The following is a 56,570-nucleotide window of genomic DNA, read 5'->3' on the forward strand; positions in this document are numbered from 1 at the left end:
ACCGTCTCTATGCGGTCGACAAGGGAAAGATCGAGGACCTTCGGAACGAAGCCGGCGCCGATCCCCTGTATCTTGTGGGGCCCGGGCTTCAATTCCTGGCCCGCTTTCGCCTGGGTAAGGATGGGGGAGTGGATGGGCTCTACGGCAACGGAGACTATCTTCTTCCCTTTCGTGAGTTTGAAATACCTGGATATCCCCGTGATCGTGCCGCCCGTCCCGACACCGGAAACAAGGATGTCCATTTTCCCGTCTGTGTCGTTCCAGAGCTCAACGGCTGTCGTCGCCTCATGGATCGCGGGATTGGCCGGGTTCTCGAACTGCTGGGGAAGGAAATACCGCGATGTATCGCTGCCGGCGACCTCTTCGGCCCTGGCCACGGCCCCCTTCATCCCTTTGGCCCCTTCCGTGAGGATGATGTTGGCCCCGAGGGCCTTGAGCACCTTTCGCCTCTCTGTGGACATCGTCTCCGGCATGGTAAGGGTCAGTTTGTATCCCCTGGCGGCGGCGACAAAAGCGAGGGCGATACCGGTGTTGCCCGACGTGGGCTCGATGATCTCCATACCTGGTTTCAGTCTGCCCGTCTTTTCCGCATCCCACACCATTGCGGCTCCAATCCGGCACTTCACCGAGTAGGCGGGGTTACGGCCTTCGACCTTCGCCAGCACCGTCGCCTTCGCGCCCGCCGTCACCTTATTGAGACGGACCAGCGGCGTTCTTCCTATCGAAAAAGAGTTATCCTCAAATACCGTTGCCATCGGTGGCCTCCTTTTTGGTCCCCCCGGGTCTGCGTTCCAACTCCCCGCCGAAGAGACAGGATTCGTATAAAACAACCCTTTCGCGCTGTCAACAGGATACATTCACTGGCTTCATCAGAGCAACGGCGTTCAGCGATCAGATGGGATTGGCTGCGCTTGCCCGGGATCGAGGCATCAGCAATGTATGCGCGATTTCGCAACTATACGATTCATGGGGCGCGTCACATAGTACTCAAGGAGTCGCTCGTTGAAATCCCTCTCGATGTTCTTGCTGAGACATTCCCCCCGTATGAAGGGGACAAAAGGGCAACTCCATCCGGTAAGGTCCGCGTGCTCTTCCTTCGTCCTTTCCATCACACCGTCATAGAGATCGGCGATCCACCGTGCATAGCTATCGCATTGACCTTCACCGAGCCTTTCCCAAAAATCGTCCCCATAGGAGCCGAAGGTTATCTCCGTTCCGGCAAAACGCTGGCAGGGATGAATGGCGCCATCAGCGCAAAAGACCATTTGTCTCATTCCGGCGGGACAGGTGAAGTGGGCTCCCGTTATCATCTGCACAACGGCGAACTTCCATTCCCCGTCAAACTCGATACCGTATTTCTCCGTTGCCAGATCCATTCTCCTGATGGCTTCGAACCTCTCCTCTTCCGACAACTCTATCTTTCTCTCCTGTGCCGACTGACCGCAAAATATGTTGGCTGTGATGTTCCGTATCCCGATGGCAGCCATCTCATCTACAAATTGGTCGATATTCGAGAAATTGGCCTTGCTGAGAACCGTCAAAACGTCGCACTCCACGCCGGTGGCGATTATGCGTTTCAAGTTGTGGACAACCCTGTCAAAGGTGCCTTTTCCGGTATGGTCGACTCTTCGTTTGTCGTTGTCGTCCCTGACCCCATCGAGGCTTACCTTGAATCCCAGCCGGGATCGATTCTTTACTATCCAATCATACTCATCTTCCTTCAGATTGAAGGCATTCGTGAATACTTTGAACGTGGTATCAATCCCGTATTCTTCGGACATGACAACCGCCCGGTCGTAGATCCGGCTCATGGTTGCAAAATTCAAAAGAGGCTCGTAGCCAAGAAAGGATATGAGCAGTGACGGAACCCCCCTTTTTTTCAAATAGGGGAACAGACCCCGGAGGACCTCATCGGCAAACTCACTCGTCATGTGGCTGCTTTTAAAATCGTAAAAGGTGTGATAGCAACCCTTGCAGGCAAGGTTGCATTTGGCGGAAACGAGAAAGGTCACCTTCGATACCCTGGCGATCTCGTTCCTGCGTCTTGCCATTGCGACATACTCCGTGAACATATCCCGGACGTTCCTGCTTTCCTCTACCAGGAAATGTTTTTCATAGAGTTCCCTTATCAGCACCGAGGGTTCGCACCGGCACATCCCCGATATTCCCGTCACCGCGGCCCGCGCCGACGCAGGGATATCGAAGAATCCGAGGACATCGATCATCTCAGTCCCGTATGACGTCAAATTGCCATGCAATTTGCTGTAGACCCTCACCTCATTCTCATCCAGTTGCTTCACCGCCAGAAAGGGCGACTTCTTCAACACAACATCGGGCGGCATCTCTGTCGGATTCACGTGTATTTCTCCCATCTTCAGTGTGGTTCGTCAAAAACCCGGGTTGCGCCTTTCCTGCCAGCTTGTTTTCCTGTCATTACAATGGGTTTTATATAAAATGACTGTCCACCTCTGTCAAGATACACCAGATGACGTAAAATACTCAAGTACCGCCGGTGGATGATGTTCTTGTGCGCCCGGTGCCGTTCCGGATAAAAGCGATCCCCAATGTGACGTATTGTTGTTTTATTAAGGAACTCAATCTGCTAGAATCCATACAATGAGATCCGGGCAAGCGGGGTGATGATATGGAAGCATTCAAAGATTGGCTGAAACCCGAATTGATATGGTTTCTCATCGGCCTTGTGCTGATGCTTCTGGAATTCGTTCTGCCAGGCTTCATCGTTTTCTTCTTCGGCGTCGGGGCCTGGATCGTGGCGCTCATTTGCCTCTTTACCGACATATCCATCAATGTTCAGCTCATCCTGTTCCTCGTGGCCTCGGTCCTGCTTCTTGCATCATTGAGAAAATGGGTGAGGGGCGTCTTCGTCGGCTACAAGAAATATGGCCGGCCGTCCGATGACGATCTGTCGGAATTTACGGGACAAAAGGCCGTGGTGACAAGGAAGATCGACCCCGTCATGGGCGGCAAGGTGGAGCTTCACGGCACAAGTTGGAGCGCCGAAACGAACGGAGGTGAACCCATAGAGGAAGGAGCCCTCGTGGAAGTCACCGGCAAGCATGGCCTGACACTGAAGGTCAAGAAATATCCTGCAAAGGGAGGGGATACATTATGAACTTTTTTACTGTTATCATTCTTGGCCTCATTATTATCGTCGTCGTAGCCTTTTCGAAGACCATTCGCATCGTTCCGCAGAAAGTCGCTTTCATCATCGAGCGTCTCGGCAAATACAACGCGACGCTGGACGCGGGCCTGCACGTTCTCATACCCTTCATAGACAGGGTCGCTTACAAGCATACGTTGAAGGAGCAGGCCATCGACGTCGCTTCCCAGACATGCATCACCCGGGATAACATCTCCGTAGAGGTGGACGGCATCCTGTACCTCCAGGTGGTCGACGCCCAGAAGGCATCTTACGGGATCAACAACTACCAGTTCGCCGCCATGCAGCTCGCCCAGACAACCATGAGGAGCGTTATCGGAAAGCTTGAACTGGACAGGACCTTCGAGGAACGGGAGACGATCAATACCACCATCGTGGAGGCCGTCGACAAGGCATCAGATCCCTGGGGTGTGAAGGTGACGCGGTACGAGATAAAGAACATCGTGCCCCCGCAGAGCATCAAGGACGCCATGGAAAAACAGATGCGGGCCGAGAGGGAAAAAAGGGCCGTCATCGCAGAGTCGGAAGGCGACAAGCAGGCGAAGATCAATCGCGCCGAAGGCGTCAAGCAGGAAATGATCGCCACCTCCGAAGGTGAGAAACAAAAACGGATCAACGAGGCAGAAGGCCGCGCGTCTGAGATCGTACGCGTTGCCACGGCGACCGCCAACGGCCTTCGCGAGATCGCCCTTGCCATAAACGAACAGGGCGGCATTAACGCCGTGAACCTGCGCATCGCCGAGCAGTACATAAACGAGTTTGGAAAGCTGGCAAGGACGAACAACACCCTGATCCTCCCCGCCAACCTCGGCGACCTCGCAGGTCTGGTCTCGACTGTGACGACGATACTCAAAGACGAGACGAAAACGCCGGGAAAACAAGCGTGATCTATCAACAGGTCCTATAGGACTTGCACAACCTGTAGGACCTGTCTTTTTTCTTCTTTCGTCTTTTTATTTGACCCAACCGCCTCATTAGTGATACTTTTTTTTACCGAAACATTTATCAGAAAACGACCTGGGAGGACACATGAAAGTGAGCATTCTTGCAGCACTCGCCATGGTTTTGGCGTTTGTATGGTGTGGCGGCGCCGGCGCCGCGGAGCCTAACATGAAGGACGGTCTCTGGCAGATCACGACAAAGGTCGAAATGAAGGGCATGCCCGTCAGTATTCCGCCCTCCGTTACGAAACAGTGCCTCACAAAGAAGGACAGCGTACCGCAGTCCAGGGATAAGAACTCGAACTGCAAGATCATCGAGCAGAAGGTAAGCGGCAACACCGTAACATGGTCATCGGTCTGTAAGGAAAAGGACAGCACCGTGGAAAGCAAGGGGAGCATTACATACAAGGGCGATACCTTCGACGGGACAACAACGACAAATATCAAGGACAAAACCCAAAAGGCACAGCAGGTCTCCACCAAGATGAGCGGGAAACGGCTCGGGCCCTGCGACAAGAAATAGCAAAAAGAACGCGAGGAACGGCTTTGAAGATCAAGATAAGGAAGAGCAGGAAAACAACGATAAACGAAGTTGATTTTGACAATCTGGAATTCGGCGTCCACTTCTCAGACCACATGTACTACGTCGATTACGGGGACGGACAGTGGGGTGACCCGCGCATCGAACCTTACGGCCCCATGAAGATGTACCCGGCGCTGAGCACTCTCCATTACGGACAGGCCGTTTTTGAAGGCCTCAAGGCCTTTCGCGGCGTCGATGGGAAGATCCGACTTTTCCGCCCGGACAAGAACCATGAGAGATACAACCAGTCCTGTGAGCGCTTGTGCATCCCGACGATCTCCTACGAACTCTTTTTCGAAGGGATGAAAAGGCTCGTTCACCTCGATAACGCATGGATACCGGATAAACGGGGCTGCTCCCTTTATATCAGGCCCTTCGTTTTTGCAACGGATAATTTTCTCGGCGTCAGGGTTTCCCATGCGTACCGGTTCATGATCATAACCTCACCTGTCGGAGCCTACTACAAAGAGGGTCTCAACCCGGTCAAGCTCATCACGTCCGGAGAGTTTGTGCGCGCTGTCAGGGGCGGCCTGGGTGCGGTAAAGACCCCGGCAAACTACGCCGCTTCCCTGTATCCCGGCGAGATGGCCAAGAAAAAAGGCTTCACCCAGGTACTGTGGCTCGATGGCATCGAGAACCGGTGTATCGAAGAGGTGGGAACGATGAACATTATGTTCGTCATAGACGGCACAGTGGTAACACCGCCTCTTGAAGGATCGATCCTGCCCGGCGTGACCCGCAATTCCGTCATTTCACTGGCAAAGCATTGGGGTATTCCCGTGGAAGAGAGAAGGATCACCATAGACGAAGTCATGGCGGAGGCGAAAAGCGGGCGCCTTCAGGAGGTTTTTGGCACGGGGACGGCCGCAGTTATCTCACCCGTGGGCTGGATCCGGCACAACGATGACATGGTCACCATCCACAGCGGTGAAATAGGCCCTGTTTCGCAGAGACTGTACGACGAGATCACCGGCATGCAGTACGGCGAAAAAACCGACCCATTCGGCTGGTGCGTCACGGTCTGAGTATACTTGCTATCCTGAAGGGCAACCGCTTCGTGAGGGTCTTTCTTCCTCACGCCGGTCGCGGGCCTCATAGCAAAGCTGGGCTACGATCTGTTCACCAGAAGATGGGTCACGTGTATTTCTTTTTCATCTTTGCCAGTTCGTGGAAGTGTCTGCGTTCTTCTTCTATGATCCTGTCGATCGCGCCGTAGTGCTTTTCGTCGATAAACTGTTTTGCCTCGTGATAGTACAGGATCGAATCCGCCTCGCGTCCCATGGCGAAGTGGATTGCCGAGGGCGCATCCAGAGAATCCGACATCGCCTGGGTGCTGGTATCTTTCGTGAATACCGCCTTGCCGTCAACATAGTCCCGCAAATAGGCTGCATATTCACCACGGAAGCTTTCCGCCAGGGGGTTTGTCTCGACACCCGAGAGCATCTCCTCAAAGATCCTCTTGTGCCGAACCTCTTCATCGGCAAGATGGTTGAACAGGTCCCTCACTTCTTTGTCCACGGCGTTGATGGCCGCCTTGTGGTAGAACATCTCACCGTCTTCTTCGATCCGGATCGCAAATTGAAGGATGTCGCCTGTGCTGAAGATATTCATGGTGCCCTCCTTTTTCGGTTATGCAACACCCCCGTTCGTCCCAGACAGGGATCGTGAAGGACAGAACCGGGGCTATCATTATATATATTGTTCATCAGGCGGATTGGCAACCCCCTTTTTTTTCAGCCGGGGACACCCTTCCTGTTTTCGACGGGGCCGAGAGTCCTGAGAGAGAATCCCGAAGAGGTCTCATAGGAGACAAAGCTTGCGTATGACACGAGGTCGCCCGTGTTGAGGTACCGCTTCTTTGCCGGGCCGTCGCCTATCTCGACGATGTCGGGTATATGGGAATGAGCAAGGATCACCACGTCGTACCCTTCGGAGAATTTCGTCCTCGCATGGGACCTGAACACATCCCGCACCATCTCGTTGTATCCCTTGCTCTTGCGGGACAGAAGGGGGCGCATAAGCGTCGCTATGCTCCAGGTCAGATCCGGGCCAAGAAAATCCATGATGCCGTAGAAAAAGGGCCGCTTGAGAAGACGGCCAAGGGAAAGCCTGGCAAAACCGTCGCCATGGGCCAGAAAGACCCTTTTCCCATCTATGTCGAGGCTGAGTTCCGTCGCACAGGTGACCCCGGTATAGTCCTCAAAATACTTCCCCAGGGAGAATTCATGGTTCCCCTCCAGGAAGAACACGCTCTTGCCGCGGCCGACAAGGTTCCTGAAGCTGTCAGCCATGGTACGATACCAGGGGTATATGTACCCGTTATAGCCATGATAGAAATCGAAAAGGTCGCCAAGAACGACGACCATGTCGGCATCCTCGCAGTAATCGGCGATGAACCGCAAGGTGAGGACAGCCCTGTCAACGCTTGTGCGGGTCATGTGCACATCGGAAAAGAAAACTATCTTCATGACAGGTCTCTAACCCCCGGTTGCCAGGTATTCCCTGAGGGCATCCATCCAGTTGCGCATCCCTATCCCCGTGGCCCGCTCGAGCTTCGTGAGGTCGAAGACGGAACATGCAGGCCTCGCGGCCTTTCTGCCCAGTTCTCGCGATGATATGGGAATTGTCTCGACATTCATGTTCCCGATGGAGAAGATGGCCCTCGCAAATTCGAACCACGTGCATGAACCACTGTTCGATACGTGATAAATACCCGTGAGTCCTTTCGCGATGATAGAGATGATGGGCGCGGCAAGGTCCAGGGCGTACGTGGGAGACCCTCTCTGATCGTCCACAACCCGCACGCTTCCCTGTTCGCGCGCCAGCTTTCTTATCTTGTCGACAAAGCTGGTCCCGCCTTTCCCGTAAAGCCACTGGGTCCGCACGATGGCAGCGTCGGCAAGCCGTTCAAGGACCATCCTCTCGCCGGCGAGCTTTGTTCGGCCATAGACCGAAGCGGGGCCGGGTTCGTCGTCCTCCCGGTAAGGTGATCCCTTCGTGCCGTCGAAGACATAATCGGTGCTGACATGGACAAGCCGCGCTCCGGCGTCCGCACAGAGTCCCGCCACTGTTCCCGCCCCGTCCGCGTTTACCTTTCGCGCGACGTCAGCCCTGTCCTCACACCCGTCCACATCGGTCATGGCGGCCAGGTTGAGCACCACGTCGGGTCGGTGCAGGTTCATCAATTCCTTGCCTGCGGAGGCGGAGGTAATGTCCCATTCATCGATGTCATAGACTGCGAGTTCAAAACGCTCGCCGAGAAGCGGAAGGATGTTTCTCGCCAGTAATCCCCTGCCGCCGGATATGAGGACCTTCATCGATTCCCGTACATCTTTTCATAGTAATCGAGATATTCCCCCGTCTTGATCCTTTCCCACCAGCCCTTGTTCTTCACGTACCAGTTGACGGTGTCGCGCATGCCCTCCGAAAAATCCACGGAGGGACTGTAACCCAGTTCCTCCGTTATCTTTCGGGAATCGATGGCGTAGCGGCGATCATGGCCGGGCCTGTCCTTCACGTACCGGATGAGGGACCGGGGCTTGCCCAGCGCCTCAAGGACGAGTTCGACGATCTCGATGTTCGTCCGCTCGTTCGAGGCCCCGATATTGTATACATTGCCGTCCTCACCCTTGTGGACAACAAGGTCAATGGCGGAGCAATGGTCCTTGACATGGATCCAGTCGCGCACGTTGAGTCCGTCGCCATAGACGGGCAATTCCCTGTCCGCGAGGGCATTGGTTATCATGAGAGGAATGAGTTTTTCCGGAAACTGGTAGGGCCCGTAATTATTGGAACACCTCGTGACGATGACGGGCATCCCGTATGTCTTGAAATAGGCCATGGCCAGTATGTCCGCCGCCGTCTTTGAGGCCGAATAGGGGCTGTTCGGGGAAAGCGGCGTATCTTCGCGGAAGGCCCCGCTGTCACCGAGGGAACCGTAGACCTCGTCCGTGGATATCTGGACAAAGCGTCTGACCCCCTTCTTTCTCGCCATCTCGAGAAGGTTGAAGGTGCCGTTTATATTGGTCCTGATGAACGTGTCGGGATCCATGATACTTCTGTCCACGTGGGATTCGGCCGCAAAGTTCACGACGACATCGATGGACCTCTCGAAAACAGGCTCGATATCGCCCATGGAAGCGATATCGCCGCGCACGAAAATGTACCTGCCCTTCCCCTCGATGTCCTCGAGGTTCTCGAGATTGCCCGCGTATGTCAGTTTATCCAGGTTGATAACGGTGTAATCGTACCTGTCCAGCATGTGGCGCACGAAATTGGTCCCGATGAAGCCACAGCCGCCGGTGATGAGTATCGTTTCAGCCATCTTTCCTCTCCCAGCTGTACGGTATGTCATTCACGTGGGGATCGATCCTGAATTCGTCGGGCTCCCGGTAATTGTAGGCCATGGTGGGGGCATTTATGATGATGGCCTCCTCGAGGCTCACGCATTTCCACCCGTGATAGACCATCCGCGGAACCTTAACGAGTCTGGGATCGTACTCGCCCGCATAGAGTTCGTTGACCTCTCCCCGCGTGGGAGATCCCTCGCGGTCGTCGTAGAGGACGAGCTTTATCATTCCCCTGATGCAGGCGATGAAGTCGTCCTGCATCTTGTGGTAATGCCACGCCTTCACCACCTGGGGATATGTGGTCGTCATGTAGACCTGGCCAAATCCGGCGAAGATGTCGTCGTCGCTGCGCAGGATCTCCATCAGCCTGCCCCGTTCATCGGGTATGACCTTCAATGTCTTTATTCCGACTCCGTCTATCATATATCCTCTCCCGGGGCTACCTGTTGTTGGCCCCTGTCTGTGAAACGAGCATGCTGGCCCGAAGGAGCGATTCGAAGGTGCCCGCGTCCGTCCACCACCCATCGAGCATCTCCCAGGTCATGGTGCCGGCCTTGACATAGGCGTTGTTCACGTCGGTGATCTCAAGCTCGCCCCGCTCAGACGGTTTGAGGGTCTTCACAATGTCGAAGACGTTCGCGTCGTAGAGATAAATACCTACAACGGCAAGGTTGCTCCCGGGATTCTTCGGTTTCTCTACGATGTTGACGAGCTTGCCGCCCGTCAACTCGGCAACCCCGAACCTCTCCGGATCGGGGACCTCCTTGAGCATGATCTTCGCTCCCGCCTTCTGCTCCTTGAAATCCTGGACGGCCTTGATGATGTTCCTTTCGATAATGTTATCGCCAAGGACGACGCAGATAGACTCTCCGTCGGCAAAATACTCCGCGAGGGACAGGGCATCGGCAATGCCGCCTTCACCTTCCTGATAGGTGTAGTTGAGGTGCTTCAGCCCAAAGTCCTTCCCGTTGCCCATGAGGCGCAGGAAATCCCCTGCGTGATTGCCTCCCGTCACGATCATGATGTCCGTGATGCCCGCGTTTATGAGGGTCTCGATGGGATAGTAGATCATGGGCTTCTCGTATACGGGGAGGAGATGCTTGTTCGTTATTCGTGTAAGAGGAGCAAGACGCGATCCCAAACCGCCTGCCAGTATGATGCCCTTCATATGATCGCTCCTCCCTTTATTGAGATGTGATGCCGGTAAGATCGAAGGAGATCTTGAAGCTCGTGTCCCTCGGCCTCTTGGTCTGCGACAGCGACAGCGTCGTGGACCAGCAGCCAGGTTTGTATCTCAGGCGATACTCCGTGTCGATCCATTCCTTTTCCATGAAGGTGTACCGTATGACATAGCCCGCCTCGAAGACGGAATATCCCCCGAACATCTCCACGAAGATATCATTGTTGAGCCCGGAATTGTAGTTGTGCGAAACGGCAGTGTTAAAAACCCCGGGTATCACGTATGACACACCGTTCCTCAATGTCTTCGCCCCTTCGCCGGTGACGCTGAACACGCTTTCGTGGGCGAAGCTAAGGTGGTCTATCGGCGACAGGGTGAATCTCACATCGATATCGGAAAAGCGCGATCCCGAGCCCTTGTAGAGTTCCGACTCCCCGAGATTGCCCGAAATGCCATAGGTCTGGGACACCTCCAGAAAGGACATCTCGCGCCTGAACCCGGACTCTCCCGATGAATCATAGAGATAGTGGTTGAAGGAATAGGTGACCGTATTCGTCTGGTTTATCCTGTCGTAGGCATCTATTTTCGGCGAGTCCTTGAAACCCGTGGCGGGGATGAACGTGTATCTTACAGTGGGCTTCAGCACGCTCTGCATGGATTCGAGCCAGGACCACCCGGTATTGTAGCCCCGCATAAACTGCATGTTCACGTCGCCGTCGAGACGAAAGGTCTGACGGTGTTTCGTGTTGCCGCCCATGGTGTCGCTGCGGTTCACCACGTAGGCGGTCTCGTAAGCGGTGGCGCTCAGGAGTGTATTCAAACCTTTGACCGAATAAGGCAGTCTCAGGGACGGGTCGATGGCGAGGCGCGTAAAGGTGTCGCCGGTGTCGCGATAGAAATTGGTCAGTGAACTGTTGAGATCGAGAAACATTTTTCCGCCAAGTACGGGAATATACTCGGTGAAATAGGTTATCTCGGGGTAATACTGGAACATCGAGCCGTTGTCCCTGACGAGAAGGTTCCTGAACTCGCTGAAACCCCCGGTAATGAGAGACTTCGGCAGGGGTTTCTCAACGAAGATCGTCGATTTGAGCTGACTTTCACTTCGTTCCTGGATGGATTTACCGAAATCCTTGAGATAATCGTTGTCGAAGACATGCCATATATTGGCTTTGAACTGAAGGTCCTTGAAGAAGACCTGCTGGTGTTTTGCCTTCACCTGGTATCGTGTATGTTTGAAATCCTCGTCATCGATAATGTTCCCTTCCAACTCCCCTTTCAGGTCTTCCCTCAAGGCATACCGGAATTGGCCGCCAAAGTTCACGCCTCTCTTCTCGATATATTCCCCGGACATCGTGGCGTCCTTGTCCTTTGAAATGGCCCAGAAATAGGAGAGCTTGAACTTCGCGCCATCCGTGGAAGAAAGGGCCATTTCGGGTATGAGGAACCCGGACTGCCTTTCCGCCTTGACGGGGAACATCCCCCAGGGGATATAGAAGACGGGAACACCAAGTATATGGAACGTGGTGGACCTTGTCTTTGCGTATCCCTCCACCGTTATGTCCACTTCGTCGGAGGTGAACGTCCATTCCGGTTTGTCCCACCCGCAGGTGGTGAATTTTCCCTTCTTGATCTTGTACTGGGATTCACCCGTTTTTTCGATCTCCGTGCCGTTGATGTAGACATTGCCGGTCTTTATGAACACCCGCGCCTTCTCCAGGGTCCCTTTTTTGGTATCGAGATTAAGCTGCATCTGTTCGCACTCGATACGGTCTCCCAGGTCTTCGTAGACGACATTGCCTTCAGCTGTGACGTCACGCGTGTTGTCATCGAGGAAAACGTAGTCTGCAAGGACGGTGCGTGTCGTCTCCCTCACTTCGACGTTTCCCCGGGCGGTATAGGTGTTCGCCGCGCGGTCATGTTCCACCTGGTCGGCGATGATCTCTATCGGCCCCTTGGCGGCCCCGCTGCGGACACCGACCTCTTGCCCGTAAGCTGCAAGGGGCGATAAAAGGGCAAACATCATTATGATGACAAGGACCCTAGAATATCTCATTGACGGCCCGTTTAGCCTCTCCGATCGTATAGAATGAACCGGTGACAAGGATGAGGTCCTCATTCCCGGCAAACTGCCGCGCTTTCCTGAGGGCGCTTTTCGTATCCTTCGTGACGATGGAATTGCGCGCCAGACCCCGCATGGTTTCCGCCTTCAGGGCCCGCTCCGTCTTCGGCTGTGTAAGTATGGCAAGATCGACACAGCCGTTCATCACCTCGAGCATCCTCCCATACTGTTTGTCGCGCATAACGCCGAAGACAAGGACCTTCCTGCGGTCGCGATACCGGGAGCTAAGGAATCGCTTCAACGCACGCACACCGGAAAGATTATGGGCCCCGTCGAGGATGACGAGCGGCTGCTCCCGCACCATTTCGAGACGTCCCTGCCATTTCACCGACCCGAGCGCGCCCCTCACATGATCCTCGCCTACAGAAAATCCGGCGCCCAAAAGCGATTCGACGACACATAGCGCAAGCGCCGCATTCGACAGTTGATGGTCCCCATCGAGGTTCAGAACAACATCATCATACTTCTGCGCGATCCCGCGGTAAGAAAAACGCCTATCGCCCCTTTTCCTGAAAATGAAATCCTTTCCCAGTACACGAAGGGGGCTGGCAAGTTCCTGGGCCCTTTTCGTGAGCACCGCCAGGGCCCTTCCTCGTGTGCCCGTTATTACAGGAACGCCCTGCTTCATGATCCCCGCTTTCTCACCGGCGATCTTTCCGATGGTGCCTCCCAGTTCGTTCATGTGGTCAAAGGCAACATTGGTGATGACCGTTGCCAGCGGCTCTACCACATTCGTCGAATCCAGTCTTCCGCCGAGGCCCGTCTCCACGACGGCAATGTCAACTCCCTTCCTCCTGAAATACTCGAAGGCAAGGGCCGTCGTGAAATCGAAGAATGTATAGAAGTGATCGGACCCGCTCCGATCTGCCCCCTCACGGATGTATTCCGTGAGCGAAACCACCTCTTCTTCGGTGATCTCTTCCTCGTCAACGGTGATGCGCTCCGTGAAGGAAACCAGATGGGGCGACGTGTACTTGCCAACCCGGTATCCTGCCGCCTTTAGGATGCAGGAAACCATCGTGGCCACGGAACCTTTGCCGTTCGTCCCCGCAATATGGACCGTCCTGAGAGACCTGTGAGGGTCGCCTATCGCAGCAAGAAGCCGGGATATATTCCCCAACCCGAAGACGGAGCCGAATTTCTCCAGGCCAAAAAGGTACTTCAGTGAGCTTTCATAGCCGGCATCATTCATGTGATCAGAGACAACAGCGTGTAAAGTGTCTGTTTCAGCTCTTTGCGGGAGGAGATCATGTCGACCATACCATGTTCCAGAAGGTATTCGGCCCGCTGAAACCCCGGAGGCAATTTGGCCTTGATCGTCTCTTTTATCACCCTCTCTCCGGCGAAACCGATCATTGCCTTCGGTTCGGCGATGATGACGTCACCGAGCATGCCCATGCTCGCCGATACACCGCCGAGGGTAGGGTCGGTAAGGACTGTTATGTAGGGAACCTTATTGCTTTTAAGGTGATAGATCGCCCCGGAGACCTTGGACATCTGCATGAGCGACATGATGCCTTCCTGCATCCTGGCACCGCCGGAGGAGCAAAAAAGGATGACCGGAGTTTTTTGCCTCGCCCCTTCCTCGAGTGTCCGGGTGATCTTTTCACCTACGACACTGCCCAGGCTGCCGCCCATGAAATGAAAATCGAAAATGGCTGCCAGAACGGGAATGCCGCCTATCTTTGCGTTGCCGCACACAAGGGCATCGAGGCGCTTCGCCTTCTCCTGGGTCTCGGAAAGCCTTGTCTTGTAAGGTTTGGTGTCTTTGAATTTCAGGAAGTCGACGGGCTCCACCCCTTCATGAAACTCGCTGAAGCTGCCTTTGTCAAAAGTGAGGGCTATCCTGTTCTCCACGGAAATGGGGAAGTGATAGAAACACTTGGGACAGACATGGCGGTTGCGCTCGACCTCTTTCCTGTAGAGAAGTTCCTGACATGAATTGCATTTTCTCCAGAGCGACTCTTCCTTTTCCGCCTTGGAAATCTCTTTCTCGATATCTATTTCACGGTAGGGTTTTTTCTCTTTATCCCTTTTTTTGAATAATCCCATCGCTTTTCCTGTTGAATTTTTGTTGAAAAACTACCAAAATAAGTATGTCTATGTCAATAGAAAGGGTCAACATCGAATCCGACCAGAGTCTCGAGGGGATGCTCCGCCGGCAGAGCAAGAAGGCGGGTGTTGTCATATGCCACCCCCACCCTCTTTACGGCGGCAACATGTACAATAACGTCGTCAGCGCCATTGAGGACGGCTACGCCGCGCAGGGCTTCACGACCCTGATCTTCAATTTCCGCGGCGTTGGGGACAGCAAGGGCGAGTACGACGAGGGAGAGGGGGAGGTCCACGACGCCACGGCCGCGTACCAGGTCTTGAAGAAACACCTCGATGACGACGCCAGCATCACCCTCGCGGGCTACTCCTTCGGCGCCTGGATCATCAGCAGGTCGGCGCTCGAAATGGACAGGTTCGACAGCCTTTTTCTTGTGTCCTTTCCGTGTCTTATATACAAATACGAGCATCTGAAGAACTTCAATAAGGAAATCTTCATCGTCGGAGGCACCTATGACGACATTGCCCCCATGGACGACCTCTACGAGTTATACCGGAACCTCACCACGCTCGACAAACACCTCAAGGTGATCAACACGACCCACTTCTATGCCGGAAAAGAGACGGAACTAATCGACTTCATAAAAGAAACGATACCGGCGAGAAGAAAATGACCTTTTCTCCCTTCTTCTTGAATAGATACCCGCTTTGTGTTAATTTGATTAACAGAATCCAGCGGGTTACGGCAGCCTGAAACGTAGGAAAATCTCCCGATCACAAGAGAACGTCGCACGCTGACCGCTCCCAGCCGGATTACTTCCCATTTCTGCAAGGATTGTTCTGCCATGGATTATAAAGATACGTTGAACCTGCCCAAGACCCCTTTTCCCATGAGAGGGAACCTGCCCGTGAAGGAAAAGGACATGCTTGCCCGCTGGCAAGCGATCGACCTGTACCGGAAGCTGACCGAGGCCCGAAAGGACAGCCCCGTCTTCATCCTCCATGACGGGCCCCCCTATGCCAACGGCAATATCCACCTCGGAACCGCCCTCAATAAGATCCTTAAGGACATCATCATCAAGGCAAAGTTCATGACGGGCCACAGGGCGGACTATGTCCCCGGATGGGATTGCCACGGCCTGCCCATAGAACACCAGGTCGAGAAGAACGTCAAGCAGAAGAAGCTGGAGCTTTCCAAGTTGGAGACACGCAGGGAATGCAGGGCCTATGCGCGGCAGTTCATAGATATCCAGCGGGAGGAGTTCAAGCGCCTCGGCGGCATCGGCGATTGGGACCATCCCTATATCACCATGGACTTCGAGTACCAGGCGACAATCATCGAAGAGGCGGCGAAGTTCTTCCTTCGCGGCGAGGTCTATCGAAAGAAAAAACCCGTTTACTGGTGCCTTAACTGCGAGACGGCGCTCGCTGAGGCTGAGATCGAATATGAGACCAAGCGGTCCAGTTCCATCTACGTCAAGTTCCCCTATACCGGGGCGAAAGAGCCTGTATTCGCCGGCTTTCCCGACAAACCCGTCTACATGCTGATCTGGACGACGACGCCCTGGACGCTTCCCGCGAACCTGGCCATCGCCATCCATCCCGATTTCACCTACGTTTCCGTTGAGACAGACAAAGAAGTCTACATCGTCCTCAAAGACCTCCTCGAGGACGTCATGCAGCGAGCCGGGATAACCGGATACCGTATTATCGGTGAGATAGACCCTCAGACACTCCGGGGACTTACATTCAAGCATCCTTTCATTGACCGGCAGTCGGTCATTGTATTTGCCGACTATGTCGCCGCCGATACGGGAACGGGCGCAGTGCATACCGCGCCTGGCCACGGTGAGGAGGACTACGAGACGGGACTCCAGTACGGTCTCGAAATCTATTCCCCTGTCAACGAAAAGGGCGTCTTCATGGACGAAGTGGAGTTCTTCAAGGACATGAACGTCTGGGACGCCAACCCGAAGGTCATAGAGAAGCTTAAGGAGTTGGGACTTCTTCTCCACACGGAAGAGATCGAACACTCCTATCCCCATTGCTGGCGCTGCAAAAAACCCGTCATATTCCGGGCAACGGAGCAATGGTTCGTCTCCATGGACAGCCAGGGTTTGAGACAGAAAGGCCTGGACGAGATCGACAGAACACGGTGGATCCCCTCGTGGGGGCGTGACCGGATCTATAACATGCTTTCCGTCCGTCCCGACTGGTGCATCTCCCGTCAGCGGACCTGGGGCATCCCGATCACCATCTTCTACTGTGAGAAATGCCGGGAACCCTTCTGGAGCGAGGGGTCCTTCTCCCGTGTTGTCGAGGCCGTGAGGCAGTCCGGTGCGGACGTCTGGTTCGAAAAGGACGCCGCCCATTTCCTGCCCGAGGGGACAAAGTGCAGCCACTGCGGCAATACAGCTTTTTCCAAGGAACAGGACATCCTCGATGTATGGTTCGATTCCGGCGTGAGCTGGGCAGCCGTCTGCAAGAAAAGGCCGGAGCTGAATTACCCCGCCGACCTCTATCTGGAGGGGAGCGACCAGCACAGAGGCTGGTTCCACAGTTCGCTCCTGACCTCCGTGGGCAACGAAGGCCATGCGCCCTACAAGGCGGTCTTGACCCATGGTTTCGTGGTTGACGGCTCGGGCAGAAAGATGTCCAAGTCCCTCGGCAATGTCATAGCCCCCAACGAGGTCATTGATAAGTTCGGTGCCGAGATATTGCGGCTGTGGGTCATCTACGAGGATTACCGCGACGATATCAAGATATCGAAGGACATCATCAATCGCCTCGTGGAGACATACCGCCGGGTCCGCAACACCCTGCGCTTCCTTCATGCGAACATAAACGAGGACTTTGAACCGGGCCGCGATGCCGTCCCCTACGAAAACCTCTCCCTCCTCGATAAATGGCTCTTGTCCCGGCTCATGAGGCTCATAGACCGCGTAGGGGATTCCTACAACAATTACACACTGCACTCGATCTACCACGCGATCCACAACTTCTGCGCCGTCGACCTCAGCGCCCTGTATCTCGACATCGTCAAGGACAGGATCTACGTTGAGCACAGGGACGCCCAAAAACGCAGGGCCTCCCAGACCGTCATCCTGGAGACCCTCATCGCCCTCGTCAGGCTCATAGCACCCGTCCTTTCCTCAACGGCGGATGAAATGTGGTCCTACCTGAAGGGATATGTTGCGGAGGAAAGCGTTTTCCTGGCGCAGTTCCCCACGGCGGACAAGGCCCTTATCAACGGGGCCATCGAGGAACAATGGGAAAGGATCTGGAAGGTTCGTGAACTCGCGAACAAAAAGATCGAGGAGAAACGCAGCGCCAAGGAGATCGGCCATTCCCTCGATACGAAGGTCATCATCGACGCCCCCGATGAGGACTACGACGCTCTCACGGGGCTTGGCGATGAGCTGAAGGACGTTTTCATCGTCTCTCAGATCGAGGTACGCAAGGCCGCCGCCCTTGATGTGACCGTCCTCAAGGCCGAAGGCGACAAGTGCGAGCGCTGCTGGCAGTACGATACAGCCATCCTCAGGGACGGGAAATTCCCGAACGTGTGCAAACGATGCTCCGATACGCTTTCTTTGCTCTAGTACCGGTCATCTTCGCCCTCGACAGGGTAACGAAAGCACTCGTCATTCAGAATATGCCGATGATGAGCGAGATGAAGGTGACATCCTTCTTCTCGATCGTTCACGTGAGGAACTTCGGCGGCGTCTTCGGCGTCTTGAACCAGAGCGGATATGCGAAGTACATCTTCACCATAGTGCCCGTCCTGGTCGCCGCCGCTTTGATCTACATCCTTATCAGGTACGCAATGAGGAGTGCGAAGACCCTGGCGCTGTGCCTCATTCTTTCGGGTGCCCTGGGCAACATATATGACCGCATCGTTTATGGCAGCGTCGTCGATTTCCTCGACTTCTATTACGGAAAATGCCACTGGCCAGCCTTCAATGTGGCTGATATAGCCGTTTCCACAGGTATCGGGCTCATTATCCTCTTCGAATTGACAGAAACAACAGGAAAGGGTCCCGCCCGTTGACGCCGCATTGCATCGCGGTTCCGGTGACGGGAGCGAGAACGGCATGGGCGACATCCTGGAAGAAGAAAGAAAACTGAGAAGGCTTCGTTTCGTCGTCGATTTTGCCCTCGAGTTCATCCGCACTCAGGACATCTCCCACGACCACGCCATGCACATCGTCGAGGGGGTGCGCAAGCAAGCCCTCAATCTCTTCCCCGCAAAAGAGGAGGCCTTCGACATCATCTACGCCCCCCGTTTCAAGAGAGCTCTGAACGAAAAGTACAAGAGAGACTAAAGACTGAAACCGTCTTTATTTCTTGAACATCTTCTTTATCCCTTCACCGATGTCCTGTATCCCTTCACCGATGTCCTGTATGCCTTCGCCCACCTTCCTGGTGCCTTCGGCGCCGACGCCGAAGACCGATCCTCCTATGTCCTTCACTGAAAAGCCCAGTTTTTCGGCGACCCCGAAGGCGAGCCCGTTCGTAAAATCCTCCGCGATATTGAACCTGGGGTTGCTGAGGTCGCCGGCAACGACAAAATCAACGGGTATCTGGTCACCGCTCTTCTTCAGAAAAGCCAGTACAAGCGTGATGGGCACCCCCATGAAGCGGTTGCCCAAACCGGGACGACTCTCGAATTCGAGGCCTTTGAGCACCGCCTTACCCGGTGCGTGAACTTTGCGCGAAACAATCTCGGCCCGCACATCGAGATCAAGGAGCCCCCTCGTGATATTCACGCTCCGACTCCCCCGGTAGTAGGGTTTGAAATGTGTGATGTCAAGCCCTCTCACCGCAGCCGTGCATTCCATATCCTTGCCTTGAAGCCTGATCTTGCCTTCGCTCTTCACGCTGGCGGTGCTCCTGCCTTCGGGAATGGCAGCCCTGAGGGTGTAGCGGGTGAGATCGTTCGTAAAAGGTACGGTGAGATCACGCATCTCCATATTGATATCCCGCACCCTGGTCATCACCGGAACACTCGGTGATTTACGGTCGAGGTAGTCGACAGACCCCTGCACGACAACGATCTTCTTGAGCACGATCGGAGGCTGTGCCGCCTCGGGCCGATGTGCCTCTCCTCCCTCTTTCTTCTCCTTCCCGGTTGCTTTCTCGCCGACGGGGAAGGCGGGGCTGACGAGATGGCCCTTGTTGTCGACTTCAACATACATATAGGGCTTTTCCACGACGACGCTCGAAATGATATACTTTTTCCTGAGAAGGCCCATGAAGCTGGCCCTGACCACGAGGCCTTCAACCTTTATGACCTCTTTCCCGGCCCTGTTCCTCATCACGATGTCCTGCGCGCGAACACTGCCCCATTTCAGCTCAATGCGCCCTATCGAAAAATCCTTTCCCAGGGTTCTCTCGATACGGCTTTTGGCAATGACATTGGCATATTTCACGAGAAAGACCGCCGCGATCAGAACAAGACAGACAACCACTCCGGATGAGATGAGAAATATTGTCAGTCCCTTTCTCTTCGCTGCCATTTTTCTATCCTTTCCAGAATGTTCTATACTAGTATACAAAACGGGGAGCCGGAAGGAAAGGGATGAGGATCATCACAGCTTCCCGCGTCTGAAATAGGAGGCCTTTCATGTCCGTTCTATTCGAATTTGCAATGTTTCCCACAGACAAGGGCACCAGCGTCAGTGCCTACGTTTCACGCCTGCTCAAGATCATCGACGAGAGCACCACCGCCTACCGCCTCACCCCCATGGGCACCGTCGTGGAGGTGGACACCATGGACGAGGCCCTGTCCATCATCAGGAAGTGCTGCGAGCAACTCGAACCGGACTGCGGCCGCATCTATTCCACCGTCAAGTTCGATATCCGCAAGGGCGCCTCCGGCAGGCTCGAAGGTAAGATAGCCTCGGTGGAAGAGAAGGTGGGGAAGAAACTGAAAACCTGAAACCGTCCTTATTTCTTTGGAGCAAACTGCATCTGGATGGACCTGGCGCGCGACCTTGCAACGGTGCCCGCCTCATTGTTGGGGGCGACCTGGAGCTGCATCGAATATTGGCCGTATGCCGATTGGTAGTCACCTACCGCTTCGTAGCACTGCCCAAGGATGGCATGGATCCTCGGATGCCTCGGCACCGCCTCCGAGAAGGGTTTCAGGTAACCGATCGCATACTTGTAAGAACGCGTCTTGTAGTAGTTCATTCCCATGAAATAATTCGATGCCGGGTCCTGCGGGAAAAGCCGCAGGCTCCTCTGGAGGTACTGCACGCTTTCCGAATGCCTGTTGGCGGCATACCTGATAACGCCTATTCCCCGAAGCGCGGGCTGATAGTTGCCGTCGATGCTCAGGGCCTTTGAAAAATAGCGTTCCGCCTCAGGAAGGTTGTTCTGTTTCACGAGAATGCTGCCATAGAGCGCATAGAACGGGGCCTGTCGGGGATCCTGGGCGATAGCCTGACTGATGTAGGACATGGCCTCCCGGGTATTGTTCTTCTCCAGGGAGCGGACAGCCTTGTCATAATATTTCGCATACACCGTGTTGACGCGGCGAATGTTCGCAACGGCCCCCTGGAAGCGCTGCCGTGCCGTGCCATCCCCCAGGACGACCGTTCGGGGCGTCTGGTTGATAATGCCCTGTATCTCCTCGAGACGGATGGATGTTCGGGGGTGGGAGGAAAGAAGGTCGCTGAAGAAGTTGCTTTCCTGCCTGCTCTGACCGATGGAGAGAGCGTACTGGTCGGAGACCTTCTCCAGGTTCCTGTGAGCGGTGAGGGCGGCCCTGGGGTCATAGCCCAGCCTGGTCATGTACGACACGCCAAGCCTGTCCGCCTCGAGTTCATCGTTCCTGCTGAACTTGAGAAGGATAAGTCCGGCACCCGCCGATCCCAGCGCGAGCGCCGCATCGGAATACTCCGAACCCGCCATCGCAATGCCGGCGCCGGCGAGAAGGAACTGACCGAGCATACCGTATGTCATCTGTCTTGCTGAATGGCGCGCTGAAACATGGCCCATCTCGTGTCCCATGACATAGGCGAATTCCGCCTCGTTGTCGAGCGCCGTGAGAAGGCCCCGTGTCATCACGACATGTCCCGGTATGGCCCAGGCATTGGGCACCGAGGAATTCTGAACGGCAAAGTCGACAGGGAGGTTGGGCCTGTGCGACACCCGGTGGATATTCACCACGACGCTCGTCAGGTAAGATTTCAGCGCCGCGTCCCTGTATTCGCCTCCCCCGCCCTCTCCGCTCCACAGGGCATTGGGATAAAGCTCTTTGCCGAGTTGTATCTCCTGCTCCTCGGAAACGAACATCAGTTCCTGCTCGCCCGTTACGGGATTGATGGCGCAGCCGGCGGCGGCAAGGACAAGGACCGCCAGAAGAAGTATGTAAAAAAGAGACCTGCGGTATGATGCCTTCGTCATGATGATGCCCCTTTCTCGGTAATATACCTTAATTTTGATCTTCCCGGCATACCTTTGTCAAGGAGAGGAAATAGCTTGACAGTGCAACACGGGGAAAGCGTAAAATAGAACAACATGAACACATACCGCAAGGCCCTATGAGTATGGGCATCGAACCCTCAAAGGTCGTGGCCGTCGGGCTCAATTACAGGGACCACGCCAGGGAACTGAAGATGGAGATTCCCGATTATCCGCTCATCTTCCTGAAGCCGTCCACATCGGTCATCGGTGACGGGGACACCATTCTGTACCCAACCCAGTCTCAGGAACTCCATTACGAAGGAGAACTCGGCATCGTCATGGCTGCACAGGCAAGGAACGTCACCGTCGGCGAGGCACGCAGTTTCATTGCCGGATTCACCTGTGCCAACGACGTCACCGCCAGGGACCTGCAGCGAATGGACGGTCAATGGACAAGGGCGAAATCCTTCGATACCTTCTGTCCCCTCGGGCCGCGGATCGTCGGGGACGTGGACCCGGCTGCCCTCGGGATCATGACGCGCGTAAACGGCGAGATCAGGCAGCAGTCGACAACGGCCAACATGATCTTCAATGTCTATGACCTGGTTTCCTTCATCTCGGGGATAATGACCCTTCTCCCCGGAGATGTGATAATCACGGGAACGCCTCCCGGTGTCGGCCCTCTTTTCCCCGGTGACACCGTTGAAGTGGAGATCGAAGGCATAGGCATCCTGAAGAACACGGTCATGGCCATGCCGTGAATAATTCTGATCACCGGGCATGCCGGGATCGGTAAACCTAAGGAGTCACCATGGACAACATTGTATTTGACGATTTCATCAAGATCGATCTCAGAGTGGCCGAGATCAAGGCCTGTGAAGATATCGAGGGGGCGGACAAGCTCTACAAACTGACCATCGACATGGGTGAAGAGCGTCTCATTGCCGCCGGGATCAAACAACACTATACGAAGGAAGAGCTCATCGGGAAAAAGATAGCCGTTGTGGCCAATCTCGAGCCCCGCAAGCTCAGGGGCATCATGTCCCACGGGATGCTGCTCGCCGCTTCCAATGAGGATAAGTCTTCCATCGTTCTCCTGACACTGGACAAGGACATACCAAACGGCAGTAAGATATCCTGACAGGGGATGATCCAGTACATCTTTACTTTCCTGGCTGGCGTCGCCCTTTTCCTCCTGGGCATGCTCAAACTGAGCGAGCAGATGCAGCGGGTGTTCAGTTCCCGGATTCGGGAGTATATCCGTTTTTCTGTCAGGAAACCTTTTTACGGGCTCGTCATGGGGCTCGTCACCACCATTCTCTTTCAGAGCAGCTCGGCGACGACGCTTCTCACAATGGGGCTCGTAAGCGCGGGGCTCGTAAGTTTCTATCATTCTCTGGGTATCTTGCTCGGCGCCGACATCGGGACGACAGTCACCATACAGCTCGTCGTCTGGAAAGTCACGGACATATCGCCCCTTTTCCTCTTCGGTGGGATCATCCTTTATTTTGCCGGCAAAGACCGTGTCAGAACCATCGGTGAGGCCCTTCTCTATTTCGGCACCATATTCTACGGACTGAGCCTCATCGGCGACGCTGCGGCACCACTCAAGGAAAGCCCCGCCTTCACCCGGTATTTCCTCTCGACGATGTACCCCTTGACGGGTCTTCTTATAGGTCTCGTCTTTACGGGGATCGTTCAGGCATCGGCAATCCCCATCAGCATGCTTGTCATACTGGGCATGCAGGGACTCATATCCATAGACAACGCCATCCCGATAGTCATCGGCGCGAACATCGGCACCACGGCGACGGTTCTCATCGGCAGCGTGGCAAGCGATGTCAACGGCAGGCGGACGGCACTCGCACATTTCGTTTTCAAGTGTGTCGGCGGCCTCGTGTGCATGGTGTTCCTGTCCCCATTCATTGCGCTGCTGAAAACGGCTGCGTCGACCATCGCCCAGCAGGTGGCTTTGGGCCATGTCCTTTTCAATTTTATCATCGCGGCCCTCTTTATCTTTTTCCTCACCCCCTTTTCAAAGGCCATCCGCAGGATCCTCCCCGGAGAGCACGGCATCATCCCCATGTGGCCGGAGTACCTCGACACAAAACATCTTGGTAATCCGGACAAGGCCCTTGTCTGCGTCAGAGATGAATTGAAGCGACAGATCGCGCTGGCGCAGAGGATGCTTCGGGAATCGCTGGAACTCTTTGTGGCCTACCGGAGGAACCAGCAGCAGAACCTCATGTACATGGAGCTTGTCATGGACAACCTGCAGGCCGAGATAACAAAATATTTGTGGGGCATATCCTCCCGCGCTCTTTCTCAGCCGCTGACAAAAAAGCTCTTTGCCTTCTCATCCTTTGCCTACGATATTGAGCGCATGGGAGACCGTTCCGTCAATCTCGGCGAACTGGCGGAACAGAAGTCCAAGCGAAGAGCCCACTTCACCCCGGCCGCAAATGAGGAGCTTCGCGACATAGGGATGCTCGTCCTCGAAAACCTGGCCGATACCGCCAGGCTCGTCGAGAAGAAAGACATTCAGCTGATACGCGTCATAGTCGAACGGGAGCGTAGAATAGATGTGAAGATAAAGAAGGCCATCGCCAACCACCTCGACCGGTTCTACCAAAAGCTCTGCATAGCCGAGGCCGGACCCATATACGTGGACGTCCTCGTCAACCTGGAACACATATCGGACCACTGCCGCGTCATCGCCCAGCTCACGAATGAATTGGAAGAAGAATAGAAGATAATAATCCTTTCCGGTTGTGGTATAATCAGAAAAAATAAGGAGGGCATCATGGCTGAAGCGAAATTAACGATAGACGGCATGAGCTGCCAGCATTGCGTTATGGCGGTCAAGAAGGCCCTCGGTGCCGTCGCCGGGGTTGACTCGAGCGATGTGCAGATTGGAAGCGCCGTGGTCAAATACGATGAAGCCAGGGCGAGTCAGAAGGATCTCGAAGCGGCCGTCGAGAAGGCGGGCTTCTCCGTGAAACGCTGAAGGAAAAGAACACCCCGAGGGAATGAACATACCCCGTTATGGATGAGCTGATCAAGGCGATCGACAGCGCCCAGGACCTTGAAAAAAGAGTGGAGTATTACTTCACCCTCACGGGTGACGAGAGGGTTTCCCTGCTCAAGGGCCTGGCAGGCGGGAAGAGCCCGGAGACCGGCGTTTTTCTCAACGCCATCTACCCTCAGGAGACCGGCAAAGAGGTCCGCAAACTGATCCGCAAGGCAATATTCCGTCTGAGATCCTCAGGCGTAAAGGTGGAGGAACCCGTCGCACAGGGCACACCGGTCCTCAGAAAGGTCGAGGAGGTGCGCTTCAACAGGGGCTTCCTGACAAACTTCGACCATACCCTATCCCGGATCGTCATGGCCGCCTACGAGATCAAGAAGAACACCTTCGTTTTTCTCAATGGTGATATCCATTTCAGCGAAGGTCTCCGCGAGCTCATGAGCTCGCCCGTGGACAAAAAATCTCTCGAGGAGATCATAGCGGCTTACAGGAACAATGCGAAAGAGCCGGCCTTCCTCATGGAGATATCTCCCGCCTATGCCGCATTTATCGTGGAGGAAGGATCGAGGCTGTCGGGGCGCTTCACCGACGCGATGGGATCGCTCAGGTCCTTTGTCGCTCATTTGAAGGATACCGTTCACAGACCCGACGACATCTATTCCCTCCCCGTGGCAGATGACGTCGCTGCCCTGTCGCTGGAGGATATTCTCACCCACGAAATGTTCGTGCCTTTCTCCCTGTCCTGGGGAAGTATCGAAGAAGACCGCGCAACCTATCTTTCAACGGGAGGGTCCACGATCGTTCTGCCGCAGCGCATGACCGAAGACAGGCAGGACAAGTTCCTCAGAGACCTCATCGGACACCACGAAATCACATCGCAGATACCCTTTCTCAAGCGCATGCTTGAGGACTACGCCTATTTCTTTCATGTCATGGGCGATCATGCCCGCTACCGGGGAACGATCTCGATCCTTCAGGACGGGGCGGCCCTTGACGACGTCCTTTTCTTTTTCCTGAGGAAAAGCCTCCATACCCCCCAGGAGAAACCGGCCGAAGGGAGCATCATCCTCAATCCCTATGGCTAGGTTCATCCTTAAAGACCCATTCTACAAGAAGGCGAAGCAGGAAGGCTTTCGGGCAAGAAGCGCCTACAAGCTCAAGGAGATCGAGAACAAGTTCCATCTCATCAAGAAGGGGGATACCGTCCTCGACCTGGGCTGTTCGCCGGGAAGTTTTCTCCAGGTCCTGGCCGAGATGGTCGGCGAAAAGGGAACCGTCATCGGCATCGACATCCTGCCCACACCGCCCCTCCCCCGGAAGAACGTCACCGCCGTCGAGGCGGACATACGCGAAACGAACATACAGGACCTTCTTGCCAGGTCCTCCATGGGGGCCGTCGATACAGTCACCTGCGACATCGCTCCCAACCTGTCCGGCGTGCGTGAGGTGGACGACGCGCGCATAGAAGAACTTTTCGCCTCCGTCCTCAAGGCCGTCGACGAGGGACTAAAGCCCGGGGGCCATTTTGTTATCAAATCCTTCTCAACCAGTGTTCAGAAAGGCATCGCGGCGGCTCTCGAGAAACGCTTCCGCAAGGTATCACAGTTCAAGCCCGCCGCCTCACGAAGCGTAAGCTCGGAAGTGTTCTTCATATGCACCGGGAAGAAATGAAGGAATAACCAAAAAAACCACCCTGTCCTCCAGTTCGCTCGTTGGTCATTGTCTTCCTTATTTGGTTATTGAAATTTGGTCATTGGTTATTATCTTCTCTATTGTCACATAATCCGGCTTGCCTGTTCCGAGCTTCGGCAGTTCCTTCATGTAGATGATATCACGGGGGAAGGCCAGGTCTGAATGGCCTTTTTCGCGAAGGGCATCGCGGACGCTCTTAAGGTCTGCGTCCCTGGCGTTCGTCACGAGGACAAGCCGCTCTCCCTTGCGCTCGTCGGCGACGGCCATGACGGCAAGTTCCCCTCGCTCGCCGAATATGCCGGCAAGGGCCTCCTCTATGGCCGTAAGGGATATCATCTCGCCGCCTATTTTGGAGAAGCGCTTGAGCCTCCCCACAATCGTCACAAAACCGCTGTCGTCCACCTCCACGATGTCGCCCGTGTCGTACCAGCCGCCGTCCTCCACAAGGTACTTGTGGTTCGCGGCCTCGTTGTGGAGATACCCCATCATGACGTTCCTGCCCTTCACGAAGAGACGACCCGTATGCCCCTCTTTGGAATCTATTCCCTCGACGGGAACCACCTTGTATTCAAGACCGGGAAGCACCTTACCGACACTGCCATGCTTATTCTCGAGGGCGCTGTTCATGCAGACGATGGGCGCGCATTCCGTGGCGCCATAACCGGACATTACCCGTATGCCGAAGACCTTTGCGTAACGTTCGAAGACCGCCTCGCTCAACGCCTCGGCTCCGCAGAATACGTAGCGCATGCTGTAAAAATCGTAAGGGTGCGCCCTTCGGGAGTAGCCGTTGAGGAAGATGTTCGTTCCCACAAGGATGGTGCATCCTTCCTCGTAGGCGATCTCGGGGACGATGCGGTAATGGAGCGGGCTTACATACAGGAAGGAGCGTGCTCCCGCGAAAAGGGGCAGGAAGACCCCGATCGTGAGTCCGAAACTGTGGAATACGGGGAGAGCATTAAGGAAATAATCGTTGGCACCCACATCTATGCATGAGAGGGCCTGCCATATGTTGGCTATGATGTTCTCGTGGGACAGGCACACGCCTTTCGGCACGCCTTCCGATCCCGAGGTGAAAAGAATAGCGGCCGTTCGACCATGCTCTTCGCGCGACATCCGTGCAAGCCTGCCGGGAAAGAAGGCCCTCGTCAGCGCCCGAACTTTGTCGCCCGTACCGATCGTCTGCTTCAGGTCCTCGAGATAGACGATACGGGCGCCCTCGAAGAGGCCGGGATCGATCTTCACTCGTTCGAGGAATGTCCGGGACGTGACAATAGTCTTGCAGCCGGCAAGGTCCATCGCATGCCGCAAGGCTTTTGGACCGCTGGAATAGTTAAGAAGGACGGGAACCTTTCGGAACGCCAGAAGTCCATAGATGACGAGCGCCGTGGCCACAAGGTTGGGCAGAAGAACGCCTGTGTTCTCTCCCTCATGGAATGAAAGCTTCTCTCCCAGGATAAGCCCTCCCACAAGGGCCTTGCGATAGCTCACTTCGACCCCCGTCGCATCCTTGAAGAACGGTTTCGAACCCCTTTTTTTGCAGATGCGGATGAACTCACGGCCAAGCGTGGAAGGCCGGTAGTGTGCCTGGTAGAACATCTCGCAGAGCATCCCATAGATCGCCCGCGCCGCCTCGCGTTTCCTGTCGTGCGGCTGGAAGCGGTCGAGGTCGATGGAAGGGCGCATCGCGCCTATGGTCAGGGTTATGGGGGCAAATATCTTCCTCCCCGGGCGTTTTTTTGCAAAGATGGTCTCGTAGGTGTTGCCGAGGTGCACGGGGAGGATATTCGCTCCTGTTTTGTATGCGACAAAACCGGCGCCTTCATAGATCTTCATGAGGTTGCCCGTCCTTGTGACGCGTCCTTCAGGAAAAACGAGGAGCGCCGCGCCACGGTTAACCTCGTCGATGATCCCCTTAAGGGAATAGGGATTAAGGGTGTCGATCTGCACCGTATAGCTGTTCTGCATAAAGGGCCGCAGCAGCAGTTCCCGTGCCCTTCCCCGGTTGACAAGGATCTTGAGGTCCACATCGATATAGGTCCAGAGGATGATGCCGTCGAGCAGGCTGGCATGGTTCGATATGACGATAAGCTTGTCGAAACCGCGGGGAAGGTTTTCGCGTCCTTCGACCTTGATCCTGTGGACAACGCTGAAATAAGTCTTGAATATGGCCCGCGCGCTCTTCTCGAAGACCGCCCTTAAGAAACTGCGTTCCCTGTTCATCTCTCTCCCCCGCCCCGGGGCATCAGCCTTTCTTTCGCGTTGCGCCGTACCTTCTCGAGTGTCCTGTTGAGCCGTCTCAGGTCCGCCTGGGATATGCCGGACATCAAGAGCCCTACCCCGTTGAGATAGCCCGGCTCCAGAAGGTTGACCGCTTTTTCGCCTTCCCCGGTCATCCTGATCATCTTCACGCGCCGGTCATTGGGGTGGGCGGAGCGCACCACAAGGCCCGTCCTCTCGAGCCTGTCAATGATCCCCGTCATATCGGCCTTGTTGACAACCAGGCGCCTGCCCAGCGCAGCCTGCGAAAGAGCCCTTCCGTCGGAATACTTGAGCTGGACAAGGACGTTGAACTGGGCGTCGGTAAGCTTGTGCCCCTGGAAATACCTGAAGGCCGCCCTGGCGATCATGGTCCCCGTATAGATGATATTCAACAGGCTTTCATGCTCCACGGTCTCGACAGGCCGATCGAGCCCCAGTTCGTCTGTAAGACCCATAAGGACCTCCCCATTATCGTTTAGATATGAACTGTTAGATTGTATACGGTGTTTGCCTCAGTTTGTCAAGAATTCAGAAAGAGAACAAACAACCCCCTCTGTCCTGAGGTTCGTTCTTTGGTCATTGGAATTTGGTCACTGGTAATTATCTCCTACTTAAGTCTTTCCCTCTCTATCCGATAAATTCCCAGGAGGACGCCATGATCGATTCTGTCTCTTCTATTATGAGTTACGTCATGAGCCGCAACGAAGCCGCCATGTCCCTCGCAAAAAGCCGTATCGAGGCCGAGGCCGCGGTCGCCCGGGTCATTCTTGAGGCCGCGAAGAACATCCAGCACATGACCCAGATCTCTTCGTCTTCCGGCTCGCCCTTTGTCGGGTCGAACATCGATATCTACGCCTGAACAGGCCGGACACATAACTTCTTTCTTACAACCGCAGAAACTGGTATAATTCCGTCAGTTCTGACGGGGCCGGGCGACAGCGTTTCGCGGGGCAGGAGGTCATCAGTATGGCAAGAGACGTATCTTTCAAGACGGGCAGGCGCACACCTACCCTTTTCAAGCTTCTTAAGGACCGCTACACGAAAGATGGCATCGATGGAGGTTATATCGCCTCCAAATGGGAGGAATGGGGTAAGAACTCCTCCATCGCCGTATTCCGTGCCGTCAAGAACAACAGGGTCGTGGGATGGATCTTCTACGACAAGAAGACCAGCACCGTCGAGGAAATACTCACCGAAAGCACATGGAAAGGCAAGGATCCCCGCCCTGCCATGCTCGATACCCTCATCTCACGCGAAAGCCTGGTAGCTGCCTCTCTTTTGAAGGCGGACCAGGAAAAATATGCTCTTCTTCTCGAATACGGCTTCAGGCCTACCCTTTTCCCCAGCCGCAACGGTTACGACCTCGTTAAGATGGAATTGAGCACATCGGTGCTCATGAAGAAAACGGGGACGGGAAAGCCCTTCCACACGTACCGAAAAAAGGAACGCGTCGCCATTGAAAAGGTGCCCCCCACCCAGACGTATGACGAGATCAAAAGGGGTGTTGCAGGTCTCATAGACAAGCTCGGTGGATTGCGAAAGTTCGTCAAACCCGGACAGAGCGTCGCCATCAAGCCGAACGTTGTGAGCGACCACGGCTACAAGGACGGGAAGGTCGTGGGCGGCATCGTCACCGATATCCGTGTCGTCAAGGCGCTTACCGAGATCGTCCTCGGCCTCGCATCACACGTCTACATTGCCGAAGGGTCTTCGATCAACCGCAGTGCGACGTCAAAGATGTTCAGCCATTACGGCTATGAAGAGATCGTGGCGCTTGATCCCGCGAAGGTCAGCCTCATCGACCTGAACACCGACAGGCTCCTGGAAAAGCAGGTCCCGGGGTGCAAAAGAATGTCATCCCGGAAGATCCCCGCAACGCTGGAGATGGTCGATGTCATCATCAGCGTCCCCGTGATGAAGATCCATTTCGCCGCCATTTCCTCCCTCGCCATAAAGAACCTCCAGGGGGCTGTACCCCCCATCGAGAAATACATGTCCCATTTCTTCGGCCTGTGGCAAAGCCTCGTAAATATCCATCATCTCGTCAAACCCAAACTGATCATCATAGACGGTCTGACCGGCCTCGAGGACTTCGGGCCCGTGTCGGGAACACCCAAGAAAATGGACGTTCTCGTAGGAGGCACAAATCCTGTTGCCGTCGATTCCGTCGCCATGCAGATCATGGGGCTTGAACCCAGGACGTCTCCCCCCGTGTTCCTTGCCTGGATGCAGGGACTGGGGCCTATCGAGAAGAACAAGATCAACATCGTCGGCGCCTCCGTGGAAGAAGTGGCGCGCCCTTTTTTCCAGCCCCCGATAGACGTCAGCGGCGGCGCCTTCCTCGAGATCCATTCCGACGAGGCGTGCCCCGGCTGCAAGGGATATCTTCATTTCGTTCTTTCCAAGCTCCGAAGACCGGACCCATCCGACCCCAGCCGGTCCATTATTGACAGGCCCTTCCCTAAAAAGGTCAACATCTGGCTTGGTCCAACCTCACCAGGGGTCAACCCTGACGAGGTAAATATCTTCCTCGGCGTCTGCCAGCAGCACAATGCGGGGTCCGGCACACATCTGCCCGGATGTCCTCCCCATGCCGAGGTGCTGACAAATGGTATCTTCGGCCTTTTCCCCGACATCGAACGCCCGAAATACGCCGACGAGACAGAGGAATCAAAACTGGGAAAGATGCTCGAGGATATACTCCAGAAGCTTTGAACGGAGCCTCGGTCAACTATGTTTGATTCTCCCCGCGAGATAGGGGAACAGGACGATATGATAACCGGCAATCGATCCCATGCCGGCAGCAACGATGTCTTGTGAAACGGTCACATGCTTTTTATAGACCACATATAGTCTATTAATAGCGTACCACTGGTTTTTTAACCTGTAACATGTAACATGAAACATGAAACAGTCATTCGAGGAGTCTTTATGATCGTTGCCGACCGCAAGCCTTTCGATGAGATCATTGGGATGGTCGCGCCCTGCGAGAGGATACTTCTTATCGGGTGCAACGAATGCGCCACTGTCTGTGCCGTGGGGGGCGCGAAAGAGGGAGCTCTCCTTGCGTCGCAGATCCGCATGAGAAGACACACAGAGGGACGACCCATCGAGGTCGATGAGAAAACCCTCGAGCGCCAGTGTGACCCGGAGTACGTGAACGCACTCGCCGGGACAATGGACGGGTACGACGCAATCCTGTCCATCGCCTGCGGTTGCGGTATCCAGCTTATCGCCGAAACCTACCCGGGCAAGAGGGTTCTGCCCGGTGTCAATACCCGCTTCATGGGCATTACCGAGGAACATGGAATATGGGCGGAGCGATGCCAGGGATGCGGAAACTGCGTTCTCGACAGGACATGCGGGATATGCCCCATCACGAGGTGCGCGAAGAGTATTCTGAATGGTCCCTGCGGTGGTTCGCAAGACGGCAAATGCGAGCTTCGCAACGACACACCCTGCGCCTGGCAGCTCATCATCGACAGGCTTGGGGCCCTCGGAGAGCTTGACAGGTACGGCGAGATCGAAAAGCCCCGGGATTGGTCCTCATCCCGTGACGGAGGACCCCGCAGGAGGGTGAGAGAGGACATGAGGATATGACAGCGCCGGACAACCTGGAGAAGGTCCTCAGCAGGGGACATTTTGCGGTCACGGCGGAATGCGGCCCGCCGAGAGGGGCCGACCCGGAAAGCATCCGCAGGAAAGGCGGATATCTCAAGGGGTCCGTCGACGCCGTGAACGTTACCGATAATCAGACGGCCGTTGTCCGCATGTCGAGCATGGCGGCGTGCCTCATTCTCAAGGAAGCCGGGTTAGAGCCAATACTGCAGATGACCGTCCGCGACCGCAACCGCATAGCCCTTCAAAGCGACATCCTCGGCGCCGCCGCGCTGGGAATCAGGAATATCCTGTGCCTCAGCGGCGACCACCAGTCATTCGGCGACCACCCCGGCGCAAAGAACGTCCATGACATAGACTCCGTTCAACTCGTGGACACGGTGCGCACCATGCGCGACGAAGGAAGGTTCCTCGGCGGCGATGAGATCAAGGGCAGGCCGGAGCTCTTCATCGGCTGCGTCGAAAATCCCTTCGCGGACCCTTTCGAGATAAGGGCGCTGAGGCTTGCAAAAAAGATCAAGGCGGGGGCGCGTTTCGTCCAGACGCAGTGCATTTTCAACGTCGAGAAATTTGCCCGATGGATGGCGATGGTCCGAGATCTCGGTCTTCACGAAAAGGCCTTTGTCCTTGCCGGGATCACCCCCATGAAGTCGCCGGGAATGGCACGATACATGAAGAATTCTGTTCCGGGGATGGATGTCCCCGATCACCTTGTGGAGCGCATGGCCTCCGTTCCGAAAGAGCGCCATCGGGAAGAAGGTATCGCGATCTGTCTTGAAACCATTGAGGAGGTCAAAGCCATCGAGGGCGTGGCGGGAATACACATCATGGCCATCGAATGGGAAGAGATCGTCCCCGATATCGTCAGGGGCGCAGGCCTCAAGACAAGACCGCAGGAGCCCTGAAACTTCTCCTCACTCCTCACCCTTCACTTCCTTCATCACTTCGAACATCCTGCGGAAGATCCCAGGTTCGAGGGTTTCGGCCCTGACAGAGCGGGGAAAGGTCATTTTTTCGTAGAGGGCTTCCACCTCAGCTCCGGTGCAGCGCTCCAGGAGGGCGTGGCGCATGAATTTCCGCTTGTGGCTGAAGGCACCGCGAATGAATGCGATAAGGGCGTCATCGACATCCCCTGCATCGTCACGGAAACGCATGGCGAAGTAGATGCTTTCCACCTTCGGCGGCGGGATGAAAACCTGCGGTTTGAGGCGCATGAGAACCCTGACATGGGCGACGAGTTGCAGGACCACCGACAAGGACCCATATGCCCTCGTCCCGGGATTCGCTGTTATCCGTTCACCTATTTCCTTCTGCACCGTAAGGAAGGCGCTCTCGATGGACCTTCTTTCATCGATGAGCTTAAAAACAATGGGCCCCGTGATCCCGTAAGGGATGTTGCCCATCACCTTGACGGTGTGCTCCCGGGCAAATTGGGCGATATCAACGGACAGTATATCGCCGGGGACGATCTCGATGTTGGAAGATGCCCGTGCAACCGTCTCCAGGTAGGGAATCATGTCACGGTCGAGCTCGATGGCGATGACCCGCGCGGCGCACGAGGCGATGGCCCGCGTCAGGTCACCCCGTCCGGCGCCTATCTCCACCACCGTGTCCCCGGGGACGATCCCGGCGAGGGCAACCATCTTCCGCAGGATGTTGCCATCCTTTATGAGATTTTGTGAAAACCGCTTTTTCAGCATGGCCGCCGGATCATCGCATCGCCATCCGCGAATATCCCTTGATATCGAGACGAGAGTACATCCCTGCCGCGGCATGGAAGGAGGCGAGCGATGCGATCATGGCCCCGTTGTCGGTGCAGAACTGAGGGGATGAGATCATGACGTCGAAGCCCTCCCGTCGTGAGCGTTCAGTGAACAAGTCGCGCAGCCTGCCGTTTGCTGCAACACCGCCGCCGACAACGATCCGTTTCACATTGTTGAGCCTCGCGGCCCTGAAGGTCTTGAAGACCAGAACATCGCAGATGGCCTCCTGAAATGAGGCCAGAACGTCATTTATCGTGGAGTCGTCGATCACATGCTTTTTGGCATAGGTGAGGAAGGCCGTCTTGAGACCGCTGAAACTGAAATCGCAATTACTGTCGTCCATCATGGGACGGGGGAAGGCAACGTAGTCTTTTGAGCCGCTTCGCGCCATCTCCTCGATGACCCTCCCGCCGGGGTAGCCGATGCCGAGGAATTTTGCGATCTTGTCGAAGGCCTCCCCGGCGGCGTCGTCCCGCGCGGAACCCAGTACCTTGAAGCGGCAGGGGGCCTCCATGAGGAGGATGATGGTGTGTCCCCCCGAGACAACAAGGGCGACGAAGGGGAATTCCACCTCACGCTCGAGGAAGATGCTCATGGCGTGGGCTTCGATGTGGTTCACCCCGATAAGGGGTCTTCCCAGAGCAAGGCACAGCCCTTTGGCGAAACAGAGGCCGACGAGAACGCTTCCGATGAGACCGGGCCCGGCGGTGACGGCTACGAGGTCTATGTCCCCTGACACGGCACCCCCCTGAGAGAGGACGTCCTGGTATATGGAGTCTATGAGTTCTACGTGTTTTCGGGACGCTATCTCGGGAACGACCCCGCCGAAGTGCTTGTGCAGGTCAGCCTGGCTGGAGACGATGTGGGACCGGATCCTCCTGCCGTCTTCCAGGAGTGCCACCGATGTGTCGTCGCAGGAGGTATCAATGCCGAGGATCACCATGGGCAGGACTTCTTTACAGTTCCTTCGGGTTTTTGAGTATCTTGATCTTCCCGTCTTTGAGCATGGCCTGTTTCGACTCCTCGATAAAGGACCTCAGGAGCTGCTCCTTATGTCTCGCCGCGTAATACCGGCTGAAGCCTTCCTTGTTCTTCTCCCATTCCTGCCGGTCCGGGGCCTGTTCGCCCATAAAGGAGAATATATAGTAATCGCCGTTTATCTCGACCGGCCTTTTATAGACAGGGTTCTCCTTTGTAAGTCCGAGGAGGTCCATATCACCCTTCGGGACCACTCCGAGCCTGGGGATCGATGAGGCCGTTCTCGACACAAAACCCGCAGGGGTCTTCCCCGTCGACCCGGCCTTGAGTGCGTCTTCAGCCGCCAGGCGAGCCATCTCCTTTGCCTTCTGGCCGACTATCCTGCTCCTTAAGCTGGCCAGCGCCTCGCTTTTCTCCATGGGCTTGCCGTCCTGCCGCTCCACGACCTGAAAGATGTATGACTTCCCGTCATCGCGCACGGGAAGGGAGATATCGCCACGCCTGAGATCCTTGAGCCATGCCTCGATCTTGAGGGCCTTGTATGTCTTGAAAAGTTCGCTCTGGCGCACATTACCCGTATCGGATACGGTGAGGCCCTTTTGCCGCCCGTAGGCATCGATATCCTTCATCTTGAGAAGGTCCATGTAGGCCTGGTCGTCCCTGAGACCGCTCGCACCGTCAAGAATGACAAACTTCAGGCGGTAGGTGTTCTCCCCGCGAAACCGTTCCTTTTCTTTTTCGTATATGTCGTTCAATTCCTTATCGCTTACCGAGACCTTCCCTTTGTAAGAATCGGGATCGAAGCGCGAATAGGCGAGACCCACCTTGCCCTTCTCCCGAACGTACCCGGACCAGATGTCGGCGTCGGAGACCGGCGCACCCGTGTCCTTGATGACACTGACGACCTTGCGCAAAAGGAGCATGGTCTTTTCGGACTTCTCGAACTGTTCCGGTTCGAGCTTGTTCTGTTTCAGCACCGCGACATAACGCTCCTGGTCGAACTTCCCTTCCGTCTGAAAGGCCTCGACGCCGCCGAGGAGATCGGCGAATTCCTGGTCGCTCACGGAGATTCCCAGCTTTTTGGCCTCGCCGAGAAGGATATACCTGTTGATCATGTCGCCGAGGACCTTCTCCTTGAGATCCGCGAGGAGCATGTCGTCCATCTTGTCCCGATAAAGCTTCCGGAACATCTCGGCCTCTTTGTTGTAAGTCTCCCGGTACTCCAGCTCCGTAATATTAAAACTGCCGACCTCGGCGATCACGGTCTCCTTCTCCCGGATGGATCCCGCCCCGAAATAGAAAATGAAAACAATGATGATCACGCCGAATATGATCTTGATCAAGTAGCTTTTTGCATATTTTCTCATGAACTTGAGCATTGGTTTTATTACCTCTAAAGATTATTGATTTTGAAACTTTAAAATAGTATATTAAGGCTGTTTTTTCAATAACTTTTAAATTCGCGGTTAAGGGGAGAGTAGATGTTCGAATCGCTCTTTGGATTTATATCAAAAGATCTGGCGATAGACCTGGGCACCGCAAACACCCTTGTCTATGTGAAAAGCAGGGGGATCGTTTCCAATGAACCTTCGGTCGTGGCCGTCCACAAGGATTCGCGGGGGACGAAGAAGGTCATCGCCGTCGGCGAAGAGGCAAAGAAGATGCTCGGCAAGACCCCGGGCAACATTGTCGCAATCCGGCCCCTGAAAGACGGCGTCATCGCTGATTTCGAGATCACCGAGGCAATGCTCAAATACTTCATTCAGAAGATACACAACAAGAAGTCCTACGCCAGGCCCCGCATCGTCATTTCCGTGCCGTCGGGGATCACGCCCGTTGAAAAAAGGGCCGTGAAGGAGTCCGCCGAATCGGCGGGAGCACGTGAAGTGTACCTCATTGAGGAGCCCATGGCGGCCGCGATAGGCGTTGGTCTCCCCATTACGGAGCCGAGCGGCAATATGATCGTCGACATCGGCGGAGGCACGACGGAAGTGGCCGTCATCAGTCTCGCCGGCATCGTCTACTGCAATTCGGTGCGCGTCGCTGGCGACAAGATCGACGAGGCCATTATCCAGTACGTCAAGCGCAAGTACAACCTCCTCATCGGCGAGAGGACCGCCGAAATGATCAAGATCAACATCGGGTCAGCATACCCCAGTTCCGAAGAAGAAGAGATGACCATGGAGATCAAGGGAAGGGACCTCGTCGGCGGCATTCCGAAAACGCTCGAGATCTCGTCCAAGGAGATACGGGAGGCCATCAATGAACCGGTGAACGCCATCGTTGAGGCCGTCAGAATAGCCCTGGAAAGGACACCGCCCGAGCTTGCATCGGACATCGTCGACAAGGGAATCGTCATAAGCGGTGGGGGAGCGCTGCTGAAAAACCTCGACGTCCTCATCAAAGAGGTCACCCGTCTTCCTGTCATCATTGCCGAAAACCCTTTGACGGCTGTCGTGGAAGGGGCCGGAAAAGCACTCGATGAGGTAAGTCTCCTGAAAGAGATAGCAACATATTTTTAAGATAGTGGCGATTTGAGAAATTCGATAGCTATAATCATAGCCATTCTCGTTCTTGTCGTATCATTCCTTTCTTTTACCAACGCGCCCTTTGTGGCAAGGTTCTATTCTACGCTGAAAAGTGGCGTGAGCAGTATTTTCGGGCCGGTGCTCAACGTTGCGAGCAAACCTGTCAGTGCGCTCGGAGGGGTCTTTGATTCCTATGTCAACCTCGTCGGGGTTAAAAAAGAGAATGAGAAACTCTATGAAAAATACGAAAAGCTCTACGTGCAGAACCAGAAGCTTGTCGAAACGGAGCGCGAGAATGAGCGACTCAGGAAGCTTCTCGGATTTATACAGAAAAAACCGAATACAATGATCGCGGCCGGTGTCATCGGGGAAGATCTGAAGAACTGGTTCCGTTGCATAATCATCGACAAGGGCCGTAAACAGAACGTTCGGGAGAAAATGCCCGTGGTGACGCCGAAGGGGATAGTGGGACAGGTTGTCGAGGTGGACCTCTGGCACGCGAAGGTCATGGTTCTCAATGACACGAACTCCTCCATAGACGTCAACGTCGAGGGCAAGAACACCCGGGGGCTCCTCGAGGGCACGGGCCAGAACACTGTAAAACTGAAATATGTCATAAAGAATGACGATATCGAAATAGGCGACAAGCTTGTAACCTCCGGTAAGGACGGCATTTACCCCAAAGGAATACCGGCGGGGATCGTCATCACCGCCAACAAGAACAAGGCCGGGATCTTTGCTGATATCGACGTCATGCCCTACAACAACTTTCGACAGCTTGACGAAGTCCTGCTTATTAAGAAATGAAGACTTTTGTATATATCATCATTGGCATACTGCTTCTCGTTCTCGAGACGGTGATCTCTCCTTATATCTCTCTCGACGTCCTGAGACCGGAACTGGGAATGCCCATCGTACTGTATATCACATTCTTCCTCGGGCCGCGGTCGGGGCTTGTCGCGGCAATCGTCATCGGCCTTGTCGAAGAGAGCCTTTCCGGGGCGCCCAATGGCTCGCTCCTTTTCGTCAGCGTCTTCATTTACCTCATCGCCGTGGCAATGCGCAGGAAATTCTTTGTCGAATCCAAATACAGCTTCGCCTACCTGTCAAGCGCGTCCGTCCTTATGCAGTCCTTTCTTTTCCTGGCCCTTTCATTCTTTGCCCGCGGTGAGACGCGCGGCGCTCTCAACATACTCTTTTACACGGTGCCCAATGCCATTGTCACCGGATTCGTGTCCATCCTGCTCTTCTCCTTCATCGAGTACCTCAACGACAGCTTCCCGGAGAGGAACCAATGAAGGAAGAAAATCTCTCCAGCAAGTATAAATGGTGCACCCTTGTTCTCGTCATAACCATGACGGTCCTCCTTATCAGGCTCTGGGACCTCCAGATAATGCGCGGGTCGGAGATGCGGAGACTATCGGAGCAGAACCGCATCAGGGTCAAGAAGATAATCGCTCCCCGCGGCATCATATACGACAGGACGGGCAAGGTGCTCGCCGACACGCGTCCCTCCTTCAACATCTATCTTACCCCCGAGGACATCAGGGATTTCAGCCAGACTGTGGACGGGCTAGCCGAGCTTCTTGCCTGCAACCGCGAAGATATCATCGAAAAGATGAAGGACGCAAATGGAATGCCGCCCTCCTTTCCCATCAAGATCAGGTCCGACATACCCATGGATGAGGTTGCCCGCGTTGAGGCGCACCGCGTCTACATACCGGGCATTTCCATACAGATCGAGCCGAAGCGTAATTACCCCTACGGGGCATCCTTCGCGCATGTCATCGGCTACGTATCGGAGGTAAGCAGCGAAGAAGTGAAGGACAGGGGGAAATACAGAGACTATTTCCCGGGCGATTATATCGGGAAATATGGCCTCGAAAGGTCGTACGAGAACGACCTCAGGGGCGTGGACGGCGAAAAGCGGGTTGAAGTGGACGCCATTGGACGCGAGGTCAGGACCCTCGACGTCATCGATCCCGTTCCCGGTCACAGTCTTCACCTGAATATAGACCTCGAACTCCAGCTCAGCGCCGACAAGGCGCTGCAGACCAGAAAGGGTGCCGCGGTGGCCCTGAACCCGAAAACGGGCGGCGTCCTCGTCATGGCCAGCCGGCCCGGTTTCGATCCAAACCTCTTCGCTTCGGGGATATCCAAAAAAGACTGGCAGCAGATTGCGCTCAACAAGGCGCACCCTCTTCAAAACAGGGCCATCCAGGCCGGGTACCCGCCGGGATCGACCTTCAAGATACTCACCGCCCTCCAGGCCCTGGAACTCGGGATCATCAACGAGCGCACCACCTTTACCTGCACGGGCGGTTTCGCCTATGGCAACCGCGTCTTCAAGTGCTGGAAGAAGGGGGGGCACGGCACGGTGTCCATCCATCGCGCCATCGTGGAATCCTGCGACGTCTATTTCTATAACGTGGGCCTCAAGCTGGGCGTTGACCGCATCCATGACTTCGGTACCGTTGTCGGTCTCGGGCGGGTCACGGGGGTTGACCTCCCCAACGAACAAAAAGGCCTCCTGCCATCAACGGAATGGAAGAAAAAACGCTATAACCAGCCCTGGTATGAAGGCGAGACCGTCTCCGTCGCCATCGGGCAGGGGGCAGTCTGGCTGACCCCGATCCAGCTTGCCCAGCTGTCGTCTTTCGTTGCCAACGACGGTAAAAATTTCAAACCCCAGGTTGTCAACCGTGTCGTGTCGACGGAGGGCAAGGTGGTCAAGACCTTCGAACCCGTGGTAAACGCCGACGTGAAATTCAAGCGGGGAGTAATAAAACTCGTCAAGGACGGCATGCAGGGTGTTGTCAACGAACCAGGCGGCACCGCCGGGGCCTCTCGCGTGGAAAATGTGCTCATGAGCGGCAAGACGGGCACTGCCCAGGCGGGTTCCGACAGGGTAAAACTTGGCGACCACGCCTGGTTCATTGCATATGCGCCCGCGGAGGATGCATCCATCGCCATGGCGATCCTCGTGGAGCACGGGCTCCACGGTTCATCCGCGGCCGCTCCAATAGCAAAGGGCATCACGGAGACGCTCTTCAAAGTCAAAACCGTCATAAAGGAAGCAAAGATAAATGAGAATCGATAAACGGAGATACTACCATCTCGACTGGTACCTCATCATAAATGGTCTTATAATATTCGGAATCGGCATCCTGAACCTCGTGAGCGCCACGAGCTCCTTTTCCAGCGGATCCTACAATTTTATCATCAAGCAGCTCATAGCATTCGCCGCGGGGCTTGTGCTCATCGTCATTATCATGTACTACGACTACCGCATCATAGCCAGCCATTCCCGATGGATCTACCTGGGAGGTATCTTCCTTGTCGTCCTTGTCCTTGTCATCGGGCTCGCCGCGGGCGGCGCCAAGCGATGGATAAGCCTCTTCGGTTTCAGTATCCAGCCGTCAGAGTTGATGAAGCCCATTCTCGTCGTCTTCCTTGCGAACATGCTCTATGACAAAAAGAGGCAGAACATCCCGCTGAGCCTGAAGGACATCGGCAAACCTCTCCTGTGGACCCTCATACCCTTCGTCCTTATCGTGAAGCAGCCAGACCTTGGAACGGGCATCGTCATCATCCTCGTCTGTTTCGCCATCCTCTGGTATGTGGGTCTCAAGAAATCCACCTATGCCGTCATTTTCGGCGTAGGGGCCATCTCGCCGTTCTTTGCCTGGAACTATCTCATGAAGCCCTATCAGAAGATGCGCGTCCTGAGTTTCATCAACATCGATGCGGACCCGGCCGGTTTCGGATATCACGCGAAACAGGCCATCATTGCCGTGGGGTCGGGGAAATTCCTGGGCAAAGGTTTCATGAACGGTACGCAGCACAAGCTCCAGTTCATACCTGAACATCATACGGACTTCATTTTTACGGTCTTCAGTGAAGAGTGGGGCTTCATCGGCTCCGTCATCCTATTCGCCCTTTTCATATCATTCATCAACCGGTGCCTGAAGATAGCCATGAACGCCCATGATGAACTGGGCTCGATCGTAGCCTTCGGCATTGCCTCCATTATCTGGGTTCAGTTCACCATCAACGTCCTGATGGCCATACACCTCGCCCCCGTTGTGGGCATACCCCTGCCCTTTATCAGCTACGGCGGCTCTTCCCTGATCTCAATGATGATATCCGTAGGCCTGCTTCTCAACATCAGTACACGAAGATATATGTTTTAGAGGCGGTTTCAGGTTTCAGCCGAAAGAATGGAAAACAACTGCTGAAGAAACAGGCCCAACAGGCCATACAAATCCTGCGGAGCCTGTTTCTTTTTCTGCCTGAAGCCTGAAACCGCCTCTACGTAAGAAGGCCGGGGCTGCTGGTGCCTTTATAGCCCCGGTCTTCATGTGGTATATACCACGGGGCCGGCAAGAGTCGGCCCTTTGCAGACTGTTTCAGATCTTCATCTCGAGATTGATCATGTCTCCCCTTTTGAAACCCATCCTGTCAAAGAATCGGAGGAGATCCCAATCTCTCCAGTTCACGAAGACGTAGATCGTATCGACGCCAACCTTTTTGAACATGGAAAACATCTCCCGGAAAAGAAGTCTGGCGACGCCTTTTTTTTGATACTCTTTCCTGATGCCCAGGGTGTCTATCCATGCAATGTTTTCGGGTATGCCGTATTCCCAACCGCTGGCGCTGCCGAGAATGAACCCGATGACCCGGTCGTCTAACTCAGCGGCAAGCGAGGGGATCCCGGACACCTCGGCCCTCTCCAATCTGACCTCCCAATAGTCCCTTCTTTTTGTCCCGAGGAGTGATTCGTCGATATCGGTGACGGCATCCAGATCTCTTAAAGTAAGCACTTTCAACTTGACGGGCCCAATGAGATCCACGGCTCTATGCCTCCCGCGCATTACTTCTTTTCTTACTGTCGAGTATAGCAGACAAAAGACGGATGTCAATGAGCGTGAAGCGCAAGGAGCAAGACAAAAACGGTCACACCTTGCCTTGCACCTTACGCTTCACGGGTTGTTTTGTTCTTGAAACAAAAGCAAAAACTGCTATAATAATTGATGCGTATACTGGGATTGGATGTGGGGGACAAGAAGATCGGGGTATCTTTATCCGACCCCACACTTTCGATCGCCCAGGGCTTAAAGTTGTACCGCCGCGCTTCCCTCGAGGAGGATGTCGAGGAGTTCAAGCGCATCGTGAAGGAACATGAGGTCGGGGAGATCGTTATCGGCCTTCCCAAGAACCTGAACGGCACAATCGGAACAAGGGCGCAGAAAGTCATGGGGCTTGCCGACACGATCCGTGAATCGGTGGCCATACCCGTTACCCTCTGGGACGAGCGCTTCAGCACGAATGAGGCACACAGGGTCTTCGACATGGCTGAGGTGCGCCACAAGAAGAGAAGACCTTATCTGGATATCATGGCGGCACAGATAATTCTGCAGGGATACCTTGATGCTCGCAGCGCGCGATAAGAAGACCATCGTCATCGCCATCATCATATTCATTTTCTCGCAGACCCTGATATTTGCCTGTACCCCCCGGGATAGCGACCGGTCGACACACTCCATCGTTGTTAAACAGGGCACGGGGGTCAGGGAGATAGCCGATATCCTTAAGAAGGAGGGCTTTATCTATTCATCGACGCTCTTCACCATCGGCTCTCTCATTTACAGAGGCCGGCTCATAGCCGGTGAATACGAACTCAGGCGGGACATGTCCGCCATTGAGATAGTCATGAAGATGGGACAGGGCAAACGGAAGATCTATGCCCTGAAGATCATCGAGGGCCACAATATATACACCATAGCTGAGACCATCGACCGAAGCGGCATCATGACAAAGCAGGAATTCCTCGAGCTTGCCATGAACAGGACATATCTCGACAGCATGGGCATCCGTGCCGATTCTCTCGAAGGATATCTGTTCTCGGACACCTACTTCTACAGCAAAGAGATCGACAGGGAAAAGTTCATTGAAGGGATCGTACGCAGAACGATGAGGATATTTAATGACGAAGGCATCCAGCAGAAGATGGCCTCTCTCAACATGGACATACACAAGACGCTCACCCTCGCCTCAATGATCGAGAAAGAATCTAGGGGACCTGAAGAGAAACCACTGGTGTCCGCTGTGTTCCACAACAGACTTCTGCGCGGCATGTCCTTTGACTGCGATCCCACGGTCATTTATGGAACGAAAGGTTTCGGGGCCCCCATCAGGAAGGTCGACCTTGCGACCCGCACCCCTTACAATACCTATGTGTTCAAGGGGTACCCCAAGGGACCGATCTGCAACCCCTCAAGGGTCTCCATAATGGCGGCGCTCAACCCGGCGCCTGTCGATTATCTTTATTTCGTCTCCAAGAACGATGGCACCCATGTCTTCTCGCGAGACATGGCTGAACATAATAGGTTCGTTGAAATGTATCAGAGAAACAGGACAACACAATAATAAAGGAGGAATGTATGGCAAAAGATGTTGCAGTTATTGGCGTTGGCCAGAGTTCATTCGTCAGGGGCTATGAAGGCTCCATAAGGGAACTGGCCTTCGAAGCCTTCAGAGAAGCAATGCAGGACGCAAACCTCACTACCAAGGACGTGGATGCATCAGTATTCTGCTCTGCCCCCGAATATGACAAGCAGAGATCTCCCGCGGGCGTGCTCGCAGAGTATCTCGGACTTGTCCCTCAGCCGACATTCTACGTAGAGACAGTATGCTCGTCAAGCACAGTTGGCGTCAAGATCGGTTACAGTATGATCAAAGCCGGTCTCCACGACATCGTCGTCGTCTGCGGTTTCCAGAAGATGTCCGAGATCACCTCTGCCGAGTCCCAGGAAAGAATGGGTCGCGGCGGCGACATCCAGTGGGAAGCCCCCTTCGGCACCATGATGCCCGCCTATTACGCGCTCTATGCCCAGGCCTACCTGGCGAAGAACGGCCTTACCCTTGACGACCTCAGGGATGTAAGGGTAAAGGCAGCCACCTACGGCCAGATCAATGAAAGGGCCGTATACCGCAAAGGCGTAAAGCCTGAGGATTTCGATCCTAAAAACCCCGATGCAAAGATGGCAGGCCCCGTTGCCTCACCGCTTCGCGTCGGCGACTGCTGTGCCAACGCGGACGGCAGCTCATGCATCATCCTTGCCAGCGCAGAAAAGGCAAAGATATTCTCAAAGAAACCCGTCTGGATCCTTGGCATAGGCGCGGCGTCAGAGGTGGTCAACATGGCGGCCAGGCCCGATTTCTCCAAGGGCATCCAGGTTGCAAAGGCAGCAGCCAACGTTGCCTACAAGATGGCAGGCGTAGGCCCGAAAGACATAAACGTCGCAGAAGTCCATGACTGCTTCACCATCGCAGAGATCATGGCATACGAAGGCCTCGGATTCGCACCCGAAGGCGACGGCAAACAGCTCATCCGGGAAAAGGCAACGTACAAAGAAGGCAGGATCCCCGTGAACGTAGACGGTGGTCTCCTCTCAAAAGGCCACCCGATCGGAGCCACAGGCGGGTCGCAGATAAGAACGATCGTCCTTCAGCTCCGGGACGAAGCCGGCCCGATGCAGGTCAAAGATCCTCAGATCGGCCTCAACCACAATATCGGCGGGGTAGGCCTCTACGGAAACGTCACAATTTTTGGGAGGGACTAAGATGGGATTCGATAAATTTGGAAGAAAAAGCTTCACCAGTTTCACCAAAACAGGAAAATTCGTCGACCTCCTTGCAGAAGGCAAGGTAGAAGGCACAGTCTGCAAGCAGTGCGGAGCGAAATATTTCCCTCCCAGGGCCGACTGCGCAAAATGCCTCTCGAAAGAGATGGATTGGTTTGGACTGCCCCCGAAGGGCACCCTCGAGACCTTCACCACGGCAATGTATGCTCCCTTCGGCTTTGAAGCCGATGCGCCTTACACGATGGCAGTCGTCGATTTCGGCGGCGGCCTCAAGGCCTTCGCCCGTCTCTCAAAGGACTTCGCCGACCCGAAAATAGGCATGGACGTTGCGGTCAGGCCCCTCAAGTATGATGACGGCCAGATAAGCTTCGAGATAGCAAAAGCATAAGAAAAGAGTGCCAACAAAAAAGGCTGCCTCCGGGCAGCCTTTTTTGTTGTTCCATGTTTCACGTTTCAGGCTCAGGACAAGAATCAGTGTATCTTGTTTTTACTTGAAACATGGAACATGAAACTCTCTCTTCCCTTATCCCGCCATTTCTTTTACAATGAATAATCACGAGGGGGAAACAATCTTGACCAAGTCGTTCATATTGGAGCTGTTCAGCGCGGCGGCCATGCAGCGCTGGAATGACAAGATACGGCCCGTGGAGCTCAAGGAGCTTGACAAACAGGCTCACAAGATGACAATTGCCTATTTTCTTGGCAAGTTCGAAGAGTCAAAGGCGGGGTTCAACTGGCTCGAGGTTATTGAGGGTGGGCTCTTCGAATTTTTGGAAAGACTTGTCATAACGGACCTGAAACCTCAGATATTCAACAGGATTAAGGAAGACAGGAAACGGTACGAGGAACTGACGAAATGGGTGTACAAGAAGTTGGAACCTGTTATTTCCCCCCTGGGCAGCGGCTTTCTCGAGCGTTTCAGGCACTATTTCTCCAGCACAGACAATACGATCAACAAACGGATCATCAATGCCGCTCATTTTTACGCCACCCGTTGGGAGTTCGGCATTATCGAACGTGCCAACCCAACCGGCTACGAGATACCGGAGATCAGGGGTTTCCTGCAGCAAAGGCAGGAGCGTTATTACGACCTGACGGGCATCCAGCAGCTTGCCCTGTACGAGAAATATCGGAACTTCCTCGACCTCTGCGGCCAGCTGCGTTTCCAGTACCGCTGGAGCCATCTCAACATGATACCCCGCACCTCGGTGCTCGGCCACATGCTCATCGTCGCCATTCTTTCCTATCTCTTCTCCCTTGAGATCGGCGCCTGCCCGAAGCGCTGCTTCAACAATTATTTTACAGGCCTTTTTCACGACCTGCCGGAGGTGCTTACCCGGGACATAATATCCCCCGTCAAACGCTCCATCGAGGGCCTCGACTCCCTCATCAAGGCCTACGAGAAAGAACAAATGGATAAGGAAGTCTTCAACCTCATTCCTTCCGGATGGCACGGGGAGATGAAAACCTTCACCGAAGACGAGTTCAGCAGTATTGCCCTCGTCAACGGCACCATCGTCAAGACCGATACGGAAACCATATCCCGCCAGTACAACGAAGATCATTTCAATCCCCGGGACGGGGCCATGGTAAAGGCCGTCGACGACCTCACCGCTTATGTCGAAACCTTCTGCTCCATGGAAAACGGCGTCAAGTCCCCGGAACTCTCGGAGGCCCGTCTGTCAATCAGTGAGAAATACAGGAATGTCATGATAGGCGGCATACACTTTCCCACCCTTTTCGGACAATTCTAGAAGACCGTTTCAAGTTTCAGGCGCAGTACGGCGACCACCCTTCCCTGGATGCGGACGTTGGCCCCGTCGTGGTACATGGGGAGCATGTAGGGATTGCAGGGTTGGAGCCTTATCTTGTCTTTTTCGAAATAGACCTTCTTGAGGGTAACCTCCTGCTCGTTCTCAAGCCAGCATGCCGCCACATCGCCGTTCTTTATGTCGGCCGCCTGTTCCATCACCACAATGTCCGAATCGGCGATCATGGCATCCACCATGGAGTTTCCCCTGACCTGAAGGGCGAAAAGGTCCTTCCCGCCCTTGAAGACCTCCCGGGGCACGTCTATCATCCTTTGCGCCTCGGAGCTCCATTTGTCCACCGACGGTACCCCTATGGGCTGACCGGCGGCTATGACACCGAGAAGGGGTACCTGTGGAACCTCCCCCTCTTCACCGACAACACCGACGCTTCTGGACCTGTCCTTGTCTCTTGTTATCAGGCCCGCCTGCTGCAGCTGATCGAGGTGATACTGCACCACGGAGGGACTCTTTATCCCGCAATGACGGGCAACCTCCCGCACCGACGGGGAATAGCCGTTTTCCCGCCGGAAGGTCCTGATAAAGCCGAGTATCTTCTCCCTTGTATCCGTCCTCCGAGACATGGCACCCTCCTGTTAGAACAAGTGTACTACATCACAAAAGGGGAAGAAAGAAAAAAGTTTCAGGTTTCAGGTTGAAAAACAAACAACTGAAACCTGAAACAATCTTTAAAAAACCGCTTGCCTTAGTAGAACATTTGTTCTAGACTGTTTGTTATGCGAGTGGTTTGTGTTCATATTCCTCATTTTCATTTGCAGGCGGAATATCTGAAGGATCCCGATCTCAGGAAAAGGCCCGTTGTTATCGTGGGCATGCCAGAGGAGAGGGGGTTTGTCATCGATTGCTCCGAGGAGCTTGCACAAAGAGGGGTTGTGCCCACGATGCCCTTCAAGGAGGCATACCATCTCTGCTGCGATGCCACGCCTGTCCTTGCGCGAAGAAGGGAATACGGGCTTCTCTGGGAGAAGGCCCTCTCTTCCATCGCCGGTATAACACTGCGCATGGAGCCAAGAGAGGAAGGAACGGTCTTTCTCGACATTACACGGCTCCCCGGCATGTATAAAAGCGAGGAGCAGGTTGCATCGGCTCTCGGGCGCATGATAGGGGATCAATTTCACCTCGACGTGAAGATCGGCGCCGGGAATTCCCGCTTCATTGCCTTCGAGGCCGCGCTTTGCGCCTCGACGGGCGTTCTTGTCATCCCTTCAGGCACGGAAAGGGAATTTCTCTCCCCCCTGGGTGTTGCCCGTCTGCCCATAACGGCTGATGTGCGTGACAGGCTTCACCTCCTCGGCCTCCATTCTCTGCGGCAACTGAGCGCCTTCACGCTTCCTGCCCTGACATCCCAATTCGGCGCCGCGGGAAAAGAGTTGTGGGAACTCTCCAACGGCGTCGGGGAGCGCGGCAGGATACCCTGTGCCTTCGCCATTACCGATGTCGACCGGGAACTGGTATGCGACGAACCGGTCTGCTCAAAACAACAGATCAAGGCAGCCCTTCTCGACCTTCTTGACGGGCTTTGCCTCGAGCTTGAAGAACTCGGCAAGGCATGCCGCACTATAAAGCTCGTATTCGATCTCCAGAACAGGACCTTTTTTGAGAAGCAATTTTTTCTGCACGCACCCACGGTCCACAAGGAGGACATGCTGCGAAGGATCATGGCCGGGGTGGAAGGGGTGGAACTTGCAAGCCCCGTCCGGATAATGAGCGTTCGCGCGGGCGCCCTTGTGAACCACACGGGCAGACAGGAAAAACTCTTCCGGTCTCGTTCGGGCTTTGAAAAAAGCATGAAGGACATCAGGGGGTTCTTGAAGACAAAATACGGTTCCATGCCTATTGCACGGGTCGTCAGGAACGACAGCGGCACCCTTCTGCCCGATGACAGGTTCATCTTCGTCGAGCCATGAAAGCTTCTCCTTTTGATCCCCAGCCCGTAGAAGTGGTTGCCGTCAACGATCTGCCAGTGCGTGTCACTTTCAAGAAGAAGCGGCAGAAGGTCAGGGATGTCGTCAACATCTGGCGTGTTGATGACACCTGGTGGCGAAAACAGGTTGTTCGTATGTATTATACCCTGGAGCTTGAGAGCGGCAGCCGGATCACCGTCTTTCAGGAACTGCCGGACGGTACATGGTACCGGCAGAACTGGACCGCCTGAAGAAACCGCCATGTATACCGAACTGCATACCCACTCGAACTTTTCCTTTCTCGACGGAGCCTCTCCAACCCACAGTCTTGTCAAACGGGCAGCGTTCCTTGGTATGGAGGCCCTTGCCATAACGGACCACGACGGGCTCTATAACGCCTGCATCTTCTCGAAGGCGGCAAAGGAAGCGGGGATAAAACCCATCATCGGAGCGGAACTAACCCTGGAAGGAGAGCACCACCTGACGGTTCTCATAGAAAATGCCAAAGGCTACGCAAATCTCTCACAGCTTATCACCCGGGCACATCTCGCCGGATCCAAGGGAAACCCCGTTCTTTCCGAAGGGGAACTGCCCGGCTGCACGGAAGGCCTTATATGCCTGTCGGGATGCACAAAGGGAAAAGTTTCCCGCCTTCTCATGGAGGGCGAAAAACGTGCGGCCTATGAAGCAGCGCAGGGATATGCAGCCCTTTTCGGACAGAAGAATTTTTACATCGAGATCGAGGGTCATCTGCTGCCGGAAGACAAGCGCCTGTGCCTGCAGCTTGCCGATCTGGCACACGCCCTCGGCCTTAAGGCCATTGTATCGAACAACGTCCACTATGCAACAAGGGCCGAGCATATCCTTCACGACGTCCTCACCTGCATAAGACACCGCGTACCCCTCGACAGATCGGCCCCCTTCCGGAGATTGAATTCAGAATTCTATCTCAAGGACCACAGGGAGATGATGCGGCTCCCCTGGCTCCCCCGGGAGGCAATAATGAGGACAAGGGACGTGGCAGATCGCTGTGTCTTCGATCTCGACTTCTCTTCCTTTTCCTATCCCCGGTTCCCCCTGCCGGAGGGAGAAACGGCCACGGGGTTCTTAAGGGGTCTTGCCCTGGAAAAGGCCCGTGCGCGGTACGGCGCCCTCACGGAAGAGACCCTCGCGAGGATCGACGACGAGATCGTGCTTATCGAGGAAAAGGGGCTTTCGGGATATTTCCTCGTTGTCTGGGATATCGTCGAACATGCAAAGACGATGGGCATATCGGCGCAGGGAAGGGGTTCGGCGGCAAGTTCCGTTGTCGCTTATGTCCTCGGGATCACTCCCGTCGACCCCATGAGGCATAAACTCTTTGTGGGGCGCTTTCTTAACGAGCTCAGCATCCCCGATATCGACGTCGATATCGCGACGAACAGAAGGGAGGAGGTTATCCAGTACGTTTATGATACATACGGGCGTGATCATGCCGCCATGGTCTGCACCTACGTGACCTTCCAGGGACGCAACGCGATACGCGAGGTAGGAAAGGTCCTGGGACTTCCCGCGCACGTGCTCGACAGGATGGCAAAAACGGTTTCAGCCTATGGGGGCCGAGGCGCCATCGACTCCCTGAAGGAGGTTTCCGAGTTCTCGCCCTATCTCGATTCCGGGGCCTGGGAGCACTTCGGCGACATCTGTACGAAGATAGCCGATTTCCCGAGACACCTTTCCATACACGTGGGAGGCATGATCCTCACTCCGCGGCCCATATCCGAGATCGTACCACAGGAACACGCCCGCGCGGAAGGAAGGATCGTCTGTCAATGGGACAAGGATTCCGTCAATGACGCGGGTCTCATCAAGTTCGACCTTCTCGGCCTGAGGATGCTTTCCCTTATCGATGACGCAAGGGAGCTTGTTCGTGAACACAGGGGGATTGCCCTCGACTTCGACAGCCTCCCTCCCGACGACCCCGAGGTTTATAAGCTCATCAGCGAAGCCGATACCGTCGGCGTCTTCCAGGTGGAAAGCCGGGCTCAGATGCAAACCCTTCCCAAGGTAAGACCCCGGTCTTTAGAAGACCTCACCATGGAGGTGGCCATCGTGAGACCCGGCCCCCTGCAGGGCAATATGGTTCACCCCTTCATCCGTCGCAGGCAGGGCAAGGAACCCGTCACCCATCTTCACCCCAAACTGGCCCCCATCCTTGATGAAACGCTTGGAGTGATCCTCTTCCAGGAACAGATACTCCAGGTGGCGATGGCCATAGCCGGGTTTACCGCGGGCGAGGCCAACAAATTGCGGAAGGCAATGGGGCGCAAGAACGCCCGCGAGGAACTCATGAAATGGCATGAACGTTTCGTTGAAGGGGCAAGGAAACAAGGGATAGCAAGCGTACTTGCGACGAAGATCTTCGACCACATAAGCGGTTTTGCCGATTTCGGCTTCTGCAAGAGTCATGCTGCCAGCTTTGCCATCCTCTGCTATCGTTCGGCATACCTGAAACGGTACTATCCGGCGGAATTTTACTGTGCCCTTCTCAACAATCAGCCCATGGGATTTTACACCCCCGAGGTGATAACGGGGGACGCAAAACGGCACAATGTTCCCGTCCTTCCCGTGGACATCAACAGGAGCATGTGGAACTGCTCCATCGAAGAAGGGTCTTTAAGGACCGGCTTCAGGTACGTGAAGGGCATAGGAGAAGAAAAGGGCAACCGTATCCTCAAGGCTCGGCAGGGGGGTCCCTTCACATCACTGCAGGACTTTGCCGACAGGGCCGGGATCGACAATCAACCAACGCAAACTCTTGTCGCCGTGGGGGCGTTCAGCGCTCTAAAGACATCGCGAAGACAGCTCCTCTGGGAGGCCGGAACGCTGCGCACGACGGGACTTGCGGGATTCGCTGGAAGCGAGGGACAGGAGAGCCTCCCCATACCCGAAATGAATGCGGCGGAAGAAACGATAACCGATTATGCCTTCCAGGGGTTTTCCGCTTCACGCCACATAATGGAACTCTACCGAAAAGCCCTCGACAGGCTGGGAGTGCTCACAAGCAGCGGCCTCATCGATTGCCGGCCCGGTGCCGCCGTGCTCACCGCCGGCTACATGGTGTGTCTCCAGATGCCTCCCACCGCGAGGGGACGGTTTTCCTTCATGACCCTCGAGGACGAAGAAGGCCTGATCAACGTCGTGATAAGGCCGGAGGCCTACAAAGCCCACCGGACCATCATACGCCTTGAACCTTTCCTGCTCGTGGAGGGGGTCGTTGAAAAGAGGGACGGGCTTATCAATGTCCGGGCAAACAGATTTGTGAGTTTAGGGGAAATCCTGTCAAAAGGGGCTTAAGGTTGTGCGACTGTGATCGCGAACTCCTTTTCCAGCTCCATGTTCTGCAGGAAATGATGCTTGACGTATATGCGCACCATGGAAGTCCCTTCCTTCCGGGCCTTCAACTCCCGTGCAAGCCACGTCTCCGAAACAACCCATCCGTCTTTGTCAATGAAATCGCGCCGAACCCTGGCATCCTGAAGGACCGCGATCGAATCCCCCTCAACCTTTACATCATAGAAGGGGCCGCTTTTGCTGCCCTCCTGCCCGTAGTGCAGAAGGGCGCTCTGCCCTGGAGGCAGCGTCCCGCCGTCGCCAAGGTCAAAAAACGTAAAATTCCTTGCAAGCATACCGCCATCCCATTTGTCCCCGTTGACGGTGAGCACGTTCTTGCCTTTCTTCCAGGCAGGATCGAAAGAAACGGTCTGTATGTCGCCGGTCGACGGTCTCGCATGGATCTCCTTGCCATTGAAGAATATCTTCACCCCGGTGACGTTGACCAACACAATGCTCAGCTTCTCCCTCCGTGTGATTATTTCCCGGCTTCCCGTGTACCCCAGAATGGTGATAAAAGGCATCGGCGTCCAATCGAGGCTGCCCCTGGCCTCCAGTTGTTTTCCACCGGCGATGCATTTCACTGTGACAGATTGTCTCTGTGTTCTTCCCGGCATGAAAATGAAGTCCGCCATGCTGCGGTCCCCCGAGAAACCGCCGGACCTTTGTTTCGTCCTGACGGGTTTCCCGTTTATCTCCACTGTGAATTTGGGATCCATCCAGGTCTTCGGGAATTCGACGGACACGACCGCGTATATACCGCTTTTGACGGGCTCAACGGAGATGATCCTGAGGCCCTGTGGCCGCCCGTCTGCACGGACGATCGAAATGAGGAGAACGATGAACACCCATACAAAAAGCAACCTCTTTGCCATAGCTGCTCTTCCCTCAGCGCTACTGTATTCTTGCGAGTATCTTCATCGCCGCCTTCGTGGAGAGGCTGAGGTCCTGCTCGGTGCGGGCTTTCTCCATGGCCTCCTTGCTTTTGAAACTGCCGGCCAGATGGTCATGGACAAGTATGGTGAGAAGATGGCTGCCCTTAATGACCCAGAGGTCATGGCCGTTCCAGAAGGCCTCGTCTCCCAATCCGCCGATACTCTTCATTTTCTGCGCCGTACCGGGATTCCCCATACGGGCCCTTTTCTGTCTGTCGAAGACATCCCTGGCGGACTTGAATATCCCCTCGCCCCTGATCTCGTCGGAAGAGGAAACCCTCAGTTTCGCGTTGAAGGAACCGCCTTTTTTCTTAAAGAAATAGGTGCAGTTATTACCCGCCGGGGCGGATACCTTGCCCGCCCTCTGCGATGAGGCGGGCTGATTGAAAAGCGCCTCAGCATCAGCCCTGGTAAAAAGCGCACAGGCATCAGGAGAACCCGCGGCACATACCGGAGCGGAACCGAATATCACTGTCATGATGACCACCACCGCAAGGACCACGCCCGATAGAATCACGCATTTCTTCATAACGCCTCCTTAATAAAAACAGCTCCAGCCGCCTGAACAGCCTGCGCCTGAACCTTAGAAAACAATACTACTATAAAATGCGGTCAGAATAAACACTCTCCGGAGACCTTCACCCACCCTGTCAGCAATGAGTTTTGTCAGGCCCGGCGGAAATGATGACCCGGGTTTTTTGGCGTGATGCCTGAGGCTTGAGACCTGAGACCGTCTTTAGAGTTGTTCTCTGGCCAGGAGCGCGGCGCCGAGGGCGGCGGTTATCTGGGGCACTTCAGGAACAAGGGCATCTGTTCCCAGCTCCGCCGCTATGGCCTTCACGAGTCCGATATCCATGGCGCCCCCGCCCGTTACGGCACAATCGGGAGTAAGGCCCACGCGTATGACGAGAGTGACTATCTTCGATGCCATGGCCTTGTGGATCCCCGCCAGGATATCCGCTGGCGTCGCACCTTCCGATATGCGTGAGACCGCCTCGGACTCGGCAAAAACAGCGCAACCCGTGGTGAATTCGACGGCCTTCCGGGCCTTCAGGGAAAGCTCCCCGATGTCGCTCACGTTCATGCCGAGGATACGCGCCGCCACCTGAAGGAATTTTCCACTCCCGCCGGCACACTTCTCATTCATTATGAAGTTGGCAAGTTTTCCCTCATCGTGGAGACGGATGGCGCGGGAGTACTGCGCCCCCACATCCATGACCGTCCTTACTGAAGGGAAAAGATAATGAATACCGATGGCATGACAGGAGATGTCCGTGGAAGTCTCGTCGGCAAAGTCGACCACGTTGCCGCCGTACCCGGCGGCAACCGTCCGGGCTATATCGCCTTGGCTGAGGTTTGCCTTCTCAAGGGCAACCCGGGCGACGGCCCTTCCTGCCTCACGGTAATCGCCCCCCGACGGCATGACGGCATAAGAGCGAATCTCGTTCCCTTCAAGGATAACCGCCTTTGAATAACCGGAACCCACATCTATACCGAGTACGTGCGCCACGTCAATTCCTCATTTAAAGAATGTCGCCTCATCAAGCTTGTGACCACAACGGGTCGGCCTTAGCCCCTCGGCGGCGTATTTTACGAAGATATCCCTGCCCATCAAGGCAGCGCCCAATGCACCCGTTATGAGGGGCTCCGGAGGCACCAGAAGCGGTCTCCCGAACTTTGTTTCCAGCGCCTTCACGAGACCGATGTTCTTGGCCCCTCCGCCGGTTACCGCAATCTCCGGCTCAACGTTGAGCTTCTTAACGAGTGAATAGACCCTCGTGGCCACCGCATCGTGAATGCCGGCCATCAGGTTCGCGATGGGTTCTCCGCTAGCCAGCCGGGAGATTATCTCCTGTTCCGCGAATACGGTGCACGTGCTGCTGACGGATGCGATCTTCTCCGCCGTCAGGGAAAGTTCACCTATCTTTTCCAGGGGTACGCCGAGGGAATCGGCGATGATCTCGAGAAAACGCCCCGTACCGGCGGCGCATTTGTCGTTCATGACAAAGTTCATCACCTTGCCGTTTTGGATCTTGATGCCTTTACTGTCCTGGCCGCCGATGTCGACAACCGTTCTTACAGAGGGGAGGAGGCTGTGCAAGCCTTTTGCGTGGCAGGTGATCTCAGTGATCTGTCGGTCTGCAAAGGGAACGTTGATCCTGCCGTATCCAGTCGCAACTATGTATGTCAGGTCTTCGAAGGAGAGGCGCGCTTGATCGAGCGCCTCCTCCATCACTCTGTTTGCCAGCTTTCGGTGTTCGGGGCCCGTGGGCCCTATAAGCGACGCCTCGATCCCGTCACCCACGATCACCACCTTGGTCATGGTGGAGCCGATATCAACACCGGCAAAATAATCCATCTGATACCGCTCCTATTTCGGTTTGCGGAAACTCAGGCCTTTAGCCCTGTCTCTTTTTATGTGCCGCGAGAGCCTCAATAAAGGCATCAATCCTGTTGTGGGTATCCGCCTCGTTATAGGAACTGATATCAACAATATCACCCTCCATGATGAGGATGGGGATGTCCTTGTATACCTTCTTCAGCGTGGCGGCCTGCTGCATGATGCCGGCATGCCAGCTCCGGCATGAGAAAGCGGAGTGGAAAACCGCGCCGTCGCACTTGTAATCTTCGATATACTCGATGATCCGCTCTACCTTCGGCGTCGAACCGGAACGCTTTCTTGCCGCATCGTACCAGTGTGTCCAGTATCTCACCCATCTCCAGGCAATGTGTTCAAGGGGGTCATTCGTCTTCGGCAGGTCCAGGCGCTCGATCTTTTCACAACCGCGATAGGTCACTTCCACGGGGAAGACAACGCCTTTGCCGTTGAAATACTGGAAATCTCCCAGTGCGAACCAGCTCGGAAGTCCTGCTGCCCAGATGATCCGGTACTTCTCGGGACTGGCCACACCTACTCCGTCGGCAATCTTCTGCCTCAGTTCAGCATTGAGGTCAACGTAGAAATCGTACGCTTCCTGGGTCCCCAGGTTGAATGTCAGCGGGACCATTGTGTTCATGGCATCGCCGGTGTCCATGGGTGTCGGGATGTGCTTGCGCAGTTCATATGTGTCGATGAAAAGGTCCCAGGTCTTGTCGGAAAGCTCTACTGTGGCTGCCAGGCGATCCCAATCCATCTTTTTGCCCGTTATCTTCTCGCAAAACTTGACGGTCTCGCGAAGTTCCTCGGCGGCGTA

General features: G+C 55.0%; 57 protein-coding genes (2 of these 57 cut by a window edge). 32 read left to right on the plus strand and 25 right to left on the minus strand.

Annotated elements, in window-relative coordinates; all coding sequences use genetic code 11:
• Both cysK and PHC90_02130 read right to left on the minus strand, forming a co-directional pair.
• A protein-coding gene (gene cysK / locus PHC90_02125; protein ID MDD3845139.1) for a cysteine synthase A crosses the window boundary here: on the minus strand, positions 1 to 755 show its 5' portion. It extends 241 nt beyond the left edge of the window; only the first 755 of its 996 coding nucleotides appear in the window; it begins with the start codon at positions 753 to 755; the stop codon falls past the left edge of the window.
• Between the two features lie 174 nt (positions 756 to 929).
• The gene (locus PHC90_02130; GenBank protein ID MDD3845140.1) at positions 930 to 2,357 is read right to left on the minus strand and encodes a 4Fe-4S cluster-binding domain-containing protein; all 1,428 of its coding nucleotides are present in this window, start codon (positions 2,355 to 2,357) and stop codon (positions 930 to 932) included.
• A gap of 287 nt (positions 2,358 to 2,644) precedes the next feature.
• Here PHC90_02130 and PHC90_02135 point away from each other — a divergent pair, with 287 nt between their 5' ends.
• The 4 genes from PHC90_02135 (at position 2,645) to PHC90_02150 (ending at position 5,730) form a co-directional block, all read left to right on the plus strand.
• On the plus strand, positions 2,645 to 3,133 hold the full coding sequence (locus PHC90_02135) for an NfeD family protein (GenBank protein ID MDD3845141.1): 489 nt from the start codon (positions 2,645 to 2,647) through the stop codon (positions 3,131 to 3,133).
• Entirely contained in the window at positions 3,130 to 4,068 is a 939-nt protein-coding gene (locus tag PHC90_02140; protein ID MDD3845142.1) for a paraslipin, read from the plus strand. Before PHC90_02135 ends, PHC90_02140 begins: the two co-directional genes overlap by 4 nt.
• Before the next feature lie 142 nt (positions 4,069 to 4,210).
• Complete coding sequence (locus PHC90_02145; protein ID MDD3845143.1) at positions 4,211 to 4,645, plus strand: DUF3617 family protein; 435 nt, start codon at positions 4,211 to 4,213, stop codon at positions 4,643 to 4,645.
• 23 nt (positions 4,646 to 4,668) lie between these two features.
• Entirely contained in the window at positions 4,669 to 5,730 is a 1,062-nt protein-coding gene (locus tag PHC90_02150; protein ID MDD3845144.1) for a branched-chain amino acid aminotransferase, read from the plus strand.
• Between the two features lie 109 nt (positions 5,731 to 5,839).
• Here PHC90_02150 and PHC90_02155 read toward each other — a convergent pair whose 3' ends face one another.
• The 9 genes from PHC90_02155 to accD form a co-directional block, all read right to left on the minus strand.
• Positions 5,840 to 6,316: a ferritin family protein gene (locus PHC90_02155; GenBank protein ID MDD3845145.1), complete on the minus strand. Its 477-nt coding sequence runs from the start codon at positions 6,314 to 6,316 to the stop codon at positions 5,840 to 5,842.
• Between the two features lie 122 nt (positions 6,317 to 6,438).
• The gene (locus PHC90_02160) at positions 6,439 to 7,173 is read right to left on the minus strand and encodes a UDP-2,3-diacylglucosamine diphosphatase (GenBank protein MDD3845146.1); all 735 of its coding nucleotides are present in this window, start codon (positions 7,171 to 7,173) and stop codon (positions 6,439 to 6,441) included.
• Between the two features lie 9 nt (positions 7,174 to 7,182).
• Entirely contained in the window at positions 7,183 to 8,022 is an 840-nt protein-coding gene (gene rfbD / locus PHC90_02165) for a dTDP-4-dehydrorhamnose reductase (GenBank protein MDD3845147.1), read from the minus strand.
• Positions 8,019 to 9,029 carry a dTDP-glucose 4,6-dehydratase gene (gene rfbB / locus PHC90_02170; protein ID MDD3845148.1) on the minus strand — a complete coding sequence of 337 codons (1,011 nt, stop codon included), beginning with the start codon at positions 9,027 to 9,029 and terminating at the stop codon, positions 8,019 to 8,021. Before rfbB ends, rfbD begins: the two co-directional genes overlap by 4 nt.
• Complete coding sequence (locus PHC90_02175; protein MDD3845149.1) at positions 9,022 to 9,477, minus strand: dTDP-4-dehydrorhamnose 3,5-epimerase family protein; 456 nt, start codon at positions 9,475 to 9,477, stop codon at positions 9,022 to 9,024. The genes rfbB and PHC90_02175 overlap by 8 nt, the downstream gene beginning before the upstream one ends.
• 16 nt (positions 9,478 to 9,493) lie before the next feature.
• The gene (locus tag PHC90_02180; GenBank protein MDD3845150.1) at positions 9,494 to 10,222 is read right to left on the minus strand and encodes a sugar phosphate nucleotidyltransferase; all 729 of its coding nucleotides are present in this window, start codon (positions 10,220 to 10,222) and stop codon (positions 9,494 to 9,496) included.
• A 16-nt stretch (positions 10,223 to 10,238) separates the two neighbouring features.
• Positions 10,239 to 12,290 (minus strand): LPS assembly protein LptD, encoded by a 2,052-nt coding sequence (gene lptD / locus PHC90_02185; GenBank protein ID MDD3845151.1) that lies wholly within the window; start codon positions 12,288 to 12,290, stop codon positions 10,239 to 10,241.
• Positions 12,277 to 13,548: a bifunctional folylpolyglutamate synthase/dihydrofolate synthase gene (locus PHC90_02190; GenBank protein MDD3845152.1), complete on the minus strand. Its 1,272-nt coding sequence runs from the start codon at positions 13,546 to 13,548 to the stop codon at positions 12,277 to 12,279. Before PHC90_02190 ends, lptD begins: the two co-directional genes overlap by 14 nt.
• A complete protein-coding gene (gene accD / locus PHC90_02195) occupies positions 13,545 to 14,408 on the minus strand; it encodes an acetyl-CoA carboxylase, carboxyltransferase subunit beta (GenBank protein ID MDD3845153.1) in 864 nt (287 codons plus the stop codon). The genes PHC90_02190 and accD overlap by 4 nt, the downstream gene beginning before the upstream one ends.
• Before the next feature lie 50 nt (positions 14,409 to 14,458).
• Between accD and PHC90_02200 the strand changes: the two genes are divergently transcribed.
• The 4 genes from PHC90_02200 (at position 14,459) to PHC90_02215 (ending at position 18,733) form a co-directional block, all read left to right on the plus strand.
• The gene (locus tag PHC90_02200) at positions 14,459 to 15,082 is read left to right on the plus strand and encodes a CocE/NonD family hydrolase (GenBank protein ID MDD3845154.1); all 624 of its coding nucleotides are present in this window, start codon (positions 14,459 to 14,461) and stop codon (positions 15,080 to 15,082) included.
• A 171-nt stretch (positions 15,083 to 15,253) separates the two neighbouring features.
• Complete coding sequence (gene ileS, locus PHC90_02205) at positions 15,254 to 18,010, plus strand: isoleucine--tRNA ligase (protein ID MDD3845155.1); 2,757 nt, start codon at positions 15,254 to 15,256, stop codon at positions 18,008 to 18,010.
• On the plus strand, positions 17,983 to 18,459 hold the full coding sequence (lspA, locus tag PHC90_02210) for a signal peptidase II (protein MDD3845156.1): 477 nt from the start codon (positions 17,983 to 17,985) through the stop codon (positions 18,457 to 18,459). Before ileS ends, lspA begins: the two co-directional genes overlap by 28 nt.
• A 43-nt stretch (positions 18,460 to 18,502) precedes the next feature.
• Positions 18,503 to 18,733 (plus strand): hypothetical protein, encoded by a 231-nt coding sequence (locus tag PHC90_02215; protein ID MDD3845157.1) that lies wholly within the window; start codon positions 18,503 to 18,505, stop codon positions 18,731 to 18,733.
• A gap of 15 nt (positions 18,734 to 18,748) precedes the next feature.
• Here PHC90_02215 and PHC90_02220 read toward each other — a convergent pair whose 3' ends face one another.
• Positions 18,749 to 19,927 carry a DUF748 domain-containing protein gene (locus PHC90_02220; protein ID MDD3845158.1) on the minus strand — a complete coding sequence of 393 codons (1,179 nt, stop codon included), beginning with the start codon at positions 19,925 to 19,927 and terminating at the stop codon, positions 18,749 to 18,751.
• A 107-nt stretch (positions 19,928 to 20,034) separates the two neighbouring features.
• Here PHC90_02220 and PHC90_02225 point away from each other — a divergent pair, with 107 nt between their 5' ends.
• Positions 20,035 to 20,349: an MTH1187 family thiamine-binding protein gene (locus PHC90_02225; protein MDD3845159.1), complete on the plus strand. Its 315-nt coding sequence runs from the start codon at positions 20,035 to 20,037 to the stop codon at positions 20,347 to 20,349.
• An 8-nt stretch (positions 20,350 to 20,357) separates the two neighbouring features.
• Here the strand turns inward: PHC90_02225 and PHC90_02230 are convergent, their stop codons facing one another.
• A complete protein-coding gene (locus tag PHC90_02230; protein ID MDD3845160.1) occupies positions 20,358 to 21,821 on the minus strand; it encodes a M48 family metalloprotease in 1,464 nt (487 codons plus the stop codon).
• Positions 21,822 to 21,964: 143 nt separating this feature from the next.
• Between PHC90_02230 and PHC90_02235 the strand changes: the two genes are divergently transcribed.
• The 6 genes from PHC90_02235 to PHC90_02260 are packed head-to-tail and all read left to right on the plus strand — an operon-like array spanning position 21,965 to position 26,520.
• The gene (locus PHC90_02235; protein MDD3845161.1) at positions 21,965 to 22,582 is read left to right on the plus strand and encodes a fumarylacetoacetate hydrolase family protein; all 618 of its coding nucleotides are present in this window, start codon (positions 21,965 to 21,967) and stop codon (positions 22,580 to 22,582) included.
• A 50-nt stretch (positions 22,583 to 22,632) separates the two neighbouring features.
• On the plus strand, positions 22,633 to 22,962 hold the full coding sequence (gene metG, locus PHC90_02240) for a methionine--tRNA ligase subunit beta (GenBank protein MDD3845162.1): 330 nt from the start codon (positions 22,633 to 22,635) through the stop codon (positions 22,960 to 22,962).
• 6 nt (positions 22,963 to 22,968) lie between these two features.
• Positions 22,969 to 24,570 carry a Na/Pi cotransporter family protein gene (locus tag PHC90_02245; GenBank protein ID MDD3845163.1) on the plus strand — a complete coding sequence of 534 codons (1,602 nt, stop codon included), beginning with the start codon at positions 22,969 to 22,971 and terminating at the stop codon, positions 24,568 to 24,570.
• 54 nt (positions 24,571 to 24,624) lie between these two features.
• The gene (locus PHC90_02250) at positions 24,625 to 24,828 is read left to right on the plus strand and encodes a heavy-metal-associated domain-containing protein (GenBank protein ID MDD3845164.1); all 204 of its coding nucleotides are present in this window, start codon (positions 24,625 to 24,627) and stop codon (positions 24,826 to 24,828) included.
• A 38-nt stretch (positions 24,829 to 24,866) separates the two neighbouring features.
• A complete protein-coding gene (locus PHC90_02255) occupies positions 24,867 to 25,934 on the plus strand; it encodes a hypothetical protein (protein MDD3845165.1) in 1,068 nt (355 codons plus the stop codon).
• Positions 25,927 to 26,520, plus strand: a complete 594-nt coding sequence (locus PHC90_02260; GenBank protein MDD3845166.1) for an RlmE family RNA methyltransferase — start codon at positions 25,927 to 25,929, stop codon at positions 26,518 to 26,520. Before PHC90_02255 ends, PHC90_02260 begins: the two co-directional genes overlap by 8 nt.
• Positions 26,521 to 26,577: 57 nt before the next feature.
• Here PHC90_02260 and PHC90_02265 read toward each other — a convergent pair whose 3' ends face one another.
• Both PHC90_02265 and PHC90_02270 read right to left on the minus strand, forming a co-directional pair.
• Complete coding sequence (locus tag PHC90_02265; protein ID MDD3845167.1) at positions 26,578 to 28,764, minus strand: AMP-binding protein; 2,187 nt, start codon at positions 28,762 to 28,764, stop codon at positions 26,578 to 26,580.
• Complete coding sequence (locus PHC90_02270; GenBank protein MDD3845168.1) at positions 28,761 to 29,258, minus strand: MarR family transcriptional regulator; 498 nt, start codon at positions 29,256 to 29,258, stop codon at positions 28,761 to 28,763. Before PHC90_02270 ends, PHC90_02265 begins: the two co-directional genes overlap by 4 nt.
• Positions 29,259 to 29,458: 200 nt before the next feature.
• On the opposite strand from PHC90_02270, the gene PHC90_02275 reads away from it, so the two are divergent.
• The 4 genes from PHC90_02275 to PHC90_02290 all read left to right on the plus strand — a co-directional run bounded on the left by PHC90_02275 (position 29,459) and on the right by PHC90_02290 (position 33,326).
• Positions 29,459 to 29,662 (plus strand): hypothetical protein, encoded by a 204-nt coding sequence (locus tag PHC90_02275; GenBank protein ID MDD3845169.1) that lies wholly within the window; start codon positions 29,459 to 29,461, stop codon positions 29,660 to 29,662.
• A 107-nt stretch (positions 29,663 to 29,769) separates the two neighbouring features.
• Positions 29,770 to 31,518, plus strand: coding sequence for a DUF362 domain-containing protein (locus tag PHC90_02280; GenBank protein ID MDD3845170.1), 1,749 nt, complete (start codon positions 29,770 to 29,772; stop codon positions 31,516 to 31,518).
• A 216-nt stretch (positions 31,519 to 31,734) separates the two neighbouring features.
• Complete coding sequence (locus PHC90_02285) at positions 31,735 to 32,403, plus strand: methylenetetrahydrofolate reductase C-terminal domain-containing protein (protein MDD3845171.1); 669 nt, start codon at positions 31,735 to 31,737, stop codon at positions 32,401 to 32,403.
• Positions 32,400 to 33,326: a methylenetetrahydrofolate reductase gene (locus PHC90_02290; protein ID MDD3845172.1), complete on the plus strand. Its 927-nt coding sequence runs from the start codon at positions 32,400 to 32,402 to the stop codon at positions 33,324 to 33,326. Before PHC90_02285 ends, PHC90_02290 begins: the two co-directional genes overlap by 4 nt.
• Before the next feature lie 9 nt (positions 33,327 to 33,335).
• Here the strand turns inward: PHC90_02290 and rsmA are convergent, their stop codons facing one another.
• From rsmA to PHC90_02305, 3 genes are read right to left on the minus strand one after another with little or no spacing between them, the layout of a single operon-like run.
• The gene (rsmA, locus tag PHC90_02295) at positions 33,336 to 34,121 is read right to left on the minus strand and encodes a 16S rRNA (adenine(1518)-N(6)/adenine(1519)-N(6))-dimethyltransferase RsmA (GenBank protein MDD3845173.1); all 786 of its coding nucleotides are present in this window, start codon (positions 34,119 to 34,121) and stop codon (positions 33,336 to 33,338) included.
• 10 nt (positions 34,122 to 34,131) lie between these two features.
• Complete coding sequence (tsaD, locus tag PHC90_02300; protein ID MDD3845174.1) at positions 34,132 to 35,127, minus strand: tRNA (adenosine(37)-N6)-threonylcarbamoyltransferase complex transferase subunit TsaD; 996 nt, start codon at positions 35,125 to 35,127, stop codon at positions 34,132 to 34,134.
• Between the two features lie 13 nt (positions 35,128 to 35,140).
• Positions 35,141 to 36,541, minus strand: coding sequence for a peptidylprolyl isomerase (locus PHC90_02305; GenBank protein ID MDD3845175.1), 1,401 nt, complete (start codon positions 36,539 to 36,541; stop codon positions 35,141 to 35,143).
• Positions 36,542 to 36,643: 102 nt separating this feature from the next.
• Between PHC90_02305 and PHC90_02310 the strand changes: the two genes are divergently transcribed.
• The 5 genes from PHC90_02310 to rodA are packed head-to-tail and all read left to right on the plus strand — an operon-like array spanning position 36,644 to position 41,883.
• Entirely contained in the window at positions 36,644 to 37,684 is a 1,041-nt protein-coding gene (locus tag PHC90_02310; GenBank protein ID MDD3845176.1) for a rod shape-determining protein, read from the plus strand.
• Positions 37,685 to 37,696: 12 nt separating this feature from the next.
• Positions 37,697 to 38,497, plus strand: coding sequence for a rod shape-determining protein MreC (gene mreC / locus PHC90_02315; GenBank protein ID MDD3845177.1), 801 nt, complete (start codon positions 37,697 to 37,699; stop codon positions 38,495 to 38,497).
• A complete protein-coding gene (gene mreD / locus PHC90_02320; protein ID MDD3845178.1) occupies positions 38,494 to 38,988 on the plus strand; it encodes a rod shape-determining protein MreD in 495 nt (164 codons plus the stop codon). The genes mreC and mreD overlap by 4 nt, the downstream gene beginning before the upstream one ends.
• Positions 38,985 to 40,790, plus strand: coding sequence for a penicillin-binding protein 2 (mrdA, locus tag PHC90_02325; GenBank protein ID MDD3845179.1), 1,806 nt, complete (start codon positions 38,985 to 38,987; stop codon positions 40,788 to 40,790). The genes mreD and mrdA overlap by 4 nt, the downstream gene beginning before the upstream one ends.
• Positions 40,777 to 41,883, plus strand: coding sequence for a rod shape-determining protein RodA (gene rodA, locus PHC90_02330; GenBank protein MDD3845180.1), 1,107 nt, complete (start codon positions 40,777 to 40,779; stop codon positions 41,881 to 41,883). Before mrdA ends, rodA begins: the two co-directional genes overlap by 14 nt.
• A 216-nt stretch (positions 41,884 to 42,099) precedes the next feature.
• On the opposite strand, the gene PHC90_02335 is transcribed toward rodA, so the two are convergent.
• Positions 42,100 to 42,543 (minus strand): GNAT family N-acetyltransferase, encoded by a 444-nt coding sequence (locus tag PHC90_02335; protein ID MDD3845181.1) that lies wholly within the window; start codon positions 42,541 to 42,543, stop codon positions 42,100 to 42,102.
• 180 nt (positions 42,544 to 42,723) lie between these two features.
• Between PHC90_02335 and ruvX the strand changes: the two genes are divergently transcribed.
• The 5 genes from ruvX to PHC90_02360 all read left to right on the plus strand — a co-directional run bounded on the left by ruvX (position 42,724) and on the right by PHC90_02360 (position 47,090).
• Positions 42,724 to 43,140 carry a Holliday junction resolvase RuvX gene (ruvX, locus tag PHC90_02340; GenBank protein ID MDD3845182.1) on the plus strand — a complete coding sequence of 139 codons (417 nt, stop codon included), beginning with the start codon at positions 42,724 to 42,726 and terminating at the stop codon, positions 43,138 to 43,140.
• Entirely contained in the window at positions 43,121 to 44,119 is a 999-nt protein-coding gene (gene mltG, locus PHC90_02345; GenBank protein MDD3845183.1) for an endolytic transglycosylase MltG, read from the plus strand. Before ruvX ends, mltG begins: the two co-directional genes overlap by 20 nt.
• A gap of 14 nt (positions 44,120 to 44,133) precedes the next feature.
• Positions 44,134 to 45,315 carry a beta-ketoacyl synthase N-terminal-like domain-containing protein gene (locus PHC90_02350; protein MDD3845184.1) on the plus strand — a complete coding sequence of 394 codons (1,182 nt, stop codon included), beginning with the start codon at positions 44,134 to 44,136 and terminating at the stop codon, positions 45,313 to 45,315.
• A gap of 1 nt (position 45,316) precedes the next feature.
• Positions 45,317 to 45,724 (plus strand): Zn-ribbon domain-containing OB-fold protein, encoded by a 408-nt coding sequence (locus PHC90_02355; protein MDD3845185.1) that lies wholly within the window; start codon positions 45,317 to 45,319, stop codon positions 45,722 to 45,724.
• 184 nt (positions 45,725 to 45,908) lie between these two features.
• On the plus strand, positions 45,909 to 47,090 hold the full coding sequence (locus tag PHC90_02360; GenBank protein ID MDD3845186.1) for an HD domain-containing protein: 1,182 nt from the start codon (positions 45,909 to 45,911) through the stop codon (positions 47,088 to 47,090).
• Here PHC90_02360 and lexA read toward each other — a convergent pair.
• The gene (gene lexA, locus PHC90_02365; GenBank protein ID MDD3845187.1) at positions 47,087 to 47,728 is read right to left on the minus strand and encodes a transcriptional repressor LexA; all 642 of its coding nucleotides are present in this window, start codon (positions 47,726 to 47,728) and stop codon (positions 47,087 to 47,089) included. The two genes, PHC90_02360 and lexA, sit on opposite strands and share 4 nt — an antisense overlap.
• 153 nt (positions 47,729 to 47,881) lie before the next feature.
• Here lexA and PHC90_02370 point away from each other — a divergent pair, with 153 nt between their 5' ends.
• The 3 genes from PHC90_02370 to PHC90_02380 are packed head-to-tail and all read left to right on the plus strand — an operon-like array spanning position 47,882 to position 52,405.
• On the plus strand, positions 47,882 to 49,072 hold the full coding sequence (locus PHC90_02370) for a hypothetical protein (GenBank protein ID MDD3845188.1): 1,191 nt from the start codon (positions 47,882 to 47,884) through the stop codon (positions 49,070 to 49,072).
• Positions 49,069 to 49,320: a hypothetical protein gene (locus PHC90_02375; GenBank protein MDD3845189.1), complete on the plus strand. Its 252-nt coding sequence runs from the start codon at positions 49,069 to 49,071 to the stop codon at positions 49,318 to 49,320. Before PHC90_02370 ends, PHC90_02375 begins: the two co-directional genes overlap by 4 nt.
• A 10-nt stretch (positions 49,321 to 49,330) precedes the next feature.
• Positions 49,331 to 52,405 carry an error-prone DNA polymerase gene (locus tag PHC90_02380; GenBank protein ID MDD3845190.1) on the plus strand — a complete coding sequence of 1,025 codons (3,075 nt, stop codon included), beginning with the start codon at positions 49,331 to 49,333 and terminating at the stop codon, positions 52,403 to 52,405.
• On the opposite strand, the gene PHC90_02385 is transcribed toward PHC90_02380, so the two are convergent.
• The 5 genes from PHC90_02385 to PHC90_02405 all read right to left on the minus strand — a co-directional run.
• Positions 52,402 to 53,316 carry a hypothetical protein gene (locus PHC90_02385; GenBank protein ID MDD3845191.1) on the minus strand — a complete coding sequence of 305 codons (915 nt, stop codon included), beginning with the start codon at positions 53,314 to 53,316 and terminating at the stop codon, positions 52,402 to 52,404. The genes PHC90_02380 and PHC90_02385 overlap by 4 nt on opposite strands.
• 19 nt (positions 53,317 to 53,335) lie before the next feature.
• Positions 53,336 to 53,905 carry a hypothetical protein gene (locus tag PHC90_02390; protein ID MDD3845192.1) on the minus strand — a complete coding sequence of 190 codons (570 nt, stop codon included), beginning with the start codon at positions 53,903 to 53,905 and terminating at the stop codon, positions 53,336 to 53,338.
• Between the two features lie 207 nt (positions 53,906 to 54,112).
• Positions 54,113 to 54,886, minus strand: coding sequence for an acyl-CoA dehydratase activase (locus tag PHC90_02395; GenBank protein MDD3845193.1), 774 nt, complete (start codon positions 54,884 to 54,886; stop codon positions 54,113 to 54,115).
• 9 nt (positions 54,887 to 54,895) lie between these two features.
• Positions 54,896 to 55,735, minus strand: coding sequence for an acyl-CoA dehydratase activase (locus PHC90_02400; GenBank protein ID MDD3845194.1), 840 nt, complete (start codon positions 55,733 to 55,735; stop codon positions 54,896 to 54,898).
• A gap of 40 nt (positions 55,736 to 55,775) precedes the next feature.
• Positions 55,776 to 56,570, minus strand: the 3' portion of a protein-coding gene (locus PHC90_02405; protein MDD3845195.1) for a 2-hydroxyacyl-CoA dehydratase family protein. It continues 537 nt past the right edge of the window; 795 of the gene's 1,332 nt are visible here — the last part of the coding sequence; its start codon lies beyond the right edge, outside the window — the gene reads right to left on this strand; it ends in the stop codon at positions 55,776 to 55,778.

Source organism: Syntrophorhabdaceae bacterium, assembly GCA_028698615.1.
Classification (GTDB): domain Bacteria; phylum Desulfobacterota; class Syntrophorhabdia; order Syntrophorhabdales; family Syntrophorhabdaceae; genus Delta-02.

Excerpts from the sequence above, each read along its gene's own strand:
- PHC90_02140 (MDD3845142.1), top strand. The coding sequence starts at position 3,130 with ATGAACTTTTTTACTGTTATCATTCTTGGCCTCATTATTATCGTCGTC.
- PHC90_02220 (MDD3845158.1), bottom strand. The coding sequence starts at position 19,927 with ATGGCAGCGAAGAGAAAGGGACTGACAATATTTCTCATCTCATCCGGA.
- PHC90_02385 (MDD3845191.1), bottom strand. The coding sequence starts at position 53,316 with ATGGCAAAGAGGTTGCTTTTTGTATGGGTGTTCATCGTTCTCCTCATT.
- PHC90_02230 (MDD3845160.1), bottom strand. The coding sequence starts at position 21,821 with ATGACGAAGGCATCATACCGCAGGTCTCTTTTTTACATACTTCTTCTG.
- PHC90_02245 (MDD3845163.1), top strand. The coding sequence starts at position 22,969 with ATGATCCAGTACATCTTTACTTTCCTGGCTGGCGTCGCCCTTTTCCTC.
- PHC90_02175 (MDD3845149.1), bottom strand. The coding sequence starts at position 9,477 with ATGATAGACGGAGTCGGAATAAAGACATTGAAGGTCATACCCGATGAA.
- PHC90_02305 (MDD3845175.1), bottom strand. The coding sequence starts at position 36,541 with ATGCTCAAGTTCATGAGAAAATATGCAAAAAGCTACTTGATCAAGATC.
- mrdA (MDD3845179.1), top strand. The coding sequence starts at position 38,985 with ATGAAGGAAGAAAATCTCTCCAGCAAGTATAAATGGTGCACCCTTGTT.
- ileS (MDD3845155.1), top strand. The coding sequence starts at position 15,254 with ATGGATTATAAAGATACGTTGAACCTGCCCAAGACCCCTTTTCCCATG.
- PHC90_02375 (MDD3845189.1), top strand. The coding sequence starts at position 49,069 with ATGAAAGCTTCTCCTTTTGATCCCCAGCCCGTAGAAGTGGTTGCCGTC.
- accD (MDD3845153.1), bottom strand. The coding sequence starts at position 14,408 with ATGGGATTATTCAAAAAAAGGGATAAAGAGAAAAAACCCTACCGTGAA.
- PHC90_02180 (MDD3845150.1), bottom strand. The coding sequence starts at position 10,222 with ATGAAGGGCATCATACTGGCAGGCGGTTTGGGATCGCGTCTTGCTCCT.
- PHC90_02190 (MDD3845152.1), bottom strand. The coding sequence starts at position 13,548 with ATGAATGATGCCGGCTATGAAAGCTCACTGAAGTACCTTTTTGGCCTG.
- PHC90_02200 (MDD3845154.1), top strand. The coding sequence starts at position 14,459 with ATGTCAATAGAAAGGGTCAACATCGAATCCGACCAGAGTCTCGAGGGG.
- ruvX (MDD3845182.1), top strand. The coding sequence starts at position 42,724 with ATGCGTATACTGGGATTGGATGTGGGGGACAAGAAGATCGGGGTATCT.
- PHC90_02215 (MDD3845157.1), top strand. The coding sequence starts at position 18,503 with ATGGGCGACATCCTGGAAGAAGAAAGAAAACTGAGAAGGCTTCGTTTC.
- PHC90_02270 (MDD3845168.1), bottom strand. The coding sequence starts at position 29,258 with ATGGGTCTTACAGACGAACTGGGGCTCGATCGGCCTGTCGAGACCGTG.
- PHC90_02235 (MDD3845161.1), top strand. The coding sequence starts at position 21,965 with ATGGGCATCGAACCCTCAAAGGTCGTGGCCGTCGGGCTCAATTACAGG.
- lspA (MDD3845156.1), top strand. The coding sequence starts at position 17,983 with ATGCTCCGATACGCTTTCTTTGCTCTAGTACCGGTCATCTTCGCCCTC.
- PHC90_02265 (MDD3845167.1), bottom strand. The coding sequence starts at position 28,764 with ATGAACAGGGAACGCAGTTTCTTAAGGGCGGTCTTCGAGAAGAGCGCG.
- rsmA (MDD3845173.1), bottom strand. The coding sequence starts at position 34,121 with ATGCTGAAAAAGCGGTTTTCACAAAATCTCATAAAGGATGGCAACATC.
- tsaD (MDD3845174.1), bottom strand. The coding sequence starts at position 35,127 with ATGGTGATCCTCGGCATTGATACCTCCTGCGACGACACATCGGTGGCA.
- PHC90_02380 (MDD3845190.1), top strand. The coding sequence starts at position 49,331 with ATGTATACCGAACTGCATACCCACTCGAACTTTTCCTTTCTCGACGGA.
- metG (MDD3845162.1), top strand. The coding sequence starts at position 22,633 with ATGGACAACATTGTATTTGACGATTTCATCAAGATCGATCTCAGAGTG.
- lexA (MDD3845187.1), bottom strand. The coding sequence starts at position 47,728 with ATGTCTCGGAGGACGGATACAAGGGAGAAGATACTCGGCTTTATCAGG.
- PHC90_02400 (MDD3845194.1), bottom strand. The coding sequence starts at position 55,735 with ATGGATTATTTTGCCGGTGTTGATATCGGCTCCACCATGACCAAGGTG.
- PHC90_02155 (MDD3845145.1), bottom strand. The coding sequence starts at position 6,316 with ATGAATATCTTCAGCACAGGCGACATCCTTCAATTTGCGATCCGGATC.
- PHC90_02280 (MDD3845170.1), top strand. The coding sequence starts at position 29,770 with ATGGCAAGAGACGTATCTTTCAAGACGGGCAGGCGCACACCTACCCTT.
- PHC90_02260 (MDD3845166.1), top strand. The coding sequence starts at position 25,927 with ATGGCTAGGTTCATCCTTAAAGACCCATTCTACAAGAAGGCGAAGCAG.
- rfbB (MDD3845148.1), bottom strand. The coding sequence starts at position 9,029 with ATGGCTGAAACGATACTCATCACCGGCGGCTGTGGCTTCATCGGGACC.
- PHC90_02135 (MDD3845141.1), top strand. The coding sequence starts at position 2,645 with ATGGAAGCATTCAAAGATTGGCTGAAACCCGAATTGATATGGTTTCTC.
- PHC90_02370 (MDD3845188.1), top strand. The coding sequence starts at position 47,882 with ATGCGAGTGGTTTGTGTTCATATTCCTCATTTTCATTTGCAGGCGGAA.
- PHC90_02350 (MDD3845184.1), top strand. The coding sequence starts at position 44,134 with ATGGCAAAAGATGTTGCAGTTATTGGCGTTGGCCAGAGTTCATTCGTC.
- PHC90_02225 (MDD3845159.1), top strand. The coding sequence starts at position 20,035 with ATGTCCGTTCTATTCGAATTTGCAATGTTTCCCACAGACAAGGGCACC.
- mltG (MDD3845183.1), top strand. The coding sequence starts at position 43,121 with ATGCTCGCAGCGCGCGATAAGAAGACCATCGTCATCGCCATCATCATA.
- PHC90_02275 (MDD3845169.1), top strand. The coding sequence starts at position 29,459 with ATGATCGATTCTGTCTCTTCTATTATGAGTTACGTCATGAGCCGCAAC.
- PHC90_02290 (MDD3845172.1), top strand. The coding sequence starts at position 32,400 with ATGACAGCGCCGGACAACCTGGAGAAGGTCCTCAGCAGGGGACATTTT.
- PHC90_02160 (MDD3845146.1), bottom strand. The coding sequence starts at position 7,173 with ATGAAGATAGTTTTCTTTTCCGATGTGCACATGACCCGCACAAGCGTT.
- rfbD (MDD3845147.1), bottom strand. The coding sequence starts at position 8,022 with ATGAAGGTCCTCATATCCGGCGGCAGGGGATTACTGGCGAGAAACATC.
- PHC90_02285 (MDD3845171.1), top strand. The coding sequence starts at position 31,735 with ATGATCGTTGCCGACCGCAAGCCTTTCGATGAGATCATTGGGATGGTC.
- PHC90_02145 (MDD3845143.1), top strand. The coding sequence starts at position 4,211 with ATGAAAGTGAGCATTCTTGCAGCACTCGCCATGGTTTTGGCGTTTGTA.
- mreD (MDD3845178.1), top strand. The coding sequence starts at position 38,494 with ATGAAGACTTTTGTATATATCATCATTGGCATACTGCTTCTCGTTCTC.
- PHC90_02390 (MDD3845192.1), bottom strand. The coding sequence starts at position 53,905 with ATGAAGAAATGCGTGATTCTATCGGGCGTGGTCCTTGCGGTGGTGGTC.
- lptD (MDD3845151.1), bottom strand. The coding sequence starts at position 12,290 with ATGAGATATTCTAGGGTCCTTGTCATCATAATGATGTTTGCCCTTTTA.
- rodA (MDD3845180.1), top strand. The coding sequence starts at position 40,777 with ATGAGAATCGATAAACGGAGATACTACCATCTCGACTGGTACCTCATC.
- PHC90_02255 (MDD3845165.1), top strand. The coding sequence starts at position 24,867 with ATGGATGAGCTGATCAAGGCGATCGACAGCGCCCAGGACCTTGAAAAA.
- PHC90_02250 (MDD3845164.1), top strand. The coding sequence starts at position 24,625 with ATGGCTGAAGCGAAATTAACGATAGACGGCATGAGCTGCCAGCATTGC.
- PHC90_02355 (MDD3845185.1), top strand. The coding sequence starts at position 45,317 with ATGGGATTCGATAAATTTGGAAGAAAAAGCTTCACCAGTTTCACCAAA.
- PHC90_02310 (MDD3845176.1), top strand. The coding sequence starts at position 36,644 with ATGTTCGAATCGCTCTTTGGATTTATATCAAAAGATCTGGCGATAGAC.